The organism is Pseudomonas sp. GL_090 (assembly GCF_057837765.1).
Genome location: NZ_CM174452.1, coordinates 5,106,435 through 5,163,289 on the forward strand (window position 1 = coordinate 5,106,435; position 56,855 = coordinate 5,163,289).

Here is a 56,855-nt window from a genome sequence, read left to right on the forward strand (position 1 = left end):
CCAGGCCAGCGATGCCCGCAACCTGGCCGAGGACGGCCAGCAAGTGGTGGACCGCAGTATCGTGGCGATGAATCAACTGTCGAGCATGCTCAGCGCATCGAGCTCCAACATCGAATCGCTGAACAGCAAAACCGTGAACATCGGGCAGATTCTCGAAGTGATCACCAGCATTTCCCAACAAACCAACTTGCTGGCACTCAACGCCGCCATCGAAGCCGCCCGCGCCGGTGAAGCCGGTCGTGGGTTTGCCGTGGTTGCGGACGAAGTGCGCAATCTGGCACACCGCACGCAGGAATCGGCGCAACAGGTGCAAACCATGATCGAAGAGCTGCAGGTCGGCGCCCGGGAATCGGTCAGCACCATGAGTGACAGTCAGCGCCACAGTCAGGACAGCGTGGAAATCGCCAACCTCGCGGGCGAACGACTGAACAGTGTGACACTGCGTATCGGTGAAATCGACGGCATGAACCAGTCGGTGGCTACCGCGACCGAAGAACAGACCGCCGTGGTGGAGTCGATCAACGTCGACATCATCGAGATCAACACGCTGAATCAGGAAGGCGTGGAAAACCTGCAATCGACATTGCGCGCGTGCTCGGACCTTGAGCAGCAGGCGGCGCGGTTGAAGCAGTTGGTAGGCAGTTTCCGAATCTAGCGTCTGAACTGGCGCCATCGCGAGCAAGCTCGCTCCCACAGGGTTAAACGGTGACTGTGTAGGAGCGAGCCGGCTCCGGGCGGCGTTCCGACGATAGCGGCCTGCCAAACACTACAAAACCCCGCTGACGCCCCCACCCGCACAACCCAAACCGAACATCTATCCTTCATATAGGTCAACCAAAGGAGTACAGGGACCGGAGGATCGTTCATCGTGCATATCGCTGACATCACCATGTTCTACGCCCCTGCCAGCGGTGGCGTGCGCACTTATCTGGATGCGAAGCACCGTCGCCTGGGCATCAAGCCGGGCATTCGCCACAGTTTGCTGATCCCCGGATCGTCCCTGGGCGAGCAGGATGGCATATTCACGGTTCCCGCCCCTGCCTTGCCCTTCGGCAAGGGCTATCGCTTTCCTCTGCGCCTGGCGCCCTGGCGCAATGTCCTGCAAGTCTTGCAACCCGATCTGATCGAAGTCGGCGACCCCTATCTCACCGCCTGGGCGGCGCTGGATGCGCGGCGACAACTCGATGTGCCGGTCATCGGCTTCTATCACTCGGACCTGCCCCTGCTGGTCAGAAACCGTATGGGCAACTGGATAACCAACAACGTCGAGGCCTACGTCAGCAAGCTCTACGGCAACTTCGACCGGGTCCTGGCGCCCAGCCGGGTCATGGCCGACAAGCTCACCGGGCTTGGGGTCAGGAATGTCTTCGTGCAGCCGTTGGGCGTTGACCTGCAAACCTTCAATCCCGACGCCAGAGACACCGGTCTGCGGGCCGAACTGGGCCTGGACGACAACACCCGCCTCTTGATCTTCGCCGGGCGCGGTTCCAAGGAAAAAAACCTGCCGGTACTGCTCGACTGCATGAAACACCTGGGCCGACGCTATCACCTGCTGCTGGTTGGCTCGTCGATGCCCACGGCCGTGCCGTCCAATGTGACGGTGATCGACGAGTTCTGCCCGGCAACACAGGTGGCCCGCCTGATGGCCAGCGCCGACGCATTGCTCCACGCCGGCGATCAGGAAACCTTTGGTCTGGTGTTACTCGAAGCCATGGCCAGCGGAATACCGGTGGTGGCCGTGGCGGCAGGGGCCTTCGAGGAAATCGTTACCGAGAACTGCGGCCTTCTCTGCGCGCCGAACAATCCCGCCGCAATGGCCACCGCCGTTCGAGAACTGTTCGGTTCGGGCAGCGTAGCCTTGGGACAACAAGCGCGATTACATGTCGAACGACATTACGCCTGGGATACGGTGGTCAACAGTTTGCTGCGGCACTATCACGCCGTGCTCGGCAGCCAATGGCCGCTGACAGCCAATGGCTGAGCCCATGAACAGTCCCGCTTTGCTGTTGGTACTGCACGACGTGGCACCGCCCACCTGGGTCGATTACCAACCGTTCGTCAAAGCCGTCGCCGCCTTGGGTGATGTGCCGATCACCTGGCTGGTGGTCCCGGACTTCCACAAACACAACAATCTGGACGCCCATCCGCAGTTTTGCCGCCAGCTCAGTGCCAGGCTCGCCCGGGGCGACGAGCTGGCACTGCATGGCTATTTCCATTGTGACGACGGGCCGATGAACCGCCATCCCCGCGAATGGTTCATGCGTCGGGTCTACACCCACGAAGGCGAATTTTACTGTGTGTCGCAGGAAGCCGCGCTCGCCCGCCTGCGTTCGGGCATCGAAATGTTCCACCGCCATGACTGGCCACTGGAGGGGTTCGTCGCCCCGGCCTGGCTGATGAGCCAAGGCACTCGCCAGGCATTGCGCCAATTGCCGTTGAGTTACACCAGTGACTCGCAACACCTATACCGGCTACCGGATTTCATCGCGGTCGAGGCGCCGGGGCTGGTCTGGAGCGCGCGCAGCGCCTTGCGCCGGGGTGTATCGAAGCTTGTCAGCGACGGGCGTGAACAGCGCTGGCAGCACGCCCCGGTGATTCGCCTGGGCCTGCACCCGGTGGACATGCGCCATGAGTTCTCGCGCGGATACTGGCTACAAACCCTGGAGCGCCTGCTCGACAACGGACGGGTGCCAATGACCAAGGCCCACTGGCTGGCGCTGCAAAACGACCGTATGAGCCATGCTGCTGAAGTTGATAAAACTCAGGCAGGCTTGGGCTTGTCCTCGGATTCTTGCTGCAACTGTTCCCACAACCGCGCGGCGTCAGGAAACTCCGTACCGGTTTCAGGCCCCATATCATCCGGGTCGTAACGGCTCAGGCAACCTTCGCCCAGCGTGGCCGGGGCCTTGGAGGTGGCTTTGTCCAGCGGATCGGCCATGGTCATGTCCTCGGTGCGGAAACGGCGAAGGGCCTGAAGCGATTGAACGCCCAGGCCCTTCGAATTTCAACTGTGACGTACGTCCGTCAGAAGACGACGGTCTTGTTGCCATGCACCAGCACGCGGTCTTCCAGGTGATAACGCAAGCCACGAGCCAGCACCATTTTCTCGACATCGCGGCCGAAGCGCACCATGTCTTCGATGCTGTCGCTGTGGCTGACGCGCACCACGTCCTGTTCGATGATCGGGCCGGCATCCAGCTCTTCGGTCACATAGTGGCAAGTCGCGCCGATCAGCTTCACGCCACGCAGGGAGGCCTGGTGGTACGGCTTGGCGCCGACGAACGACGGCAGGAAGCTGTGGTGAATGTTGATGACCTTGTGCGCGTATTCGCTGCACAGCTCGGGCGGCAGGATCTGCATGTAGCGGGCAAGCACCACCACTTCGGCGTCGTGCTGTTTGACCAGGCGCGAAACCTCGGCAAAAGCCGGCTGCTTGTCCTGCGGATTGACCGGGACGTGGTAGTACGGAATACCGTGCCACTCCACCATGCTGCGCAAGTCATCATGGTTGGAAATCACACAGGAAATTTCGCAGTCCAGTTCATCGCTGTGCCAGCGGTGCAGCAAGTCGGCCAGGCAGTGCGACTCGCGGCTGGCCATCAGGACGACGCGCTTCTTTTGCTCGGTATCGGTGATGCGCCAGTCCATCGAGAACTCTTCGGCGATCGGGGCAAAGGCTTCACGAAACGCTTCGATACCAAATGGCAGGGAGTCGGCACGGATTTCGTGACGCATGAAGAACCAGCCACTGAGATTGTCCGAGTGATGGCTCGCTTCAGTGATCCAGCCGTTGTGTGATGCCAGAAAGTTACTGACTTTGGCAACGATGCCAACACGGTCCGGGCAAGAAATCACCAGACGAAAAGTGCGCATGAGGGGGAAACTCCAGAACTTCGCAAAGGCCGCCATTCTAGCGATTGCGCAGCAAAACTGCAGTATTGTTGACGTTTCTCCCTGCCGGAAGGTCGATGCGGCAGGGTGGGCAGTACCGGTACCGGTTCGCCCGGATGCTCTAGCGGTACCGGCCAATTGTTAGTTTATGTATATCTGACAGACCTGGACCACACTAATAACTGCATTTACCAATGCGCGCGCCCTTCCCCGGCAATTAAATTAAATAAACTTGCCTTAAATGTTTACTTGATGAAACACCGTGACTATTATTGCCGCACTGTCACCTGCCATCCTGCGCACAACATAAGGTAGTCACCATGTCCTTGATCAACGAATATCGCGCCACCGAAGAAGCTATCAAAGAGCTGCAAGCCCGTTTGAAGAACCTGTCCCAAGACGACAAACTGCAAACCGAGCTGGAATTCGAAGGCAAACTGCGCACCCTGATGGGTGAATACTCCAAGTCCCTGCGTGACATCATCGCGCTGCTGGATCCGGAATCCAAAACCAAGGCACCACGCGGCGGCGCAGTGAAAACTACCGGCACCAAGCGTGCTCGCAAAGTTAAACAATACAAAAACCCGCACAACGGTGAAGTCATCGAAACCAAAGGTGGCAACCACAAGACTCTGAAAGAGTGGAAAGCCAAGTGGGGCGGTGACGTGGTGGAAGGCTGGGCTACCCTGCTGGGCTAAGCCCCAGAGCTTGTCGCAGATGGATCCGTGACAAAAAATAACGCCAGCAAATGCTGGCGTTTTTTTATGCGCGGCTTTTAAGCCCAGGCATGTTCGATTTCAAAGACTCAAACGCTGGCGCAGTCCCTGGACATAATCCTGCCATTCAACGAGCACCCCCTGCTGAAACCCAGTAGCACTAACGCTCAATTGGGCCGCGGCGTCCACAAAACTATCAAGGGTATTTGGCGCACCCCATTCAGGGTCTGACAAACGCTTCTGACAGAATATTCGCCAGCGTTCTTGCTCTTCGGAATTCAACGTATCGGGAAAGTTGCGTGCGCGATATCGAAACAGCAATTCAGGCAGACGCTCGTCATCGAAAGGCCACTGCTCTTGTGCCAATTGCATCGGGTCAACGGTTCTGACTTGTTCACACAATCGCCGATCCCGGTCACCGATAAATCCATCGTATAACTGTTGCTCCGGATCCTGACTCTGGGAAAAATCTTCGCGGGCATAAATAGTCAGGACTTTATCCAGCCAAACTTTCCGGGCGTCATTGAGCTGCGACACCCTCTGCTGATACAGCGCCATATCCAGACCCAGACGCTGCTGATCTTCCTGGCGAAGTACCGACAACGGTGCCACTACCGGGCACTTGTTGATGTGAATCAGCTTCAACGGCACCGGCAACTCGCCTTCGGCCAGTTCGTCGCGGCGGGTATACAAGCGCTGGCGCAAACTTTCGGCATCCAGATCGAGCAGACCCTGGGGATCGAGGTGCAAGTCACAGACAATCAGGGCGTTTTTGTTGCGTGGGTGCCAGGCCAGCGGCAACACCACCCCCACATAGTTGCGCGCGGCTGAAAAACGTCCGGAAACATGTACCAAAGGTTGCAGCAGGCGTATCTGGTCCATGACTTTCTGTTTGCTGCGCAGTTGAAACAGCCAGTCGTACAACTTCGGTTGTTTTTCCCGTATCAGGCGCGCCAGGGCGATCGTCGCGCGTACGTCCGACAGTGCTTCGTGGGCATTGCCATGATCGATGCCATTGGCAGCGGTCAGGCGTTCGAGCTTGAGCGTGACCCGCCCCTCGTCATCGGTCGGCCAGACCAGGCCATCGGGGCGCAAGGCATAGGCCGCGCGCACCACATCGATCAGGTCCCAGCGGCTGTTGCCGCCCTGCCACTCCCGCGCATAGGGGTCGAAAAAGTTTCGGTACAGGCTGTAGCGGGTCATCTCGTCATCGAAACGCAAGGTGTTATACCCCGCGCCACAAGTACCGGGCGCAGCGAGCTGGGCATGCACCCGGGTCATGAAATCGGCTTCGCTCAAGCCTTGCGCCTGCAGTTGCCCGGGAGTGATCCCCGTGATCGCGCAGGCAGCCGGATGCGGCAGGATGTCATCACTGGGCTGGCAGTAAAGATTGACCGGTTCGTCGATTTCATTGAGATCGAAGTCAGTGCGCAGGCCGGCCATTTGCAACGGACGGTCGCAACGGGGGTTGATGCCAGTCGTTTCGTAGTCGTACCAGAAGATGGAGGTCACGGGCGATTCCTGAACTGAAGATCGGCAAAGTCTAGGCGTTCACCTCCCGCCCCGGCCAGTAGTCTTGTCATTCAAGCACCTTGCACGACTCACCATGCAATACATAGTTATGTCGTTTCCCCCCGTATAGGCTGCTAGCATCGAATGGGTACACAATCCCGATCCAGGCCACATCATCAGGTTGCCCATGCTCCAGACCACAGCACTGCCAGGGACTGCGCCGCTGTCACCGCCGCTGGATACGCGGTATCAGGTCGAAACGCCGGAGGGCGTCGACCTGCCACTGCGGCCGGCCGGGCTGATGGTTCGTGCGCTGGCATTCTCCATCGATCTTGGTTTGCGCGGCCTGGTCCTGGGCGTGCTGCTCCTTGCACTGGCAATGCTCGGCAAACTGGGCGCCGGGCTCGGCTCGATCCTGCTGTTCATGGTCAGCTGGTGGTACATGGTGCTGTTCGAGGTGCTGAACCACGGCCGCTCGCCGGGCAAGCAATGGATGGGCTTGCGGGTGGTGCACGACGATGGCACCCCGGTCGGCTGGTCCGCGTCGCTGCTGCGCAACCTGCTGCGCGTTGTCGACCTGCTGCCGTTTGGTTACTTCCTCGGGGCCATCAGTTGCCTGCAACACCCGCACTTCAAGCGCCTCGGCGATATCGCCGCCGGGACCCTGGTGATCTACCGCGAACGACCGCACACCCGCCCCCAGCTCCCCGAAGTCCAGCCTCGCAGCCCGGCCTTTGTCCTGACACTCACCGAGCAACGGGCCATCCTCGGGTTTGCCGAGCGCCAGGGTGAACTCTCCGAAGCGCGGGTCATTGAACTGGCTTCGATTCTCGCCCACCCCTTGAACGTCCAGCCACCGCAAGCGGTGACCGAGCTCAACGGCATCGCGCGCGGCTTGTTGGGGCCGACATGAAGCAAAGCCTTTTTGAACGCCGGTACAAGGCCGAATGGGAGGATTTCAACCACCTGCTCGAACAGTTGGAACGGGACGGCAAAGCCACCGACGCCGGCACATTCCCGAAGGACTACCGACGCCTCTGCCAACACCTGGCACTGGCACGGGAGCGTGGCTACAGCAGTTTCCTGATCGACTCCTTGCAGCAACAGGTGCTGCGCGGACACCAACAGCTTTACCGTCATCGCAGCGGTTTGGGGGCCAATGTGCTGGCGTTCATCCTGGCCGACTTTCCGCGACTGGTTCGCGAACAGTGGCGCTTCGTCCTCGCCGCCTGCCTGATGTTCTTTGGCAGTCTGGCCGGCTTCGCGCTGTTGGTGTACCTGTACCCGGAGCTGGTCTACAACCTGATCCCTGCCGCGCAGGTCAGCGAGATGCAAAGCATGTACGACCCCGTTGCCGGTCACCTCGGGCGCACGGCGGAGCGAGCCGCCAGTGAGGACTGGGCGATGTTCGGCTACTACATCATGCACAACATCGGCATTGCCTTTCAGACCTTCGCCAGCGGTTTGCTGTTCGGGTTGGGCAGTGTGTTTTTCCTGATTTTCAACGGCCTGATGATCGGGGCGGTGGCCGGGCACCTGACCTACGTCGGCTACGGGCAAACCTTCTGGTCATTCGTGATCGGCCACGGTGCTTTCGAACTCAGCGCCATCGCCCTGGCCGGAGCCGCCGGCCTGAAACTGGGCTGGGCCTTGGTCGCCCCGGGGCGCCTGCCACGGGCCGAGGCCTTGCGATTGGCGGCGCGCAAGAGCGTGCTGCTGATCTGCGGGGTCATGCTGTTTCTGTTGATCGCGGCCTTTATCGAAGCCTATTGGTCGTCGATGACCGGTCCTTCGCGCCAGACCAAGTACCTGGTCGGCGCGGCGCTCTGGCTGCTGGTGGTGGTTTATCTCGTGTTCGCCGGACGTTACCGCCATGCGCCTGAGTGACGCCACGGTGGTGATTCGCCCACGCTCGACCTGGGAAGCCATGGACCTCGGGGTGCTCCTGAGCCAGCGCCATCGACGTCTGTTGATGACCAGTTGGGCCTTGGTCACCTTGCCGGTTTTCGCGCTGCTCAGTTGGGGGTTCTGGGACTCGCCCTCTCTCGCCGTGTTCATTTTCTGGTGGCTGAAGCCGGCGTTCGAACGCCTGCCTTTGTACATCCTGTCCCAGGCGATGTTCGGTGAAACGCCCACGCTCAAGCAGGCCCTGCACCAATGGCCACGCCTGCTCAAACCGCAATTGCTGGCCAGCCTGACCTGGCGACGCCTGAGTTTGACCCGCAGTTTCGTGATGCCGGTGGTGCAACTCGAAGGACTCAACGGACAGCAACGGCAACAGCGCCTGCAGGTGTTGTTGCAGCGAGACGCCGGCACCGCACGCTGGCTGACGATCATCGGCGCGCACCTGGAAGGCGCATTGTGGATCGGCTTGATGGTGTTGTTCTATCTGCTGCTGCCACAACAGGTCGCGCTCGACTGGAGCTGGCAGTCGCTGATCTCGGCGGCCGCCCAGGACTGGCGCTGGCTGGAACACTTGACCAACGCCTTTTATGCACTGGTGCTGGTGGTCTGGGAACCGACCTATGTCGCCTGCGGTTTCAGCCTGTACCTGAACCGGCGCACCGTGCTGGAGGCCTGGGACATCGAACTGGTGTTCCGCCGAATGCGCCAGCGTCTGGTCAGTGCAAGCGCTGTCCTGTTGATGGCCGTGATTGTGCTGTTGCCGACCACTCACAGCCTGTGGGCCGCCGAATTGCCCATTTCACCCGACAGCCCGCGCCTGCTGGACCAGCCCCTGACCAGCCAGGCCTCCAGGGACAGCATCAAGTCGATCCTCGAACAGCCGCCCTTCAAGAACCGGGAGTCGGTCACGCGCTACCGCTTTGGCGAAGAGCGACCGAGTGCTGAAACTCCGGACGATGGCAAGACACCGCAATGGTTGAAGGACCTGCTGAAGCTGTTCGAGGGGCAACGCTTCGGGGCATTGGCGACCCTGATTGAAATCTTACTGTGGGGCCTCGTCATGGGTGCCGTCGGCCTGTTGATCTGGCGCTATCGCGACTGGTTGCAGGCCTTCGTCAGCCGCCGACCAATCCCCGACAGCAAAGCCACGCGACCGTTACCTCAGCAGGCATTCGGCATGGACCTCAAGCCCGAATCCCTGCCCGCCGACATCGCCGCCCACGCTGAAAGTCTTTGGCAGAGTCATCCACGCGAAGCGCTTGGTTTGCTTTATCGCGCCCTGCTCAGCCGTCTGTTGCACGACTTCAACATCGCGCTCAAGTCCGCCGACACCGAAGGCCAGGTGCTTCGGCGTGTAGAGCTACTGCAGCAGCCAGCCTTGCTGGCCTACAGCCAAAACCTGACCGGACACTGGCAAAACATGGCCTACGGGCATCGTCTGCCGCCTGCTCAGGTGCAGCAGGAACTGTGTAACGGCTGGCGTATCCTGTTCGGCACGGAGGCTGTCCGTTGAGTCGGCGTTGGGGCTCGATAGCCGGGGTGTTGATCGCCGTGTTGCTGGCTGCGCTGAGCGTTTATCTGTACCTCAAGGCAACCCCCTACCAGACAGAAGTCGACCACGGCCCCTCCCCCGAAGCCAATGCCAACCCTTATCTGGCGGCCGAGTTGTTCCTTCGCAAGCAAGGCCTGAGCGTCGGCCACGCCAACGGCCTCGATATCCTGCCCAGCCTCGACCCGCATCAACACAGCCTGCTGTTGCTCGGGGAACGCGGCAACATGACCCCACGGCAAATCGACCAGGTGATGAACTGGACCCGGGCCGGCGGGCGGCTTCTGTTTGTCGCCGAGTCGCTGTGGGATGAAAAGCTCGGCCATAGCAATGACCTGCTGCTCGACCGGGTGCAACTGCACCAGTCCCTGAGCAAAGACCTCAAGGACCCACCGTCAGGTATCGGTGATGATCCGTACCCGCTACTGACCAAGCTCTATCTGGAAGACGAGGACGCCCCGGCCTATGCCGGTTTCGATACCGCATTCCATCTCGAAGACCCGAAAAACCTCGCCCTGGCCTGGGCCAACAGCGCCAGGGCCACCCACATGATGCAACTCAACCACGGGCAGGGTTCGATCATCGTGGTCACCGATGCCGACCTGTGGAAAACCCCGGCCATCGACCGGTACGACAACGCCTGGCTGCTCTGGTACCTGACCACCGACACCCGCGTGACGCTGATATTCAACACCGATCACGACAGCCTGCTGACCTTGCTGCTGCGTTACTTCCCCCAGGCGCTGGTCGCGCTGTTCGCCTTGATCGGCCTGGGTTTCTGGCACTTTGGCGTGCGTCAGGGGCCACTGCTGGAACCCGTGCCGAAAGCGCGCCGGCAATTGCAGGAGCACCTGCGCGCCAGTGCCGACTTCCTGTTGCGTCGCAACGGTCAGGCCGGCCTGTTGCAAGCCTTGCAGCAAGACATACTGCGGCGCGTGCGGCGTCGTCACCCCGGTTTTGAACAGCTCGGCGTTGCCGAACAATGGCTGGTGCTCGCGCGACTGACCGGCCAACCCACACGCGCCATCAGCCAAGCCATGAGCCCGCGACCGAAACAACGGCTTTCCAGCGTTGAATTCAGTCGTCAGGTCGCTCACCTGCAAACCTTGAGGAACGCCCTATGATCTGGCACCTGACAAGCGTTAGATGCTCCCGGGCACCTGCGAAGTCATGGCGATTTAGTCTTGGTCCGTGGAAAATCAGTGCTCGCCATTAATCTTTCGTGAACATACTCCTCAAATTGTTCGGCAGACAGTGGCGGGGAAAACAGGTAGCCCTGATAGGTCTTGCAGCCATGCTTGACCAGAAAGGTGCGCTGAGCTTCTGTCTCCACACCTTCGGCAATCACCGAAAGACCCAATATCTGGCTCAGGCTCACAATCGCGCAGGCGATGGCGGCGTCGTTGGGATCAACCAGCACATCTCTGATGAAGGACTGGTCGATCTTGAGTTGATCCAGCGGAAGGCTCTTCAGGTATGACAGTGACGAATAGCCGGTTCCGAAATCATCCAGCGAAAGGCCTATGCCGATCTCTTTCAACTCGATCATTTTGGCGACAGTACCTTCCATATCCTCTATCAGCAGGCCTTCGGTCAGTTCCAGTTTCAATTTCTTCGGATCGGCACCCGTGTATTTCAGTACTTGCAGTACCTCCTCGACGAAGTCCGGATGGTGAAACTGGCGGGCGCTGACATTCACAGCCATACCCAGTCGGGCGGTTTCCGAATGCTTTGCCCAGGCAACCAGCTGAGTGCAGGCTGCCTGCAGCGCCCAACGGCCTAACGGCAGAATCAACCCCGTTTCCTCTGCCAATGGAATGAACTCGCCTGGAAACACGACTCCGCGCTCAGGATTCTGCCATCTCATCAGTGCCTCTGCGCCAATGATACGGCCCTCACTATTCACCTGCGGCTGGTAATGAAGAAGGAATTCGTTGTCCTGCAAGCCTTGGCGCAAGTCTACTTCCAGTCTGGCACGAGCCGTGGCAACCGCCTGCATTTCCGGATCGAAGAAGCGCATGGTATTGCGGCCCGCTGCCTTGGCGCGATACATCGCCAGGTCAGCGCGCTTCATAATATCGTCCACTGTGCTCATCTGCCCCTGGAACAGCGCAATGCCGAGACTGGGGGTGCTGTGGTGCTCATATCCATCCAACTGGTAGGAAATGTTCAGAGCGTTGAGAATCTTTTCGCCAATAGCCTTGGCCTGGATAGCCGCTTCTGGAGGATTCTCATTAAGGCCATCCAGCAGGACGACGAATTCGTCTCCGCCCAGGCGAGCCACGGTGTCGCTCTCGCGTATGCAGCCGCAAAGGCGCAGAGCAACCTGCTGCAGCAACATGTCGCCTCTGTCATGCCCCAGCGTGTCGTTCAGTGCCTTGAAGTTATCCAGGTCAATGAGAATTATCCCACTCGTATGCAGACTACGGGAGCTGCCCGCCAGCAGATGCTGTAACCGGTCCAACATGAGCCGCCTGTTGGCCAGCCCGGTCAACTGATCGTAGAAGGCCAAACGCTGGACCTCTTGCTCAGCGGTCTTACGGTGGGTGATGTCAGTATTGATCGACAGAACGGATTGAGGCTGGCCATCATCGTCTCGCACCAGGGTTCGATGACTTTCGAGCGTGATGGTGCAGCCATCCCGGCGTCGAAGTGTAACTTCGTCCGCCCAGTCACCCGTTTCTATCGGGCGGTTAGTGGCCGCATTGAAAGCGGCGCTACCCTGGTAGATCAACTCCTGTGCCGATTTGCCGAGTGCCTCTTCCTTTGACAGACCGTAGAGACGCTCGGCACTTTTGTTCCAGTACAGGATGCGGTTATCCATCCCGTGAACGACAATGGCGTCCTGGGCCTTGTCCAGCAGCGATGCTTGCTGGCGGGCCTGCTTCTCGCTTTCGCGCAGCACTGCCAGATAACCCTCCCTTTCGGCTGCTTGCGACTCCATTTCGCGCCTGATCTTGCCCCCGTAGATAACGGCCGCACTGACCATCAGTAGCACGAACACCATGATCGCGTATTCGACCCGGCGCAGTTCTTCGACCGACTCAAGCTCCTCCTCCAGGAGCCTGCTTTGAATCAGGCCAACGCGATCCCGCACGGTACTGAGTGAGGCGAGCAACAGGGCATATTTCCTGTCCATCGTTGCCATGCGTTTGCCGGCATTGTCCGACTGCCCCTCCCTGAAGTAGGAAAAGATCAGCAAGGCCTCGTTCACCATTTCGACCATCGCGGCATCAACTGCACCCACCTCATCCTTCAATGCAAGGGAAAAGGCTTGTATATCCGCACTGTGTTCAGCCTCATTGGCGATCCGTACTTCCAACTGTTTTTTGGCCATTGCCAAATGCTCGTTGAAGGCGCGCAAGGCCTCATTCATGTTCCGCGATTCGGCTTCAACATTATGTGTATCGAACACATTATTGCCCGGCGCATTGACTGTGGAAGCCAGGCTGCCCAGCGTTGAATAGCTCGACAGCTGTTGGACCCACGACTGGTTCGCCTTGATGGAGCGGTGATAGGTATCGACGATCAGGTGATTCAATAGCACGCTCAGCACCACAACCAGCACGTCGAATCCCGCAAGAAAAAAGTACATGCGGTGCCATTTGGTCGAGCGCGGCTTATTTGAACTGGTGGGTATGGCTTGCTTTGCGGTGCTTTTATTCCTGAAAAAATCCATTTCACAATCTCCAAACATAATCCTTCTAAATTGACCAATAGAAGCGGTATTCGGAAACCAATTAACCTTTTATGCCGACACCTGAACCTGAGAACACACCGCACGTAGTATTAGCCAAATTTTTTCTCTGTTCTGGATTCACGCTGGTTTCCGCAGTGCCCAGCCGCACCGTAGCGAAAGTCGATTCGATCTTGAGTGATCCCGACAGATCCAGTCCAAACCCTGCGTCTGCAGGTGCAGGGTTGCGCCATGTCTTCCCGAGTGTCGCTGCGGATTTGCCCCCCTGAACTGGATGCTGCACGCAGAATAGTCGGGTGACATAGGGCACGTTGCGGGTCATTTCCGCGCAGCCTGCCGGACTCCCTGATCAGTTTCGACAGCAGACCAAGCATAGCCGCTAATTTGCCATTATTCTGTTCGCCGACTGCTCCAGGTCCAGGCTGTGTGAAAACGCGCTAAATACGTCGGAAACTGAGAGTCGCGAGGGTTGCCTTTGGAATCAGCCGGCGGAAGCGCGAATTACCTTAGTCAGCTACATAGATGTTCGTAATGCCGTTTGTGCCGCGTCAGCGGCCCAAACGGCCACTAACGGGCGAGCAAACGGTTGGATTCACGCCCTGATCGCCTCAAGCAGTCCTGCGATGCCGAAGATGCTCATCATTCGCTTGAGGTTGTAGGCGAGCACATGAAGACTCATCTCAGTGCTCACCCTCGGCAGGGTCTTGGTCAGGAAGTGGGTACTTCCCATCCAGTACTTGAGCGTTCCAAACGGATGTTCAACGGTCTGTCGCCGAACCCTCATCATCGCCGGATCATGTTCTAGCCGAGCCTGCATCGCGTCGACTACAGCTTCATGTTCCCAGCGTTTCACACGGCGTTCCTTGCCCGTAGTGCACTGCTTGTGCATTGCGCAGGACTGGCAGCCCGAGAAGTAATAACAATGCAATAACATGCCGTCTTCCATCGACGAATGCCGCCTGGTCAGTAACTGCCCCGCAGGGCATCGATACTCGTCCGATGCAGCAACGTAGATGAAGTCCTGCTTACCAAATCGGCCTTCGGCTTTGCTGCCAGATGTCAGGGGTTTCGGTACGAAGGTGGTGATGTCCGCCTGTTCGCAGGCAAGGATTTCCAGCCCTTTGTAATAGCCTCGGTCGGCGACCACCGTCAGCGACTCAGCGCCGATCTCTTCACGCGCCTGGTTCGCCATATTGCTGAGTTGACCACGATCATTACCAACGTTGGTCACCTCATGGGCAATGATCAAATGGTGCTTGTCGTCGACGGCTGTTTGTACGTTGTAGCCAACCGTTCCGGTGCCTCGTCCGCTCGTGGCCATTGAGCGTGCATCTGGATCGGTAAGGGAGATCTGCTGGTCTGGGCTTTCGTGAAGCTGCGCCTCGATGTCCTTGAGTTTTTGCATCTGCTTTTTCAGCGTTTCTATCTTTTCTTTCAGCCGTTCTGCTTTGGCCTCGGCCACTTCGGGCGTTGCCCGATCCGCCGAATCCATTGCCGCCAGATATCGATCGATGCTCTGCTCGATCTGCTGCATGCGTGCCTTCACTTTTCCCTGAGTGAAGTTACGGTCGCGGTTGTTCACAGCTTTGAATTTGCTGCCGTCGATGGCGATGATCGACTGGGAGAAGAGATTGAGGTTGCGGCAAAGCACTACGAATTGTCGGCAGACGCTGCGAATGGCTTTGCCGTTGTCTTTGCGAAAGTCGGCGATGGTTTTGAAATCTGGAGCCAGTCGACCCGTCAGCCACATCAACTCGACGTTGCGCTCGGCCTCACGCTCCAGCCGGCGGCTGGACTGAATCCGATTGAGATAGCCGTAGATATAGATCTTCAGCAAGATCGCTGGATGGTAGGCCGGACGCCCCGTTGCAGCAGGATCGACGCCCTCAAAACCAAGTGCACCCAGGTCGAGTTCATCAACGAAAACGTCGACCACTCGCACTGGATTTTCTTCGGCAACGTAATCGTCCAGGCACTCCGGCAGCAACGTGACTTGCGTCCGAGCCTCACCTTCAATGAAACGCTTCATGATCGTCCCCGCCACGATCTAGACGATCAGAAGATTAGACAATCGCAGGCGTTTTCACACAGCCTGGGTCGGTAGCAGCCCTTGATGGTCGGCAGCTTTCGGCCGGTGCTGTTGAAAAAGTCGGATTTTCAGCTGGCCTGAACTCAGGCTCGACCACCATCGGAGAAGCTACTCACCACATTGCGTGGTTTTTCGGCCCTTCTTCGACCTTTGCTGTTCTGTTGTTGGGTTCTTAAACTGGATTTTCTTCGGTTACGTAATCGATTCTGAAATCGCGTGCCCTCTGACCGTCGTAGACTAACCTCCACTTCTGACGAACGCTCAAGTGATGGGTTGCCATGGAATTGCAATGAGGCAGATTGGCAGTCACTCACTCGTTCCACGCGTAAAAAATACGTGAGAAAAAGTTAGATTGGATAAGTGACTGATTTATGGAAGATAAAACAAATGTAACTGTTAACAAGGCTCCGGAACCCATGAGTCAACCGATAGAGCCCGGCGCACCGAGCCATGCCGCTCAACAGCGTCAACGTGCCGGCCATCTGGCACGGGCCGTACGTAAAGAACTGCAAAAAGCGGTGATTGGCCAGGACAGCGTGATCGACGACGTCCTGACGGCACTGATCGCCGGCGGCCACGTGTTGCTCGAAGGCGTACCGGGGCTGGGCAAGACCCTGTTGGTCCGTGCCCTCGCACGCTGCTTCGGTGGTGAGTTCGCGCGCATCCAGTTCACCCCGGACCTGATGCCCAGCGACGTCACCGGGCATGCCGTGTATGACTTGCAGACCGAGCAATTCAAACTGCGCAAGGGGCCATTGTTCACTAACCTTCTGCTGGCCGACGAGATCAACCGTGCCCCGGCGAAAACCCAGGCCGCGCTGCTCGAAGCCATGCAGGAACGGCAAGTCACCCTCGAAGGACGGCCATTGGCGATTGCGCAACCGTTCATGGTGCTCGCCACGCAAAATCCGATCGAACAGGAAGGCACTTACCCATTGCCGGAGGCTGAACTGGACCGCTTCATGCTCAAGGTGCGCATGGACTACCCCGACGCCGGGCAAGAGCTGGACATGGTGCGACAGGTCAGCCGCTCGACCCGGGCCGACATGCTTGATGTCCAGCCGATGCGCACGTTGTTGCAGGCCCGGGATGTACTGGTCCTGCAACGCATCGCCAGCGACCTGGCCCTGGACGATCAGGTGCTCGATTACGCCGTGCGCCTGGCCCGTTCCACCCGCAACTGGCCCGGCTTGATCCTCGGCGCCGGCCCACGCGCATCCATCGCGCTGGTGCGATGTGCCCGGGCTCGTGCGCTGCTGCGCGGCGGTGAGTTCGTGATTCCGGATGACATCAAAGGCTGCGCCCTGGCCGTGCTGCGCCATCGTGTGCGTATCGCACCGGAGCTGGACATCGAGGGCCTGGATGTCGATCAGGTGCTCAAGCAGATGCTCGACCAAGTGCCGGCGCCGCGCCTGTGAAACCCTCGCGCCTGATGCTCGCCTGGCTGTTGATCCTGTTGGCCTGCACCATTGTGTCGGGCACTTTGCGGGCATTGGAGTTCGCGGTTCCGGCAAATCTCATGGCGATCAACTGGGGGTTGCTCCTGGCGCTGCTGGCCCTGGCACTGCTGGATGCGGTGCGGGTGAAGCGCTTGTCCTCACCCCGACTGATACGCCAGATACCCGGTAGCCTGGCGTTGGGTCGATGGAGCGAGGTGCAACTGACGCTCGAACATGACTTTGCGCAACCGCTGAAGGTCCAAGTCTTCGACCATGTACCACCGGGCCTGGACTTCGAAAACCTGCCGTTGACGGTCGAGTTGCAACCCGACCAGCACAGCCTGGCGGGTTATCGCCTGCGCCCGCTCAAGCGCGGCCACTTCAGCATCGAACGCTGCGAAATCGACCTGCCCAGCCCCTTTGGGCTCTGGTCGGACAGACGTTTGCTCGACCTGCCCGACGCCACCCGCGTCTACCCTGACTTCGCCCGTTTGTATGACGGACAGTTACTCGCGGTGGACAACTGGCTCAGCCAGCTTGGCGTCCGTCGTAAACAACGACGGGGCCTGGGCCTGGAATTCCATCAATTGCGCGAGTTTCGCGAGGGCGACAGCCTGCGCCAGATCGACTGGAAAGCCACCGCCCGCCAGCGCACGCCGATTGCCCGGGAGTATCAGGACGAGCGCGACCAGCAGATCATCTTCATGCTCGACTGCGGCCGGCACATGCGCAGCCAGGATGATGAACTGTCGCACTTCGATCACGCTCTCAACGCTTGCCTGTTGCTCAGCTACGTGGCGCTACGTCAGGGCGATGCGGTCGGCTTGAGCACCTTTGCCAGCGAACAGCCGCGCTACCTCGCGCCGGTAAAAGGCACCAGCCACCTCAACACCCTGCTCAATACCGTCTATGACTTGAACAGCAGCCAACGCAGTGCCGACTATCAGGCCGCGGCCACGCAACTGCTGGCACGGCAAAAACGCCGGGCCCTGGTGGTGCTGGTGACCAACCTGCGCGAAGAGGATGACGATGGACTGCTCTCGGCTGTCAACCGCCTGAGCCAGCGGCATCAGGTGCTGGTCGCGAGCTTGCGTGAAGGCGTTCTTGACACCCTGCGTCAGTCACCGGTGCAGACTTTGCCCGAAGCGCTGGCCTATTGCGGGACCGTGGACTACCTCAATGCACGCGCCGAGCTCCATGAGCGCTTGAACGCTCATGGCGTGTTGGTGATGGATGCACGGCCCGGCGAGTTGGGGGCAGAGCTGGTGACCCGGTACCTGGGCTGGAAAAGAACCGGACTCTGAACCTGAGCAATCCCTCACAGGTGGCTTCCCAGTGATCTCAGGCCGAAGCCGGCAACGGCAGAAAACTGAAATATTGCTTCAACGCCTCCACCAGTTGCCCATATTCCGGTGGTGCCCGTTGCAGGCTGAACCCGGCGTCGTAATGTTGGGGGGTCGCGTCTTCATGGCACCACAGGCAACAGGCCTGCAGGTCGATGATCCGCTGGCCACCTTCGCTGGCGGGAATTTTCAGGCGCAGGTTGAAGTCCGCGCCGATCATCATCGGCAGCAGGCTGATCAACATCAGCCCGTCTTCGGAGACATTGCCCAGGTAGCCGATGGGTTTGCCGGTGATGCCGTTGAACACTTTCAGGAAGTACGGCAGTTGATGCCGCTCGATTCGGCGGTCGGTGAACATGTGCAATTTCGCTATGCAAGGCTCTTAAGCAGAGCCGCACTACTGCTTCGGAACGGGTATGCATAAGTCTTGCCCGCTCTCCCCGCTTCCGGTGCGCCAGTCCTGACAGCGCTGAGTCCTGCTTGTGCCGGTCGCAGGTGTTGCCCCGGCTCAGAGGCAAGGCTCTAAAACCGGTTCCCTGGACTATAGCTCACCACCTCCGGTGAGCCAGCGATCAGAGGATTACGGCCGTCAGAACTGCGCCGGTTTTGCCGCTGCGGCACTGCGCGTCGGGTAGTGGCCCAGGCTCTGCAGGGTTTCGATGCGGGCACGGGCGCGGTAGGCATATTCGCTCTGGGGATAGGACGCCATGATGAACTGATACGTCTGGACCGCATCGATGTACATCTTCTGCCGCTCCAGACACAGGCCGCGCATCATCGACACTTCCGGCCACACGTAAGGCCGCGCGCGGCTGTCGCGCTCGACCTTGGACAGCTCGAGCATCACCTGCTCGCAATTGCCCCGGTCGTAGGCGCTGTAGGCATTGTTCAAATGATGGTTCATCGACCAACGGGTGCAGCCCGTGACGCTGAGGACGCTGATGGCAAGGGCGGCAATGAGAACGAAACGCATGGGGAAATCTCCTGTCTTGAACGCTGTATCGACCCATGGTCGGAAATCTTCAGGCTGCCGGGACGCAAAGTTGCAGGGTTCAATCAAGGCACTGCGGACCGTTGTTGTAGGAGCGAGCCTGCTCGCGATGGACGTCAACGATTATGCGTACTTTCTGAGTAACCGCGTCGTCCTTGAGCTCTTCGCGAGCAGGCTCGCTCCTACAGAGGCCAGGGCAATATCTGGTTCTTCCTTAAAACCAAGCTCTTCACGAAAAAGTAGTGCAAACGAACAATGACTACACCTTCGGAGCATAGTAGCCTCACTCAGCGCTTGAACTCAGGAGTCTTTGCATGTCCGTCCGTCGTACCAAAATCGTCGCCACCCTTGGCCCGGCCAGTAACTCGCCGGAAGTTCTCGAACAGCTGATTCTGGCTGGCCTGGACGTCGCCCGCCTGAACTTCTCCCACGGCACTCCCGACGAGCACAAGGCTCGCGCGAAGCTGGTCCGTGACCTCGCTGCCAAGCACGGCCGCTTCGTCGCCCTGCTGGGTGACCTGCAAGGCCCGAAAATCCGTATCGCGAAATTCGCCAACAAGAAGATCGAGCTGAAGATCGGTGATCAATTCACCTTCTCCACCAGCCATCCTCTGACCGAAGGCAACCAGCAAGTGGTCGGCATCGACTACCCGGACCTGGTCAAGGACTGCGGCGTGGGCGACGAGCTGCTGCTCGACGACGGTCGCGTGGTGATGCGCGTCGATACCGCCACGGCCACCGAACTGAACTGCACCGTGACCATCGGCGGCCCGCTGTCGGACCACAAAGGCATCAACCGTCGCGGTGGCGGCCTGACTGCTCCGGCCCTGACTGAAAAAGACAAGGCGGACATCAAGCTCGCCGCGGAAATGGAAGTCGACTACCTCGCGGTCTCCTTCCCGCGTGACGCCGCCGACATGGAATACGCCCGTCAACTGCGCGACGAAGCCGGCGGCACTGCCTGGCTGGTGGCGAAGATCGAACGCGCTGAAGCCGTGGCCGACGACGAAACCCTCGACGGCCTGATCAAGGCATCCGACGCGGTGATGGTTGCCCGTGGTGACCTGGGCGTGGAAATCGGCGATGCCGAGCTGGTGGGCATCCAGAAGAAAATCATTCTGCACGCACGCCGCCACAACAAGGCTGTGATCGTCGCGACCCAGATGATGGAGTCGATGATCCAGAACCCGATGCCGACCCGCGCCGAAGTGTCCGACGTAGCCAACGCCGTGCTCGACTACACCGACGCCGTGATGCTCTCGGCCGAAAGTGCCGCAGGCCTGTACCCGCTGGAAGCCGTTCAGGCCATGGCGCGTATCTGCGTCGGCGCCGAAAAGCACCCGACCAGCAAGACCTCCAGCCACCGCATCGGCAAAGAGTTCGAGCGCTGCGACGAAAGCATCGCACTGGCGACCATGTACACCGCCAACCACTTCCCGGGCGTGAAGGCGATCATCGCCCTGACCGAAAGTGGCTACACCCCGCTGATCATGTCGCGCATCCGTTCCTCGGTGCCGATCTACGCGTTCACCCCACACCGCGAAGCCCAGGCCCGCGCGGCAATGTTCCGTGGCGTTTACACCATCCCGTTCGACCCGGCGTCCCTGGCGCCGAACGAAGTCAGCCAGAAGGCGATCGACGAGCTGGTCAAGCGCGGCGTAGTACAGAAGGGCGACTGGGTCATCCTCACCAAGGGCGACAGCTACCACACCACCGGTGGCACCAACGGCATGAAGATCCTGCACGTTGGCGATCCGATGGTCTGAGTGACCGGTCGCTGAAAAACAAAAGCCCCGCCATGTGAATGGCGGGGCTTTTTGCATTCTGATCCGATAGTTGTGTTGTCCAGGCCGGCCTCATCGCGAGCAGGCTCGCTCCCACAGGGGACTTGTGGTGATCCTATAATTTGCTGAAAACGCTGGCCATTGTGGGAGCGAGCCTGCTCGCGATGGGGCCGGCCCAGTCAGCGAAGACTCAATGCCGCTTGATAAACCCCGTCAACGCCGCCAGCGCCTCCGGCGAACGCAGCCGCTGGGTAAACAACGCCCCCTCCTCTTCAATCACCTTGCGCACCAACTCCCGGTCCGGCGCCTTCATCAATTGCTTGCTGATGCGCACCGCTTCCGGCGGCAGCGACTCGAAGCGCAGCGCCATCTCCCGCGCCTTGACCAAGGCTTCTTCGCCACTGCCCAGCGCTTCGGACGCAATGCCCCACGCTGCGGCCTGCTCACCATTGAAACCCTCACCGAGCAGCAACAACTCCGCCGCTTTGGCCTGCCCAAGCAAGCGTGGCAGGATCAGGCTGGAGCCGAACTCCGGGCATAGGCCAAGATTGACGAACGGCATGCGCAAGCGGGCATCGCGGGCCACGTAGACCAGGTCGCAATGCAGCAACATCGTTGTGCCAATGCCCACCGCCGCTCCGGCCACGGCGGCGATCACCGGTTTACGGCATTCGAGCAGGTTGAGCATGAACCGGAATACCGGGCTGTCGAGGCCGCTTGGCGGTTGCTGGATGAAATCAGCGATGTCGTTGCCGGCAGTGAAGCATTCGGCCGAACCGGTGATCAGTACGGCATTGATCTCGGGGTCGCTGTCGGCTTTTTGCAACGCCTCGGCCAAGTGACTGTACATGGCGCGGGTCAGGGCGTTTTTCTTGTCCGGGCGATTCAGGCGCAGGGTCAACAGGCCGCGTTCGCGTTCAATCTGGATGGCATCGGTCATGGCAGGTCTCGCGTCTGAAAAGTCAGCGCTCAACCACGGGGCAGGAACACATCGGCCAGCAGTTGATTGCGCGGCAATCCCGCCAGGTACAGGCGCCGGGCAAAGGCGTCGACGCTGTCGGGGGCTCCGCAGAGTAAGGCCAGGGTTTGCCGGGAAACAAGCCGCAGTTGCGCCAAAGCCGCGGGTAACTCGGCCGGGGTCCACAGTTCGACACTCAGGTTCGGACGGCTGGCGGCCATGGCTTGCAGGGGCTTGGCCAGGTAGTGCTCATCGGCATCATGGGCCAGGTGTATGACGCGGATGGGGCCCTGATGATCCTGGCGCAGTGCTTCGCGCAATACACCAAACAACGGTCCCAACCCGGTGCCGGCCGCCATCAACCACAGCGGCCGGGCGTGCCAGTCAGGGTCGTAGTGCAAGGCACCGCCGCGCAGTTCACCGAGACGGATCGGATCGCCGATGCGCAATTGCCTGGCGGCATCGCTGAATTCCCCGGGCTTGCGGCAATCGAGATGAAACTCCAGAAAACGGTCTTCTTGCGGCAGGCTGGCGAGCGAATACGGCCGCGCCACGCTACCTGCCCACAACACCAGATGCTGACCGGCGCTGTAGCGCAACGGCCGCTGGGGGATTACCCGCAAGCGCAGCACCGTGGTGCTCAGCCAATCGATCGCCGCGACTTCGGCGGGTCGGCCATCGGTTTGCGGGTCGAAGGCGTGCACCTGCAAGTCCTCGACCACCTGGCACTGGCACGCCAGGCGCCAGCCTTGTTCACGCTGCCGGGCACTCAGGGCATCCGGGCGGCTGTCGCTCGGCAGCCCCCGCACACACTGCACCAGGCAGGCATGGCAACTGCCGGCGCGGCAACTGTAAGGCACTGGTACGCCGTTCTGGTTCAGCGCGTCGAGCAGATTGCTCCCCGCCGCCACCGACCAATGACGCTCGCCGACCCGCAGCTCAGGCATCGACGTTCTCCCACGCTGCCGCGCACCGGTTGCGGCCGTCACGCTTGGCGCGATAAAGCGCCTGATCGGCCCGTTGCAGGGCATCATCGAGGTCGTCGCCCAGTTCCAGCAGGGTCATGCCGGCGGACAGGCTGAGACTGCGTACATTCAGACCAATCAACTCGACATCGGTGAACGCGATGCGCAGCCGTTCGCAGCACGAAGTCAAACTGTCGGCATCGCAATCGGGCAGCAGTACCACGAACTCTTCACCGCCGTAGCGGGCCAGAACATCACCGTCGCGCAGGCACGCGCTGGCAACGCCGGCAAAGGCTTGCAGCACCTGATCGCCAGCGGCATGGCCGTGCAGGTCGTTGATGCGCTTGAAATGGTCAAGGTCGATCAGCGCCAGGCCATGCACGACACCGGCGTCCATGGCGTTCAGTTCACGGGACGCCAGGCGCAGGAAATGCCGACGATTGAACAGGCCCGTGAGCTCGTCGGTGGCCACCAGGTCTTCAAGTTGGCGCATCATCCCGCGCAACGTGTCCTGGTGCGCCTGCAAAGCAAAACGCCGCTGGCGCATACGCTGTCGCGAAGCCTGCACATAGCGGGCATACAGCACCAGCCACACCAGCACGATGAACAGCACACAGACCTGCAACACTGCCATGGCCGGGTCAGGCAGCTGGAAGTGGTAGCCCTCCCACAGCGTGATCGCACTGAAACTGAAAAACACCGGCAGCGCGCATCGCACTAAAGACCGGCGTGACAGATGGAACAGGCCGAACAACAGAATCAGCACGTAAAACACCAAAAAGGCGCCCCGGGCTTCGTCCAGATGGGCGATCAGCCAGGTTTGCCAGCCCAGCCCCAGCAGCACTTGTGCCTCGGTCAGGCTGGAGTCGGCGAAGCGCAGGTTACAGCCGCTGTAGAACACCGCGAACAGGATAGCCTGGCTGATCACCACCAGTGCGCTGCCGATGACGACACTGGAAAGCGGTGCATTGTAGTGACCGGTAAAAAACGCCAGCCACAGCAACAGCAATGCCAGGGCGTAGGTGCCGGCCGCGAGGGCGAAACGTTTGAGCAACAGGCGCTGGATGGCGTTATGGGTCAATCGTGACTCACCAGATGAAAGGAGACTGACAGAGCGTCCTACTCTACAGACCGGATGTCACTTTAGTGGCGTGGCCGATAAATGACCATTCAATTTTCGGGATCGCCCTATGCGACCAACGATTGACTGCCGGCGGGTGTGCCTGTCCGCGAGGCGCGGTATACTGCCGCGCCTTTTTAGCGTCGCGCCAGCTTCCCCGGCGTGCCTTGAAAGGTGCTTGCAACCGACCGATGCACCCAAGCTGCAAGCACCTTATTGAATGTTCCCGTCTTTTAGAGGAGCGCGACTCATGACCGTGATCAAGCAAGACGACCTGATTCAGAGCGTTGCCGACGCCCTGCAGTTCATTTCCTACTACCACCCCGTGGATTTCATCCAGGCGATGCACGAGGCCTACCTGCGCGAAGAATCGCCAGCGGCCCGCGACTCGATGGCACAGATCCTGATCAACTCGCGCATGTGCGCCACCGGCCACCGCCCGATTTGCCAGGACACCGGCATCGTGACCGTGTTTGTCCGCGTGGGCATGGACGTGCGCTGGGATGGCGCCACCATGAGCCTGGACGACATGATCAACGAAGGCGTTCGTCGCGCCTACAACCTGCCGGAAAACGTCCTGCGTGCTTCGATCCTCGCCGACCCGGCGGGCGCTCGCAAGAACACCAAGGACAACACCCCGGCAGTCATCCACTACTCCATCGTTCCGGGTAACACCGTGGAAGTGGACGTGGCGGCCAAGGGCGGCGGTTCCGAGAACAAGTCGAAGATGGCCATGCTCAACCCGTCAGACTCGATCGTCGACTGGGTTCTGAAAACCGTCCCGGAAATGGGCGCCGGCTGGTGCCCACCAGGCATGCTCGGCATCGGCATCGGCGGCACCGCCGAGAAAGCCGCGGTGATGGCCAAGGAAGTGTTGATGGAATCCATCGACATTCACGAGCTCAAAGCCCGTGGCCCGCAGAACCGCATCGAAGAAATGCGCCTGGAGCTGTTCGAGAAGGTCAACCAGCTGGGCATCGGCGCCCAGGGCCTCGGTGGCCTGACCACTGTGCTCGACGTGAAGATCATGGATTACCCGACCCACGCCGCTTCGCTGCCGGTGTGCATGATCCCGAACTGCGCCGCCACCCGTCACACGCACTTCGTGCTCGACGGTTCCGGCCCGGTTGCCCAGGAAGCGCCACCTTTGGACGCCTACCCGGAAATCGTCTGGGAAGCCGGCCCGTCGGCTCGTCGCGTCAACCTCGACACCCTGACCCCGGAAGACGTGCAGAGCTGGAAGCCGGGCGAGACCGTCCTGCTCAACGGCAAGATGCTCACCGGTCGCGACGCTGCGCACAAGCGCATGGTCGAGATGCTGAACAAGGGTGAAACCCTGCCGGTGGACCTCAAGGGTCGCTTCATCTACTACGTCGGCCCGGTTGATCCGGTGCGCGAAGAAGTGGTTGGCCCGGCTGGCCCGACCACCGCGACGCGGATGGACAAGTTCACCCGTCAGATCCTCGAGCAAACCGGCCTGCTGGGCATGATCGGCAAATCCGAGCGCGGCCCTACCGCGATCGAAGCGATCAAGGACCACAAAGCCGTTTATCTGATGGCTGTCGGTGGCGCGGCTTACCTGGTGGCGCAAGCGATCAAGAAATCCCGCGTTGTCGCTTTCGCCGAACTGGGCATGGAAGCGATCTACGAGTTCGACGTAAAAGACATGCCTGTGACCGTTGCGGTCGACAGCAAGGGCGAGTCGGTACACATCACCGGTCCTGCCATCTGGCAGAAAAAGATCAGTGAAAGCCTGGCGGTGGAAGTGCAGTAAACGGCACTCAGCTCCGCTGAATAAACCGGTTTGTCGGCAACGACAGACCGGTTTTTTTTCGGCCGGATAACTGTACTCCGGCGAGAGAAGAGCGTCCTTCGCATGCTATGGTGCCTTCCCCCATTTTTGCCTGTTGTTCACTGCATGTTGACGACCTCCCGACCCCTGCGCCTGGCGCTCTACACCCTATTGATCATCGCCGGTGCCGCCATCGCCGCGACTCTGGCCATGCGCCACACCGTGCGCCAGTCAATGGTCGAAGACGCAGCGCGCGCCAATCAGCAACTGGCGCTGTATGCCACGTCCCTGCATACCCTGATCGAACGTTACCGCGCCCTGCCCGCCGTGCTGGCGCTGGACCCGGAGCTGCGCTCGGCGCTCAAGGGGGCGGTGAGCCCCGAGCAACAGGATGCCCTGAACCGAAAACTGGAAAAGATCAACGGTGCCGCCCAATCCTCGACCCTGGAACTGCTCGATCGCACCGGCCTTGCCGTAGCAGCGAGCAACTGGCGTTTGCCCAGCAGTTATGTCGGCCACAACTACGGTTTCCGTCCCTATTTCAATCAGACCCGCACCCAGGGCACCGGGCGCTTCTACGCCGTGGGGGTGACCAGCGGGATTCCCGGCTACTTCCTCTCCAGCGCGGTCAGCGATGACGATGGCCAGTTCCTCGGCGCCATGGTGGTAAAGCTGGAATTCCCCGAACTGGAACGCGAGTGGCGTCAGGGCAGCGACACCTTGTTGGTCAGCGATGCCCGCGGAATCATCTTCATCGCCAACCAGCCGGGCTGGCGCTATCGCCTGCTCAAGCCGCTGAGCGACAGCGATCATGCCGAACTCAAGACCACTCGCCAGTACGACAAGCAGCCGCTGACACCGCTTGAGTTTCAATCGTTGCGGCGCTTCGACGACAACAGTGACCTGGCGCGGGTCGATGGCCCGGACGGCAAGGCGGATTACCTGTGGGAATCCCTGCCGCTGACTACCGAGGGCTGGACCCTGCACCTGCTGCGGCGCCCGCAGGTCGCCTTCGAAGACAGCCGCAACGCCGCCCTCGCCGCGGCCGGGCTATGGCTGACGCTGGTGTTCCTGCTGCTGTTTCTCAATCAACGCTGGCGCCTGGCCAAACTGCGTCAGCGCAGTCGTGAAGAGCTCGAACGACTGGTGGAAGAGCGCACCCGCGACTTGCGCACCGCTCAGGAAGGCTTGGTGCAATCGGCCAAACTCGCGGCGCTGGGGCAGATGTCCGCCGCCCTGGCCCATGAGATCAACCAGCCACTCACCGCCCAGCGCATGCAGCTGGCTACCTTGCGCCTGCTGCTCGACCATGGCCGGGTCGACGACGCCTACAAGGCGCTCAAACCGGTGGATGAAATGCTCACACGCATGGCCGCCCTCACCGGCCACCTGAAAACCTTCGCCCGCAAGAGCCCCAGCGGTTTACGCGAACGCCTGGACCTGGCGGCGGTGGTGGACCAGTCGCTGCAACTGCTCGACACCCGGCTGCGCGACGAACAGGTCAGCACGGTGCTGCACCTGACCCGCCCGGCCTGGGTGCGTGGCGATGCGATTCGCCTGGAACAAGTGCTGATCAATCTGCTGCGCAACGCCCTCGATGCCATGCAGGATAAACCCTGCAAACGCCTGGAAATCCGCCTCGAAGCTGACGAACAATTGTGGCGCCTGAGCGTGATCGACAACGGTGGCGGTATCGCCGAAGAGAACCTGCCCAAGGTCTTCGATCCGTTCTTCACCACCAAACCGGTGGGCGAAGGCCTGGGCATCGGGCTGGCGGTGTCATTCGCCATCGTTCACGAGTCCGGCGGGCGATTGAGTGCCGAAAATCATGACAAAGGGGCGGTGTTTACCCTGACCTTGCCCATCGACCTGGCGGTGCATGAACCATGCTGAACTCAGTGATCGTGGTCGACGACGAAAGCAGCATCCGCAGTGCCGTCGAGCAATGGTTGAGCCTGTCGGGTTTCGAGGTACAGCTGTTCAGTCGCGCCGATGAATGCCTGGCGCAATTGCCCAGGCATTTTGCCGGGGTGATTCTCAGCGATGTGCGCATGCCCGGCATGACCGGCCTGGAACTGCTGGCCGAGGTGCAACGCCGGGATGCCGATTTGCCGGTAATCCTGCTGACCGGCCACGGCGATGTACCGATGGCCGTCGAAGCCATGCGCGACGGTGCCTACGACTTCCTGGAAAAACCCTTCAGCCCGGAAACCCTGCTCGGCAGCCTGCGCCGCGCCCTCGACAAACGCCGGCTGGTGCTGGAAAACCGCGCGCTGCACGAGCAGGCGGACAACCGCGCCAAACTGGATGCCACGCTGCTCGGCGTGTCCCGGGGTTTGCAGACCCTGCGTCGGCAAGTTCTGGACCTGGCAGCACTGCCGGTCAACGTGCTGATTCGCGGCGAAACCGGTAGCGGCAAGGAGCTGGTCGCGCGTTGCCTGCATGACTTCGGGCCGCGGGCCGACAAGCCCTTTGTCGCGCTCAACTGCGCGGCCATCCCCGAGCAATTGTTCGAGGCCGAGCTGTTCGGCCACGAGAGCGGCGCGTTCACTGGGGCGTCCGGCAAGCGCATCGGCAAACTCGAGTACGCCGACGGCGGCACGCTGTTTCTCGATGAAATCGAAAGCATGCCGCTGGCCCAGCAAGTGAAACTGCTGCGGGTGTTGCAGGAGCAAAAGCTTGAACGACTGGGCTCGAACCAGAGTATCCGCGTGGATCTGCGCATCATTGCCGCGACCAAACCGGACCTGCTCGACGAAGCGCGGGCCGGACGTTTTCGCGAAGACCTGGCCTATCGCTTGAACGTTGCCGAGTTGCGCTTGCCGCCGTTGCGCGAACGCCGTGAAGACATACCCCTGCTGTTCGAATCCTTTGCGCAAAACGCCGCCGAACGCCTGGGACGCAAATTTCCACCGTTGAGCGGTGCGCAGTTGAGCCACCTGCTGAGCCATGACTGGCCGGGCAACGTGCGCGAACTGGCGAACGTCGCCGAGCGTCAGGTATTGGGGCTCGGTGAACCGGAGCCCTTGGGCATCGAGCCCGGCCAGTCACTGGCGGCTCAGCAGGAAGCGTTCGAGGCGCAATGCCTGCGTGCGGCATTGACCCGGCACAAGGGCGATGTGAAAGCGGTGCTCGAAGAACTGCAACTGCCGCGCCGGACCTTCAATGAAAAGATGCAGCGGCATGGGTTGAGTCGGGAGATGTTTTTGCCCGAGGCCTGATTTTTGTGGCGTCTGCTCTGGCCTCATCGCGAGCAGGCTCACTCCTACAGTGGTTTGATGTACGCCGATCCATTGTAGGAGTGAGCCTGCTCGCGATGAGGCCGGTACAACCACAGCAACACTTGAGCAATTTTCCGCTCACCACCAACCACAGATAAGCGGATTTCCGCTCAACGAAACGTCATCACCCCTCTAAACCGGCCCTCTCCCCGTTGGCACAGCTCCTGCTATAGCCCTGGCAGGCTGCGTTTAATCGCGCTCCACAAAAACAATTAAATGAAGGATCCTTCAATGGATAACTCCAACGCCCTGCCCCTTGGGTCGGCTGCCACGCCGGCTAAAGAAAGAACCACCGCCAGTCGCATCAAATCGATTTTCAGCGGTTCTGTCGGCAACATGGTCGAGTGGTATGACTGGTACGTCTACGCCGCCTTCTCCCTGTATTTCGCCAAGACCTTCTTCCCCAAAGGCGACACCACCGCCCAATTGCTCAACACCGCCGCGATCTTCGCCGTGGGCTTCCTGATGCGTCCGATCGGTGGCTGGCTGATGGGTCTGTATGCCGACAAGGTCGGGCGCAAAAAGGCCCTGATGGCCTCGGTGTACCTGATGTGCTTCGGCTCGCTGCTGATCGCCCTGAGCCCGAGCTATGAAGTCATCGGCATCGGCGCGCCGATCCTGCTGGTGTTCGCGCGCTTGCTGCAAGGCCTGTCGGTGGGTGGCGAATACGGCACCTCCGCCACTTACCTCAGCGAGATGGCGACCAAGGAACGTCGCGGCTTCTACTCCAGCTTCCAGTACGTGACACTGATCTCCGGCCAGCTCATCGCTTTGGCGGTGCTGATTGTCCTGCAGAACTTCCTGACCACCGAGCAGCTGTACGCCTGGGGCTGGCGCATCCCGTTCGCCATCGGCGCGCTGTGTGCCGTGGTTGCGCTGTACCTGCGTCGCGGCATGGAAGAAACCGAGTCGTTCACCAAGAAAGAAAAAGCCAAGGAAAGCGCGATGCGCACCTTGATGCGCCACCCCAAGGAACTGATGACCGTGGTCGGCCTGACCATGGGCGGTACGCTGGCATTCTACACCTACACCACCTACATGCAGAAATACCTGGTGAATACCGTCGGCATGAGCATTTCCGACTCCACCACCATTTCCGCCGCCACGTTGTTCCTGTTCATGTGCCTGCAACCGATCATCGGCGGGCTGTCGGATAAAATCGGTCGTCGGCCGATCCTGATTGCCTTCGGCATTCTGGGCACGCTGTTCACCGTACCGATCCTCACCACCCTGCACACCATTACGACCTGGTGGGGCGCGTTCTTCCTGATCATGGCGGCGCTGATCATCGTCAGCGGCTACACCTCTATCAACGCCGTGGTGAAAGCCGAACTGTTCCCGACCGAAATCCGCGCCCTGGGCGTGGGCCTGCCGTACGCACTGACCGTCTCGATCTTCGGCGGCACCGCTGAATACATCGCGCTGTGGTTCAAGAGCATCGGCATGGAAACGGGTTACTACTGGTACGTGACCGCGTGCATCGCCGTGTCGTTGCTGGTGTACGTCACCATGAAAGACACCCGCAAGCATTCGCGGATCGTGACGGACTGATCGCCAATCGACGCTCACCGCAACGGTGAGCACCAAGGCCCTTCGCGAACGAACTCGCGAAGGGCACCGTTCGTCTGCGCCTCCACCAGGATAATCATCGGTTAATGCACCGGCAGCAGCCTGCTGCTGAGTGCATCCCTATCGACAGGACGCACGTATATCCGTTACAGGTCTCGAAAGAGTGCCTGAACGTATCCAAAGCGAACGTACCTGGAGTACCTGTCATGAATATCCGATTGATCCTTGCTCTGACCCTTTCCTTGCTGGCTGCCAATACCTTTGCAGCCGATGGTTACGACAAAACCGGCTCGGCCTCTTTCGGCTCCGATGCCAGCGCCGCCATCGAACGCAGCCACTCGGGCACCTATGCCTCGGACGGTTTCGACAAAACCGGTAGCGCTGAAGCTATCGGCTGATCGTGGAGGGAAATTCACAGCTCGACCTCAAAACCCTGTAGGAGCGAGCTCGCTCGCGATGGTCGTCAACGATAACGTTGGTTGGCAGGTGCCCCGCGGCGCTCTCAGGTTTATCGCGAGCAAGCTCGCTCCTACAGTGATCTTCATCTGACTGGAAATCTGCGGCGCATGCTTGCACCATGAACGTCTCCCGCAAGTTCTGGAAATCCCCATGCCCGACGCCATCCACTTCTACGAACCCGCCAACGGCCACGGCCTGCCCCACGATCCATTCAACGCCATCGTCGGCCCGCGCCCCATCGGCTGGATCTCTTCACAGGATGCCGAGGGCCGCTTGAACCTGGCGCCCTACAGTTTCTTCAACGCCTTCAACTACATCCCGCCGATCATTGGGTTTTCCAGCGTCGGGCGCAAAGACAGCCTGAACAACATCGAACAGACCGGCGAGTTCGCCTGGAACCTGGCCACCCGGCCGCTGGCCGAGCAGATGAACCAGAGCAGCGCCATGGTCAAACCTGAGGTCAACGAGTTCGAACTCGCCGGGCTGACGACCGCTGCCTCGAAGGTCATTCAGGTGCCGCGGGTGGCCGAGAGCCCGGTGTCCTTCGAGTGCAGGGTCACGCAGATCATCCAGTTGCAACGGGCGGACGGCAATGTGGTGCCGAGCTGGCTGATCCTCGGCGAAGTGGTCGCCGTGCATATCGCCAAGTGGCTTTTGAAAGACGGGGTGTACGACACCGCCGCGGCAGAACCGATTCTGCGCGGCGGCGGGCCGGCGGATTATTTCCAGCTGGGGCCTGAGGCGTTGTTCAAGATGTACCGCCCGGGACGGTGAGAATCACCAGAGCAGGTCGGTGTTTTCCTTGACGTCCTTGAGGCGGGTCAGCTCCTTGGCGGCCGCATCATCGGCCTCGTGAGCGGTCTTGAAGATCTGCCCTTCCAGCACTTTGTGAAAACGCGGGGCGCCGGAACCACCCAGCGCCTTGACGGCGATAGCGGCGTGGTAACCACCCTCGCCCGGTACTACAGCGGAAACAGCTTCGAAGTGTTCAAAGGCTTTACGTGCCATGTCGCGCATCCTGGCTGGTTGAGAATGCCGTCATTAAACCCTCAACCGGCCAGTTTGTGTACCGCCAGTCCAGACTGACCGAGAGCCTGCGCCGCCGAGACATCCTTGAAGGTGTGGAAATCCAGACTGTTGACCACCAGCTCCTGCACCAGCTCGGCAAAAATCTCCATCGCAGGCGTGCTGAAGTACGCGGTCATGGCCTGTTGATTGCTCCAGAAACCGGACACCAGCCACAACTCCGGATCGCATTGCGAATGCTGCAAGGCAAAGCTCAGGCAGCCTGGCGCTGCGCGGGACGGTTCGATCAGGGCGCTGAGGCGCACACCGAGTTCCGCCGAACGCCCGGCGCGCGCTCGAACGAAGGCCATATGACTGACGGGGATTTGCGTGGACATGTTCAACCCTCCCGGGGAGTTGCGTGGCAGCCGGGGGACGGGCTGCGACAGGATCAAAGGTTAAGGGCGCAGGCGCCTGTCTCGTTAGTCGATTCCTGCCGGTGCGTTGCACAATCCTGCGAAACTGCATCGCCAGCCTGTAACAAGCTGTAAAACCCTGTCACGGTTCTGCCATACGAGTTTCAAGCAAGTTTTTCAGGCACATGGCTCTGGTAGCTACACCGCCGGTGGACCCCGGGCAGAATCAGGCAAGCATCTGGCAGGATGTGTCTACCGCTGCCGCTTGCACAAACTTATGCTCTGCTCCATTCCTTCCATGCCTTGCCGAGGATGCCTCGCATGTCGTCGCTCGATCACTTTCAAGCCCCGCTGGACACCGACATGGAAAAACAGCGCGCGGAACTGGCGGCCATCATCCGCCGCAACACCGCCGAAGATGGCAGTTATGCCACGGCCATCGGCTCGCTGTTCATGTCCCGCCACAGCCAGTCCCACGAGTTCGCCCCGGTGCTCGCGCAACCGGCGCTGTGCATCATGGCCCAGGGGCGCAAGGAAGTTCAGTTGGCCAACGAGTACTTCAATTACGACCCGTTGAACTACCTGGTGGTCTCGGTCTCGATGCCGCTCAGTGGACGGGTGGTGGATGTCTCGCCCGAGGAACCGATCCTGGCCTTGCGCCTGGACATCGACCCAACTGAAATCACTGCACTGATCGCCGACGCCGGGCCCCTCGGCGTGCCCACCCGGCCGACCGGGCGCGGGTTGTATGTCGAAAAACTCGACACCGCGATGCTCGACGCCGTGCTGCGCCTGGCACGGTTGCTGGACACGCCAAAAGACATCGCCATGCTCGCGCCGCTGATTCGCCGGGAGATTCTCTATCGACTGTTGCGCAGCAAACAGGGACATCGGCTGTACGAAATCGCCATCGCCAACAGTCAGAGCCACCGCATCAGCCAGGCGATCAAATGGCTCAACGGCAATTTCGAACAGCCGTTGCGCATCGATGATCTGGCCAAGGAAGTGAACCTGAGCGTGTCGACGCTGCATCACCGTTTCAAGGCGATGACGGCGATGAGTCCGTTGCAGTATCAGAAGCAATTGCGCCTGCAGGAAGCACGGCGGTTGATGCTGGCCGAAGGGCTGGAGGCTTCGGCGGCGGGGTATCGGGTCGGGTATGAAAGTCCGTCGCAGTTCAGCCGGGAGTACAGCCGGTTGTTCGGGGCTCCACCGTTAAGGGATCTGGCGCGGTTGCGGTTGTCAGTTTGATCCAGAATTTGTGTGGGTTGTGCCGGCCCTATCGCGAGCAGGCTCACTCCCACAATTGATCTCCAGTGAACACAACATTCGTGAACACCTCAGATCCATTGTAGGAGCGAGCCTGCTCGCGATGAGGCCAGTGAAGCCAACATCAAATCCGGATCAGGCCCCAAGTACCCGGCAAGCCTCCACCGGCAAGGTCACCGACACCGGATGCCCAACGCTCAAGCCAAAGCCCTGACACGGCGTGCTCAGCGCGGTAAACGACACTCCGGAACACTCCACCGTGGTCTCGATGGTCGCACCGATATCCCGCACGAACGTCACCTTGCCCAGCAAGCGGTTGCCCGCGGTCGCCTGCGGAGCCGACAGTTGCAGGTCTTCCGGGCGAATCAACATCTTCACCTTTTCACCGACCACAATGCTGCTGCAGATCGGCACTTGCAGCGCATCGCCGCCTGGCAAGCTGACCTTGCCGTTGCCCAGCACCGTGGCCGGGAAGATGTTGCCCGAGCCGATGAAGTCCGCGACGAATTCGTTGGCCGGGTGCCGGTAGATCTCGATCGGCGTGCCCACCTGCTGCACCTTGTGCTCACCCAATACGACCACGATATCGGCCATGGTCATGGCCTCGCGCTGGTCGTGGGTCACCATGATGGTGGTGATGTTCAAGCGTTGTTGCAGTTGACGGATTTCCACCTGCATCGACTCGCGCAGCTTGGCGTCCAGTGCCGACAACGGCTCGTCGAGCAGGAGGATTTTCGGGTGCGAGGCAATCGCCCGGGCAATCGCCACACGCTGGCGTTGGCCGCCGGACAGCTTGGCTACCGGGCGATTGATCATCTGTTGCAGCTGGATCAGTTCCAGCAACTCCACCACCCGCGCCTGCTGGTCAGCCTTGCTGACCCCACGCAGTTTCAGCGGATAGGCGATGTTCTCGCCCACGGTCATGTGCGGGAACAGCGCCAGGGACTGGAACACCATGCCGAAGTTGCGCAGGTGCGCCGGGGTGTTGCCGATGTCTTCGCCGTCCAGGCGGATCTCGCCGGCGGTCAGTGTTTCAAGGCCGGCGATCATGCGCAGCAAGGTGGTCTTGCCGCAGCCCGAAGGGCCGAGGAAACACACCAGTTTGCCCTCGGGCAAATGCAGGTTCACATCCGTTACCGCGCAGGCCGAGCCGTAATGTTTCTCGACGTTTTCCAGAATCAGACCAGACATGTGAATCACCTCAAGAAATCAGAACGAAACGCCACCTTCACCAACCAGCTTCTCCAGCGCCCAGATCAGGACGAAGTCGATCAGCACGATCAGCACGGCAAACGAAAATACGGTTGGGTCGAGCGAAGACACGGTGCGGCTGTACATCCAGATCGGCACGGTCATCACATCGATGGTGTAGAGGAAGTAGGTCACGGTGAATTCGTTGAACGAGACGATGAACGCCAGCAGCATGCCCGCCAGGATCCCCGACTTCATCAACGGCACCACCACATCGACAATCGCCCGCAGCGGTGAAGCGCCGAGCATTTGCGCGGCCTCTTCGACTTCGCTGCCGATGGAGAGCATCGCCGCCGTGCAGTTTTTCACCACGAACGGCAATGCGAGGATCACGTGGGCGATCACCAGGCGCGAGGTGGTCATGTGGAACGGCAGGCTGTCGAACACCAGCAGCAACGCCAGGCCCAGCACCACCATCGGGAACACCAGCGGTAGCGACATCAGTTGCAGTGCCACGGCCTTGCCGCGGAACTCGCAACGGGTCAGCGCGTAGGCCGCCGGCACCGCGATGATCGTGGCGAAAATCATGGTCAGGCACGACACCAGCAGGCTGGTGCTCATGGCTTGGCCGAGGCTCAGGACGTCACTGGCGTCCGGCGACACGAAAGTGTGCCAGGCGGCCTTGTACCATTGCAGGCTGTAGCTGCTCGGCGGGAAGTCGAGGTTCGACGCGCCGCTGAACGACATCACGATCATGGTCAGGATCGGCAGTACCGCCAGCAGCAGGATGAAGCCGGAGAGGATGCCGGCAAACTTGCCGGTATCACCCGGCAACAGCTGACGCTTCTTGGTCAGGGTACTCATTGCGAAGCCTCCAGCATGCGCCGACGACGGCCGGTAATGTATTCGGACAGGGTCATGATCGCGAGGGTGGTGACGATCAGCACCACACCGGCAGCGGAGGCGGCGGGCCAGTTCATCAGCGGGGCGATCTGGTCATGCACCATCACCGCCAGCATCGGCACGCGCCGGCCACCGAGCAGCAAGGGCACCACGAAACTGCTGGCGTTATAGGCGAACACCAGGGTCGCACCGGTAATGATCCCCGGCAGGCTCATCGGCAGTACCACCTGGCGAAACACCTGGAAGCGACTGGCGCCCAGGGTGGCGGCCGCTTCTTCGTAGCTGCGGGCGACGCCGCGCATGGCGCTGGCAATCGGCAACACGGCCAATGGGAAAGCGGTTTGCACCAGGCCCATCAACACGCCGTTCTGATTGTAGAGCAGCATGATCGGGCGCTTGATCAGGCCCAGGCCCATCAGTGCCTGGTTGAGCATGCCGCCAGGGCCGAGGATCACCAGCCAGCCATAGCTTTGCAGCAACAGGTTGACCAGCAATGGCAACAACACCGCCGCAAGGAAGATCCGTCGCACGAACGGCGAGGTCAGGCGCGACATGGTGTAGGCCACCGGGATCGCCAGGATCACTGCGATCACCGCGCTGATCAGCGCCAGGCGCAGGGTCAGCATCAGCGATTTGAGGTAATAGGGTTCCAGCAACTGGGCGTAACTGGCCAGGCTGAACCCGGACCACTCCGCGCCCTTGGTGCCCACGCTCATGCGCAGTACCAAGAGGCTCGCGGCGATCAGCACGCCGAGAAACAGCATCGACGGCGAGAGGAAAAACCAGGCGCGCGCCGTGGGTGAAACACCCCGGGCAGCGCGCACGGGGGCGGCACTCACCGGATGGGCAAGAGGTTGGTGTTCCATAGCAAAGGGTCTCGTCAAAGGAAGATCAATGACACACGGAAGCGGGGTGTCACCCCCACCCCTGTAGGAGCGAGCATGCTCGCGAAGGACTTGAAGGCGCCTCATTCATTCAGGCAGCCCTCGTCATCGTTAACGTCCATCGCGAGCGCGCTCGCTCCTACAGATCAGGAAGAAAAGATTTCCGTGTAACGACGAATCCATTGGTCATGCACAGTCGCCAGGAAAGCGTTGTCGTGCATGATCGCCTTCTCGGCAATCTGCTCCGGCGTGAGGATGTACGGGCTCTTGCGTGCTTCAGCGGAGATGATCGCCTTGGCGTTGACCGGGCCGTTGTAGATGTCTTCAGCCATCTTGCCTTGCACCAGCGGGTCCAGGGAGTGGTTGATGAAGGCGTAGGCCATGTCGGTATCGCCCGGACGGTTCTTCGGCATCACCGACAGCATCAGGTCGGTGTAGAAACCTTCCTTCATGCCAAAGGTGGCGCCCAGGCCGTAGGCCGGATCGCGGATCTGTTTCGGGAAGAACGCTGGTGCGTAAAGGCCGCCCATGTCCAGGGAACCGGTACGGAACAGTTCGGCGATCTGGTTCGGGTTTTCGCCCAGGGTCACCACACGATCCTTCAGCTCGGCGAGTTTCTTGAAGCCAGGTTCGATGTTGTGTTCGTCACCACCGGCCAGTTTGGCGGCGATGATGATCAGGTCCATGGCCTCGGTCCAGTTCGGCGGCGGCAGGAAAATGTTCGGCGCCGCGTCGGCATCCCACAGGGAGGCGTAGCTGGTCGGGGCTTCTTTCTGGGTGCGGGTGCTGTAGACCAGGCTGTTGCACCACAGCAGGTAACCGATACCGTGGCCATTGGCGCCGGTGCGGTATTTCTCCGGTACATCGACGAGATTGGGAATGCGGTTGAGGTCGGGTTTTTCCAGCAGGTTCGCGGCGGCCAGACCTTCGGCGCCGACGCCTGCCAGGGTGATGATGTCGTACTGCGGACGATCACCGCCGGCCTTGAGCTTGGCGACCATTTCCGAGGTACTGCCGGTGCGGTCGGCGATGACCTTGCAGCCGTACTTGTCTTCGAAAGTCGCGGCGATGTTACGCAGTGCGGCCAGGCCGGTGTCATCGGACCAGGTCAGCAAACGCAGCGTCTTGCCGGCAAAACGTGTGTCGCTGGCATTGGCCTTGATGAACGGCATGCTCATGGCGGCCGCTGCAACCGAGGCTACGCCCACGGTCTTGATAAATTGACGTCTGTTCAGATCATGCTCGCCCATTACGGACTCCCTTTGTTTTTGTAGGTATAAGGCAGGTCGAAACTGTTGCATCCGCGCGACTGGATCAGCGTTAGCCCCTCTATTTTCGGGGGTTTGGTTGAACCAGCGAGTTCATCCTGAGGTCGTGTAAAACACCTGACTATCGATAAAAACTCATTGAAGCCATGACGCCAGCGCATGCCTCTTGTAGGAGCGAGCCTGCTCGCGAAAGGTGCAAGGGCACCGCGCTCATTCAGGCTGCTCGCGTCATCGTTGACGTCCATCGCGAGCAGGCTCGCTCCTACAGTGACAGGCGTCAGACGGCCCGGATCACGTGTTTGATTTCCTGGAAAGCCTGCAAGCCCCACGGCCCCAACTCACGGCCGATGCTGCTCTGCTTGTAGCCGCCCCAGGCGGTCTGCGGAAAGATCACTTGCGGTGCGTTGATCCACACCAGCCCCGCCTGCAAGGCGTTGGCGACGCGGTCAGCGGTCTGTGCATTGCGCGTCACCACGCTGGCAACCAGGCCAAACTGGCTGTCGTTGGCCAGAGCAATCGCTTCGGCCTCGCAGGCGAAACGGCGCACGCAGATCACCGGGCCAAAAATCTCTTCACACCACAGCGCACTGTCGAGGGGCACTTCGGTGAACACCGTCGGCTGCAAAAAATATCCGCGTGGCAGGTCGGCCGGGCGATTGCCACCGCAAACCAGCTTGGCACCGGCACTCAAGCCACGATCGATGTGACCGAGCACGCGCTGGTATTGCGCTTGATTGACCAGCGCGCCCATTTCCACGTTCGGGTCGAACGGGTCGGCCACGCGGATCGCTTCGGCACGGGCCTTCACGCGGGTCAGGAATTCATCGGCCAGTTCATCGGCGACCAGCACGCGGCTGGTGGCGGAGCACATCTGCCCGGCGTTGAAGAAACCACCGCCACAGGCCACTTCCACCGCCAGGTCGAGATCGGCATCGGCCAGCACCAGCAGCGAGGATTTCCCACCCAGTTCCAGGCTCACGCCCTTGACGGTTTCCGCCGCTCGTTGCATGACCTGTACGCCGACTGCGTTGCTGCCGGTGAAGGAAATTTTCGCAATGCGCGAGTCTGCCGACAGCGGAGCGCCAACCGCGAGGCCAGTGCCGCACACCAGGTTGAACACGCCCGCAGGCAACCCGGCTTGCGCGATGATCGCCGCCAGTTCCAGCTCCGGCAGCGGCGTCACTTCCGAAGGCTTGAGCACCACGCAGCAACCGGCGGCCAGGGCCGGGGCGAGTTTCCAGGCGGTGGTGACCATCGGGAAATTCCACGGCACGATCAGGCCGACCACACCGCACGGCTCGCGGCGCAAACGCGCGCTGAAGTCGTCGGTCGGCAGCTCGATGGCGCTGTCCTGTTTCGCATCCAGCCCTTCGGCCAGACCGGCGTAATACTCGAACGTGGCGATCACGTCATCGACGTCGATCGCGGCTTCGAATTGCGGCTTGCCGTTGTTGCTCGACTGCAAGTACATCAGTTTTTCGCGATTGGCCTGCACCCCCGCGGCAATTTTGCGCAGGATCGCGCCGCGTTCGGCGCCCGTGGTTTTCGACCAGTGGGCGAACGCCTGGGTCGCCGCGCTCACGGCTTGATCAACGGCGCGCTCATCGCCGCCATTGACGGTGGTCAACAGGGCTTCGGTCGCCGGGTTGATCACCCGCAGGTGTTCGTTGCCGGCCGACCATTGGCCGTTGATGTACAGGCCATCCAGGGTCGTAGGGAAAGTCATTTCGACACCGCCTGCATCCACTGGGTCTGGTCGATTTCAATCAGGGTCGGGCCCTGGCGGTCGGTGGCCACACGCAATGCGCCGCGCAGTTGCTCGACACTGCTGACCGCTTCGGCGGCGCAACCCAATGCCTTGGCCACCCCGATGAAGTCCGGGGTGTAGATGTCCACGCCCACCGGCTCGATGGCGCGGTTGACCATGTATTTCTTGATCTCTTCGTAGCCCTGGTTATTCCACAGCAGCACGATCACCGGAGTGCGCGCTTCAACGGCGCTGGCCAGTTCCGGCAGGGTGAACTGCAGGCCACCGTCGCCGATCAGGCACACCACCGGAGGACGCGCGCCACCTTCGACGCGGCCACCCAGCCAGGCGCCAATCGCCGCCGGCAAGGCGTAGCCGAGGGTGCCGTAACCGGTGGACGAGTTGAACCAGCGACGCGGACGCTCCGGGTTGAACGTCAGGTTGCCGGTGTACACCGGTTGGGTCGAATCGCCGACGAACACCGCGTCCGGCAATTCCTGCAGAACGGTTTCAAGGAAGCGGGTCTGGGCCAGGGTCGGTGCGTCCCAGTTCGCGGCGAGGTCTTCACGCAGACGAGCAGCGCGTACCTGCCCCCAATCGTTGCTGCGCTCGGCCAGGGATTTGTGCGACAGCGCGCTGAGCAAAGCCTGGGCGGCGTTGCGCGAGTCGGCCACCAGTGCCACGTGCGGCGGGTAATTGCGCACGGTCTGGTCCGGGTCGATATCGACGCGCAGCAATTTGCCAGGAATTTCGAAGCCACCGGCGAAGGTCACGTCGTAGTCGGTCTCGGCCAGTTCGGTGCCGATGGCCAGTACCACGTCGGCCTCGGCGACCAGCGCACGGGTGGCGACCAGGCTCTGGGTAGAGCCGATCAGCAGTGGGTGGCCGGAGGCGAGCATGCCCTTGGCATTGATGGTCAGGGCGACCGGCGCGTCCAGCAGCTCTGCCAGTTCAGTCAGCTCGACAGCCGCGTCGATGGCACCGCCACCGGCGAGAATCAGCGGACGCTTGGCACCGGCCAGCAATTCAGTCATGCGCGACACGGCGCTCGGCGAAGCACCGGCGCGGTCGATGTTGACCGGCAGGCTGGCGAGCAAGTCGTCGGCCTCTTCAACCAGGACATCCAGCGGAATTTCAATGTGCACCGGACGCGGACGACCCGCCTGGAACAGCGCAAAGGCACGGGCCAACACGCCCGGCAATTCCGACGCCGACATCAGGGTGTGGGAGAACGCCGCGACACCGGCACACAGTGCGCCCTGATTCGGCAGCTCATGCAGCTTGCCGCGACCGCCGCCCAACTGGCTGCGCGATTGCACGCTGGAGATCACCAGCATCGGGATCGAATCGGCGTAGACCTGGCCCATGGCGGTGGTGATGTTGGTCATGCCTGGGCCGGTGATGATGAAGCACACACCCGGTTTGCCGCTGGTGCGGGCATAGCCGTCGGCCATGAAGCCGGCGCCCTGTTCATGGCGCGGCGTGACGTGGTTGATGCTCGAACGGGCCAGCCCGCGATACAGCTCCACGGTATGCACCCCCGGAATGCCGAACACCTGCTCGACCCCGTAGTTTTCGAGTAACTTGACCAATACTTCGCCGCACGTCGCCATGTCTTTGCCCTTTTTGTTCGTTTGAGACGCCGGGCGTGCGCTGTGTTTATGATGGATTCGCAGGCCCGGGAATGGCCTCATTGGAACGGGCGACAGGTAGCCGCAACAATGGATAAAAAGTCATACTAGCCATGTCCTCACGTCATACCTTGGATCCCAATGAAACGACTGCCTCCCCTGCCGGCGCTGCACACCTTTCTGATTACCGCGCAGTGCTGCAATTTCACCCGGGCCGCCGAACAGCTGCACATCACCCAGGGCGCGGTGAGTCGGCAGATCGCCGGGCTGGAAGATCATCTGGGTTATGAGTTGTTCATCCGCCTGGCCCGAGGCCTGGATCTGACAGCCGAGGGACGGGAATGGCTGCCCCGGGTCCAGCAGATTTTCGGCCTGATCGACGAGGCCGTTGAGCAGATCGGCGAGAAGCGTGAAACCCTGCAGCTCAAGGCACCGACCTGCGTCATGCGCTGGTTGCTGCCGCGCCTGTTGCAATGGCAAAGGGAACGCCCGGACGTGCCGGTGGAACTGACCACCACGGTCAAGCACGGGGTCGACTTTCATCGCGAGCAGTTCGATGCAGCGGTGATGTACGGCGCACCGCCGGACGATTCATTGATGTCGCAAAAACTCTTCGACGAACAACTCACGCCGGTGTGTTCCAGACCGATGCTCGAAGGCCCCATGCCCCTGCAGACCCCGGCCGATCTGCAGCAGCACCTGTTGCTGCACCCGACCCGCGACGAGCGGGACTGGAAGGCCTGGTTGAAAGCCGCGGATGTGCATTTGACCAATGTCGGCAAGGGCCAGCATTTCGAAACACTGGACCTGGCGATGTCGATGGCGTCCCAGGGAACGGGGGTGGCGATTGGCGACTGGTCGCTGATCGGCGATGACCTGAACGCCGGGCGGCTGGTCATGCCATTCGATTTGAAGGTAACAACGGGACTGGCGTATTACCTGGTGTTCCCCGAAAAACCCGGGCCTTCGCCGAAATTGCGTGAATTGATGGGCTGGTTGGTGGAGCAGGCGCAGTCGCGGTAAAACCGTATAACTCTGATGCCCCACACTGTAGGAGTGAGCCTGCTCGCGATGACGGCTTCACATTCAAAATCAATGTTGGCTGCTCCGCTGCCATCGCGAGCAGGCTCACTCCTACAGGTGATCAGTGAACTCAGTACCCGACAGTAAACCGCTGCCGCGAATGCTTCGGCGCTTGCACTTCGTCGAGCATTGCAATTGCGTAGTCGGCAAAGGTAATCCAGCTGCGCCCTTCGCTGCTCACCAGCAAATCATCCTGACCGAGGCGGAATTTCCCGGTGCGCTCACCCTCGACAAATTCGGCCGATGGCGACAGGAAGGTCCAGTCCAGATCCCGTTCTTCACGCAAGTTGGCGAGGAATTCGGCACCGGCACTGGCTTCTGCCTTGTAAGCCTCAGGGAAACCTTCGCTATCGATCACTCGAGTGCCATCGGGCAATAGCAGCGAACCCGCCCCGCCCACCACCAGCAGGCGTTTGACCCCGGCTTTTTTCACCGGGCCAACGACTGCGCCGGCAGGTAGCGTGGCGAAATGCGCCGCGCTGATAACCACGTCATGGCCCGCAATTGCAGCTTGCAACGCAGCGGCATCAAGGGCATCGACGGCCTTGCCGACCACACTTTCACGTGGATCGACTTTCGATGTGTCGCGGGCAATGGCGGTAACGCTGTGGCCACGACGTAGCGCCTCTTCCAGCAGTTGGCTACCGGCACGACCGGTGGCACCGATGATTGCGATTTTGCTCATGACGTTCTCCAGTGGGTTGAGCTTCTTGGATTTCAGTTGAGGCGGGTTACCATTTCATCTCGCCCTTGGCGACCTTGGCGCTCAGTTCCAGGGAGCTTTCATCACCCAGGGTCGGGAAGCGCTTTTTCATCGCCGCGATCAGCGTGGCGGAATCCTTGGCCTTGGCGGTTTCCTCGTCGAAGGCCTTGATGTAAGCGGCTGTGAACTGCACGCCTGCCAGGGAGCGATCGCTCTCGCCGAGGTAGTGGCCCGGCACCACGGTTTGCGGTTTCAGGGTTTCAATGGCATGCAGCGTAGCCAACCAATCGGCATGGGACTGCGGAGTTTGGGTATCGGCCATCCAGACATGGATGTTTTCTGCCACAACCACGCCTCCGACCACCGCCTTGATCGACGGAATCCACACAAAACTGCGATCAGGCTGCGGGCCCTCAAGACCCACCACCTGCAACTTCTGCCCTTCGAGGATCAGGCTGTCGCCCTTGAGCACACCCGGCACGATGGTTTTGGTCGGCACATCGGCGCCCATTTTCGGACCCCAGAACGCCAGTTTGCCGTCGACGGTTCGCTTGATGTGGTCGACGGTCGGCTGCGAGGCAAGGACCTTGGCTTTGGGGAACGCAGCCGTCAGGGTATCGAGGCCGAAGTAATAGTCCGGGTCACCGTGGCTGATGTAGATGGTGGTCAGTTGCTTGCCGCTGGCGCGGATTTTTTCCACCACCTGTTCGGCCTGGGATTTGCCGAATTGCGCATCCACCAGGATCGCTTCCTTCTCGCCACTGACCAGCACCGAGGTCACCGGGAAGATGGCTTTTTCGCCGGGGTTGTAGACATCCAGCGTCAGCGTAGATGCACTGGCGTGGGCGGCAAAACCGAGAGCGGTGGTCAGTAAAACGCGCTTGAGGGTGGTGAAACCGATCATCTGTTGCTCCGTAATCCAATAGTTGTCGTAGTCCTTTGTAGGAGCGAGCTTGCTCGCGATGGATTCGAAGACGCCACGTTTAACCGGTAACCCGCGTTATCGTTAACGACCATCGCGAGCAAGCTCGCTCCTACAGTGGAACAGAGCTTAGTTGCCTGACTCAGTACAAAAAATGCGATGCTTGAACATAGTTTGTTTCTGAAAGCGGGCAAATCATGGATCGTCTTCAAGCAATGCGTGTATTCGTCACGGTGGTCGACCTCGGCAGCCAGTCGGCCGCCGCCGATCATCTGGAGCTGTCACGGCCGGTGGTGTCGCGGTATCTGGCGGAACTGGAAGACTGGGTCGGCGCGCGCCTGATGCATCGCACCACGCGCAAGTTGAGCCTGACCGCCGCCGGCAACGAGATCCTGCCCCGCTGTCGGCAGATGCTCGATTTGTCCACCGACATGCAAGCCGCCGTCAGCGAACCGGATGACGCACCGCGCGGTTTGCTGCGGATCAGCGTCAGCACTTCGTTCGGTCAGGCACAACTGGCCGATGCCATGGCCGCCTACGTCAAGCGTTACCCCGGTGTCAGCATCGATATGCAGATGCTCGACCGCACCGTGAACCTGGTGGATGAGCGCATCGACCTGGCGATCCGCACCAGCAACGACCTGGACCCGAACCTGATCGCCCGCCGCCTGACGGTTTGCCGCTCGGTGATCTGCGCCTCCCCCGCTTACCTGCGCGAGAACCCTGCGCCGCTACGGGTCGAGGACCTGAGCCTGCACAATTGCCTGACCCATTCCTACTTCGGAAAAAGCCTGTGGCACTTCGAGCAGGACGGCGAGCAGGTTTCTGTACCGGTGCAGGGCAACATCAGCGCCAACGAGGCCAGCACACTGCTGCGCGCAACGATCGCCGGTGCCGGGGTGGCGATGCTGCCCACGTATCAGGCTGGCGTGCATATCCACAGCGGCGAGTTGATTCGCCTGCTGCCGACGGCCGAACCCCGACAAATGAACGTGTATGCGGTGTATGCCTCGCGCAAGCACATGCCGGCGGCGCTGCGCAGCTTGCTGGATTTTCTGGTGGTGAGGTTTCCGGAGGAACCGGCGTGGGATATCGGCCTGTAACCGGATCGAAAATGTGGGAGCGAGCCTGCTCGCGATAGCGGTGGATCATTCAAAAAGGGTTGCTGACTGACACGACGCCATCGCGAGCAGGCTCGCTCCCACAGGGGTGATCAGTGTTCTGAATACCGCGCTATTGCTGGCAACTCAATGGCACTGACCTATGCTCAAAGTAATACCGAAAGGTATTCGTTCAGAGGTCAACGCCATGAACATCAGAACAAGAAGATACCTCGCGATTTTCATCACCTGTGCGGTCACGCTCGGGCTTTATGGCGCTGCGGCCTGGCGCGTCGAGCAACTGCGCAACCTGCCCCGCGAAGCCGCGAGCTGCAACTTCGAACGCTGCATCCCCCATAACGCCACCCTCAACGCCCTCCGGTAACGAAGGGGGTCAGGCTTCATTGCCCTGATCGGCCTTCAGGCGGTCGCGGAACGCCTTGGGCGAAATTCCCACACGACGCCGGAACAGGCGCGTGAAGTTGGTCGGATCGGAAAACCCCAAAACGTCGGACATTTCATAAATGGTCATGCTGGTGTAGGTCAGCAAACGCTTGGCCTCCAGCAATTGCCGTTCGTGCATGATCTGCAACGCCGGTTGCCCCGCCAGCTCACGGCAGGTGCCGTTGAGGTGGGACACGGAAATCCCCAGCCGGTGCGCCAGATCCTCAACCTTGACGTGCTGGCGATAGGTCTCTTCCACCAGCTGAATAAACCCGTTGAGGTATTCCCGGGCCCGCTGCGGTCGCGCCATGGCGGTGCGACGCTGGATCACCTGGCGGCTGACCCACACCACGATCACACTGACCAGCGAATGCATGAGCATTTCCCGCGCCGGTTGGTGGCTGGTGTATTCGTTCTGCAAGGCGCTGAACAAGCTGTTGAGGTACTCGGCGTCCTTGCCTGCCGGGTAGCTTTCGGACTGGGCCAAGGCATTGACCGATTGCCCCAACTGCATCTGCAGGTGGGCGATCAGCGGCGCGGCCAGGGTCACGACAAACCCTTCCACGTCCTCGGAAAAGCGAAAGCCGTGCACCGACAGCGGTGGCAGGATCTGGATGGCCGGTTCCACCAGTTGCGTTCGCTTGCCTTCGATTTCAAGCTCGGCCTGACCTTTGAATACGAAGAGCAACTGGCACAAATCAGCGTGGCGGTGGGGTTTGATTTCCCAATGATGTTCGCGACTGCGTTTGGAAATGGTTTCACAGTGCAGCAAGTCCGGGGTCGGCCAATCCAGGCTTTCACCGTAGAGCTTGAACACTGGAATCGAAGGCAGGTCAGGCTTGTTCATCACTTCAATCCAGGCCTCGGAGTAGATGACGGGCGATAATCGCACCGATTGGCAGAATGTACAGCTATCGGCTCAGTTTTCACCTTCAATTGACAGACCCGCAAGGGAAAAATGCAAGCACTCGATCCATAAAAATCATTCACCGGCCCTGGTCACGTGAAGCTTGCGAGTCATAAAAACAATGAAAACGCTGAAAACTCAAGTTGCCATTATCGGTGCTGGCCCTTCTGGCTTGTTGCTTGGCCAATTGCTGCACAACGCCGGCATCGACACCCTCATTCTCGAACGTCAGACCCCGGACTATGTACTCGGCCGAATCCGCGCCGGCGTGCTTGAGCAAGGCATGGTAGAGCTGTTGCGTCAGGCTGGCGTGAGTCAGCGCATGGACGCAGAAGGCCTGGTCCACGACGGCTTCGAACTGGCCCTCGACGGACGCCAGGTACACATCGATCTGCAAGCGTTAACCGGCGGCAAGACGGTGATGATCTATGGCCAGACCGAGGTCACCCGTGACCTGATGGCCGCTCGTCGGGAGGCCGGCGCGCAGACGATTTATCAAGCCGACAACGTCGTTCCCCACGGCATGAAAACCGACGAAGCGTTTGTCACTTTTGAGAAAGACGGCGAACGGTATCGTCTCGATTGCGACTACATCGCCGGTTGCGACGGCTTCCATGGAGTGGCGCGACAATCGATTCCCGCCGACAGCCTGAAAGTCTTCGAACGGATCTATCCCTTCGGCTGGCTCGGGATCCTGGCCGATACCCCGCCGGTCCACGAAGAGCTGGTCTACGCCCGCCACGAGCGCGGTTTTGCCCTGTGCAGCATGCGCTCACCGACACGCACCCGTTACTACCTGCAAGTGCCCACCAGCGATCATGTGGATAACTGGTCGGATCAACGCTTCTGGGACGAGCTCAAATCGCGACTGCCACAACAGTTGGCGGACAAACTGGTAACGGGTCCGTCCATCGAAAAAAGCTTCGCGCCGCTGCGCAGCTTCGTCGTCGAACCCATGCAGTACGGGCGGATGTTCCTGGTCGGTGATGCCGCACACATTGTCCCCCCCACCGGCGCCAAGGGCCTGAACCTGGCGGCCAGTGACGTCAGTACGCTGTTCAACATCCTGCTCAAGGTTTACCGCGAAGATCGCCTTGATCTGCTGGAGAAATACTCGGAAATCTGCCTGCGCCGCGTGTGGAAGGCCGAACGGTTTTCCTGGTGGATGACCTCGATGCTGCACCGTTTCGACGACCACGATGCCTTTAGCCAGCGCATTGCCGAGTCGGAGCTGGAGTATTTTGTCGGCTCCGAAGCGGGTCGCAAAACCATTGCAGAAAACTACGTCGGGCTTCCCTACGAGGCTATCGAATAGCTTGCTATCGACTTACACTGGCGAGCATCCCCGCTCGCCTTGCAACTTGCGGGTCAATCACTGCCCGCAGGTTTTCCCGTGACCAATCTCCACCAGCCTGAAACGCCCAAACCGGCCATTCGCAGCGTGCTGATCGCCCTGATGCTGGCGATCTTTCTCGGAGCGCTGGACCAGACCATCGTCGCCGTTTCGATGCCGGCCATTTCCGCGCAATTCAAGGACGTCAGCCTTCTGGCCTGGGTGATTTCCGGCTACATGGTGGCCATGACCGTGGCGGTGCCGATCTACGGAAAACTGGGCGATTTGTACGGGCGGCGCAAGCTGATGCTGTTCGGCATGGGCCTGTTCACCCTGGCGTCGGTGTTCTGCGGCATGGCCCAGAGCATGGAGCAACTGGTGCTGGCGCGGATCCTCCAGGGCATCGGGGCCGGCGGGATGATTTCGGTGAGCCAGGCGATCATCGGTGACATCATACCGCCACGGGAGCGCGGTCGTTATCAGGGCTATTTCAGCAGCATGTATGCCGTGGCCAGCGTGGCCGGCCCGGTGCTTGGCGGCTACATGACTGAATACCTGTCCTGGCGCTGGGTGTTCCTGATCAATCTGCCACTGGGCCTGGGTGCCTGGCTGGTGGCCCATCGCACGCTGGTGGGGCTGCCGATTCCGCAACGCAAACCGATCATCGATTACCTGGGCACCGTGCTGATGATCATCGGGCTGACCGCATTGTTGCTGGGCATCACCCAGGTCGGCCAGGGCCATTCGTGGCGCAGCGCCGAAGTGTTGGCGCTGCTGGCTTGTGCGGTGCTGGTACTGGGGCTGCTCGTCGTGCATGAGCGGCGGGCGCGGGAGCCGTTGTTGCCCATGCATCTGTTCGCCAACCGCAACGCGATCCTGTGCTGGTGCACGATTTTCTTCACCAGTTTCCAGGCCATCTCGCTGATCGTATTGATGCCGCTGCGTTTCCAGAGCGTCACCGGCGCCGGTGCCGACAGCGCCGCCCTGCACCTGCTGCCCCTGGCCATGGGCTTGCCGATCGGCGCGTATTTCGCCGGCCGTCGCACCTCGGTGACCGGGCGCTACAAACCGATGATCCTTGCCGGTGCGGCGCTGATGCCTGTCTCGATTATCGGCATGGCGTTCAGCCCGCCGCAGGCGTTTCTCGTGAGCAGTCTGTTCATGCTGCTCTGCGGGATTGCCTCCGGCATGCAGTTCCCGACGTCATTGGTCGGCACGCAGAACTCGGTAGAACAGCGGGACATCGGCGTCGCCACCAGCACCACCAATCTGTTCCGTTCGCTGGGTGGAGCGGTCGGCGTGGCATTGATGTCGGCGCTGTTGTTGGCGTTGTTGCAGGATTCGAGTTTCGCGCACCTGGCCGGTTCGTCGCTGATTGCCGAAGGCAGTTCGGGTAATGTGCTGCTGGACGGTTTGAATGCCGCGCCAGGTGATACGCAGAACGCCTTGCGTGCCGAGTTGTTGTTGACGTTCCGGCACTTGCTGACGGTCAGCGCGGCCGTTTCATTGCTGGGGCTGGTGGCGGCGATTGCCATGCCGAACATGCTGTTGCGTGGGCGTGAGGACAAGGTTCGGTAGCCAGACCGAGTCGCCCGCCTTCGCGAGCAGGCTCGCTCCCACAGATGACCGCGTATTTATGGACAACTCGGTCTAATGTGGGAGCGAGCCTGCTCGCGAAGGCGGTCTAACAGTCACTACCATTCAAGGGCTGTAATACCCGACCGCCACCAGAAAATGCCCGACCTTCTTCAGGTAGGCATGTTTGTTCTCGACCTTGCCGGTCACCGGGTTTTTCCAGCGGTATTCATATTCGCCGTTATCCTGCTGGGCCATCAATGCCAGAATCGGCTCGCCCACCGGTTTGCCTTCCGGGTCCACGATCTTGCTGAAGTCGGTATTGATCAACCGCAGGTTGGTGCCGTGGGCCACGTAACGCCGGGTGTCCAGGTCGACGACAAACACATACAGGTCATCCTGCAGGTAGCCGCCCTTGAGGGAATTGATCGCCGTCAGGGTACCCTTTTCGTCCTTGGCCAGATCGGTCGCCGCTTTGTTCAGCAAGGCCATGGCCTGTTCGGCGGAAGCCCGTGGCAAGTAATAACCGACCGCCAGAATCCGCTGGCCGATGCGCTGGTAGTAGACGTGCTTGCGCTCGACCTTGCCGTCGTTCCAGTTCTGCCAGCGATATTCCGCCTGCTGAATGCCATTGCCTTCCGGCACCTTCAGGGCGTCCTTGAAGGTTTTCTGCAAATCCGGCCCGAGCACTTGCGATACGTCCCGGCCAATCAGCGCCGACGACGGCCCGCCACTGGCAAGCATCACGCCCTTGGTATCGAGCACGAAGACATAACGGTCCTTGTCGACAAACTCACCCTGGCGACTGAACGCCGCCAGGGCCTTGTCGCCATTCTGGTGGTAGTAGGCCAGGGCTTTTTCCAGCAGGGCAATGGCCGCCTTGCTGTCGTCCTTTTCCGTCCCGGAGGCTTGCGCCTGGCCCAGGCACAACAAAAACATGCCGCACAGCAAGGTGAACCTGTACACAAACCCCATTGCGCATCCCTCGTTCCTGATGGTGTTTCAGGAGCGTAGACGGCAATGGGGGGATGTATGGATCCTTTTGATGTTCCTGTAGCGGTCAATTACTGCCGGGCGCGAAGTTGCTGCTGCAGGTTCTGGATCTGCGCCTGGAGGGTATTGATGTTACGGGTGACCTGGCTGCGGAAGGCATCGAACTCGGCGGTGTTGGCCGAACCCTGCGCGACCGCCGGACGGTTGTCCTGCACGCTCTTGAGCACGATCATGTCTTGCTCGAGACGTTCGATCGCTGCGCTCGGGTTGCCTTGTTTCTTCAGTGCGACAATATCGGCACCCAGGCTTTTCAACTGTGCATCGAGTTTTTCCGAGTCCGACGGGGCGCTTTTCAGGGCGGCCAATTCAGCGCTCAAGGCTTTGACCTGGGCCTGCAACTGCGTATTGGCCGCCTGATGTTCGGTGTCCTGGGCAGTCAATTGCGCCAGGCGTTTGTCCAGTTCGGTGGTTTGCGCGGTCATTTGCGCCAGTCGCTTGTCCAGGTCCGAGGCCTGGCCGGCAACACCCTGCTGCCGGGCATTCTGGTCCTGGAGCTTGCCTTCCAGCTGGCGGATCTGCAGCTTCAAGGCCTCGCTGTCGGTGTTGACACTGGTCTGGCCGGCGACAACCTTGCCGGAAATATCCTGCAGGCGCCCTGCCGCTTCCTCACTGATTCGCGCGAAGCTTTCCTGGGTCGCCACCAGTTGCTGTTCCATCAGGGATATCTGCTGAAAGCTCCACCAGGCCAGGCCCGCGAAGGCAAAGAACAACGCCCCGACCAGCGCCCACAAGGCACCGGTGCTCACCGCCTTGACCTTCACCACCGGCGCCGTGCGCGAGTGCACGACCGTGCGGGCGGTGGGCGCAAAGTCGTCATCGAGAACGTCTGCACGCAAGCTCGGCACATCATCAAAGTCGTCGTTGGCATCGTTTCGCATGGACATTGAATCAACCTTAGTGAATCACATAATGGCTTTATGCCGCGCAGTATAAACCCCACAGCCGCAACCATTGACCCCCAAGGCCGAATCCGGTTCAGTCAGGGGACGTTGTTCCAGCGTCAGCGAACAGCCTGGGCTTTCCACCAGCCACAGAATTCATCGAGCGCCGTCCAGAGGCTGACCTTGGGATCGTAATCCAGATAATTCCGCGCGCGGCTGATGTCCAGGGTGAAATTTTTGTTCATGACCTGCATGCCCAGGCGTGACAACGTCGGTTCGGGACGCCCCGGCCACACCTTGCACACGCCTTCATTGAGCGCCGCCACGCTATAGGCCAAGCCGTAGGAACGGTAGCGGGTGACCTGTGGGACTTCCATGTTACGCATGACGTAATTGACCACGTCCCACAGGGGTATCGGCGTGCCATTGCTGATGTTGTAGGCCTTGCCCAACGCAGAACCGCTGGCCAGCAAGCTACTGAGCAATGCCTCGTTGAGGTTTTGCACGCTGGTGAAGTCAACTTTGTTCAGACCGTTGCCGATGATTGCCAGGCGTCCCTTGCGTTGCATGTTCAACAGGCGCGGGAAGATGCTCATGTCGCCGGCTCCGGTGACGAAACGCGGGCGCAAGGCCAGGGTTTCGAGGCCGAACTCCTGGGCACCGAAGACTTTTTGCTCGGCCAGGTACTTGGTGGCGGCGTAAGGATGTTTGAAGCGCTTGGGCACCTGTTCTTCGGTCAGGCCCAAGTGATCGCGACCATCGAAGTAGATCGACGGCGACGACAAATGCACCAGCCGCCGAACCCGTTGCTTCAAGCAGGCTTCGACCACGTTTTCGGTGACCTGGACGTTACCCTGATGGAAGTCCTGATAACGCCCCCACAAACCGACAGCACCGGCGCAATGCACCACGGACTCGACGTCCGAGCACAGCTCGCGCGCCAGTTCCGGATCGCTCAAGTCACCCTGGATGAACTCCGCACCGCGGCGTACCAGATGCTCCACACTCTCGGCCCGGCGACCGTTGACCCGCACGTCCAGGCCTTGCTCCAGGGCAAAACGCGCAAAGCGCCCGCCGATGAAGCCGCTTGCGCCGGTAACCAGAATCTTCATGAATTGCTCCGAATATTTCGTTTTGCGTATTACGTGAGGTCTTGACGCTGCGCGTCAGTCCAAGGGCACCAGCCATTGCTTCGATGCGCTGACCAATTGATCGGTGAGCAGCCCCAGCAACTGACCGCCATTACGCCAATGATGCCAGTACAGCGGCACATCGATCGGCTTATCTGGCAGCAGCTCCTGCAATACGCCCCTTTCCAGTTGCTCGCGCACCTGCAGCTCCGGGACCAGACCCCAGCCCAGCCCGGCTTCCGTCAGACGGATGAACCCTTCGGAGGACGGGCATAAATGGTGTTCGAATCCACCCTCGACGCCGAGGGATGCAAGGTAGCGATGCTGCAGGAAGTCGTCCGGACCAAACACCAGCGCCGGGGTCCGGGCCAACTGATCGGCGCGTACGCCCTGCGGAAAATGCCGGGCAATAAAAGCGGGGCTAGCCAGCGCACGGTAACGCATGGCCCCCAGCAACACGCTGCGCGCGCCAGCCACAGGGCGCTCGCTGGCACAGACACAGGCCGCCACCTCACCGGCGCGCATGCGCTTGAGGCCGACGGTCTGGTCTTCGACCACAAGGTCCATCAACAAATGTTGCTCGGCGCAAAACTCGCCCACCGCCTGCGCCCACCAGGTGGCCAGGCTGTCAGCGTTCAGGGCGATCCGCAGGCGCTCCGGCAAACCCTCTTCATCCAGCGCCGGCACCAGGCTTTGCAAATCCCGCTCTAGCAATCGCACCTGCTGCACATGGTTGAGCAATCGCCGACCGATTTCCGTCGGCGTTGGCGGCGTGGCCCGCACCAGCACCGGCTGGCCAACCCGCGCTTCCAGCAGCTTGATGCGCTGGGAAATCGCCGATTGCGACAAGCCCAGCACCTGGGCCGCCCGTTCAAAACCGGCCTGTTCGACCACGGCAGCGAGGGCAGAAAGCAATTTATAGTCGAACATCAGTTTTCCTAATGAGCGATCAGCAAGATTGGTTTTTCTTATACAGGCTTCACAAGGACAATGGCCAGCAAGAACTCTTGAACAAGGATCACCCATATGGCTGGCGAAACTTCATTGGCAACGCTGCTGCGCAGCATGAGCCCGCAACTCAACGCCGGCGAATACGTGTTCTGCACCCTGCGTGACGGCAAGTTGCCCATGGATCTGGAGATTGTCGGCTGCTTTCGCGAGCAGGAAGGCCTGACCGTGATCCTCGAACGTTCCCACGCCGAAAAAGCCGGATTCAGCTTCGACTACATCGCCGCCTGGATCACCCTGAACGTACATTCGGCCCTCGAAGCGGTCGGCCTGACCGCCGCGTTCGCCACGGCACTGGGCAAGGCCGGAATCAGCTGCAACGTGATTGCCGGCTACTACCACGACCATTTGTTCGTCGGCCAGGCCGACGCCGACCGAGCCCTGCAAGTGCTGCGGGATCTGGCAGCCAACGCGGAGTAAAAAATCATGTGGCAAAGTTATGTGAACGGCCTGCTTGTGGCCTTCGGCCTGATCATGGCGATCGGCACTCAGAATGCGTTTGTCCTGGCGCAAAGCCTGCGGCGTGAACATCACCTGCCGGTGGCGGCGCTCTGCGTGGCCTGCGATGCCCTGTTGGTGGCCGCCGGGGTGTTTGGCCTGGCGACCGTGCTGGCGCAGAACCCGACGCTGCTGGCCATCGCCCGCTGGGGCGGCGCAGCGTTCCTGTTGTGGTACGGCAGCCAGGCGCTGCGCCGGGCTTTTTCCAGGCAGAGCCTTGAGCAGGGCGAAGGCCAGACCGTACGCTCACTGCGAGCGGTCATGCTCAGCGCGCTGGCGGTGACCTTGCTCAACCCGCACGTCTATCTGGACACCGTTTTGCTGATCGGCTCTCTGGGCGCCCAACAAACCGAGCCCGGCGCCTATGTCGTAGGTGCGGCCAGTGCCTCGCTGCTGTGGTTTTTCACCCTGGCACTCGGCGCAGCATGGCTTGCACCTTGGCTCGCTCGCCCCAGCACCTGGCGAATTCTCGATCTGTTGGTGGCGGTGATGATGTTTGCCGTAGCGCTGCAATTGATCGCGGCCATCTGATTGGCGGAACCTCTATTCCACACAGTTGTTGCGTGGTTATGCCGCCCCCCCGGTGCTATGATCCGACTCCCTGCGCCGCAAAGAGTACAAACTCCCCGGCGCTTGTCTGGCCGCCCGTGATCGGCCTTGCGCTCACCGCAACTGACCTGATTAGGAGAATCATCATGGCTTTCGAATTGCCGCCACTGCCGTACGCACACGATGCCCTGCAGCCGCACATCTCCAAGGAAACCCTGGAGTTCCACCACGACAAGCACCACAACACCTACGTCGTGAACCTGAACAACCTGGTGCCAGGCACCGAGTTCGAAGGCAAGACCCTGGAAGAAATCGTCAAGACTTCCTCGGGCGGTATCTTCAACAACGCCGCTCAGGTCTGGAACCACACTTTCTACTGGAACTGCCTGGCGCCAAACGCTGGCGGTCAACCAACCGGCGCTCTGGCTGAAGCCATCAACGCAGCTTTCGGTTCGTTCGACAAGTTCAAGGAAGAGTTCAGCAAGACTTCCATCGGCACCTTCGGTTCCGGTTGGGGCTGGCTGGTGAAGAAGGCTGACGGTTCCCTGGCCCTGGCCAGCACCATCGGCGCCGGCAACCCGCTGACCAACGGCGACACCCCGCTGCTGACCTGCGACGTCTGGGAACACGCTTACTACATCGACTACCGCAACCTGCGTCCGAAGTACGTCGAAGCGTTCTGGAACCTGGTCAACTGGAAATTCGTGGCTGAGCAGTTCGAAGGCAAAACCTTCACCGCTTAAGCTCGATGCCAGACAAAAAACCCGGCTTTTTAGCCGGGTTTTTTATTGCCCGGGATTTTCAGCGTTCGGCAGAGCCCCATCGCGAGCAGGCTCGCTCCCACATTGGATCGGTCTACACCGGACTACTGTGGGAGCGAGCTTGCTCGCGATGAACGATGACGCGGTCAGCCTGCCAGCTACCGTGGATCGACGTTATCCAACGCGCGATTCACCGCCAACTCCGCCAACATGACAATCTGCGAAATGGCCAGCGCCGTGTTGCGCTGGGGGCCAGTCAGGCAGGTGGCGAAATCACTCGCCATGACATTGGCTGAAGCCAGTGATTCACAGGCATGGGCAAGCAGGCTTTCAGTGTCCATGTCGGGGACGATCATGAACATGGTGCGAGGGCTGTAGGGTTTGGTGGTGGTGTAGGGCGGATCAGGGATTAACTTATCCAAAACATGCTCCTTATCGATTGGAGCCATCTCTCGCCGTTTCTCACGCGAGCGAAGAGGTGGCAGCTATGTGCGGAGTGAGAAACCGGCAAGAGAGCAATCCGGCCAGACCGAGGTCTGCCCGCACACAGCCGCCATAAAGCATTGCTGGCAGCGGATAAGCTGGCGGCAATTATGGTGGTACTGGCGCTGGATTAACACTCTCTTGCGGGTTCTCACACCCGATCGCTGAAGCATTTCAGCGATCACCAAAGGTTATTCAGCCCGCTTCCGACGGACAACCTGAAAACTGCGTGGGAAACTTCTGGCGCTTTCCTACACCGCGCCATCCCATGTGGGAGCGAGCCTGCTCGCGAAAAACGCCAGGACAACGCGGGCATTCAGGCAGCACGCGTTATCGTTGACGTCCATCGCGAGCAGGCTCGCTCCTACAGGGCCGGGCGCTTGTTAAAAGGGACTCGCCGTAAGGGCGAAACCATAAGCCGCCACCCCCTTGCCCCACCGCCACAGACGGCTAACATCAAACAGAAGGAAAATATCTCCACCCCGCCTCTCAAGTTGAAGGACTCGACAACCGACACAGTACGAATAGGCTAACTCGCCAGGACACCTGCAAATCGGCCAAGCTGCAGGCAAAATCCCACAAGGATGATTGTCCCTTTGACTGCCATCACGGGATTGCCAATACTCATGGCAACTTGATGCTACCCGCACGGAACAAGGAATAACCCTTTGAAGCTGGAACTCAAGAACAGCTTGTCGGTGAAGTTGCTCCGGGTCGTGCTCCTGTCGGCATTGATCGTCGGCGTGGTCTTGAGCTGCGCGCAGATTGTGTTCGATGCCTATAAAACACGCCAGGCCGTCGCCAGCGATGCCGAACGGATCCTCGACATGTTTCGCGACCCCTCGACCCAGGCCGTCTATAGCCTGGACCGGGAAATGGGCATGCAAGTGATCGAAGGCCTGTTTCAGGACGCCGCCGTGCGCAAGGCGTCCATCGGCCATCCCAACGAAGCCATGCTCGCGCAAAAAAAACGCGAATTGCAGCACTCCCACAGCCGCTGGCTGACCGACCCGATTCTTGGCAAGGAACGCACCTTCACCACCCAACTGGT

At 60.5% G+C, this 56,855-nt stretch carries 52 protein-coding genes and 1 pseudogene (2 of these 53 cut by a window edge); 27 read left to right on the top strand and 26 right to left on the bottom strand.

Translation table 11 applies throughout. The annotated features are described in order from the left end of the window. From AC3ITA_RS22990 to gpgD, 3 genes and pseudogenes are all read left to right on the top strand, one after another. On the top strand, positions 1 to 655 hold the 3' portion of the coding sequence (locus tag AC3ITA_RS22990) for a methyl-accepting chemotaxis protein (protein ID WP_489280820.1). It extends 110 nt beyond the left edge of the window; only the last 655 of its 765 coding nucleotides appear in the window; its start codon lies beyond the left edge, outside the window; the stop codon is at positions 653 to 655. 213 nt (positions 656 to 868) lie between these two features. Further along, positions 869 to 1,981 (top strand): N-acetylglucosaminyl phosphatidylglycerol synthase, encoded by a 1,113-nt coding sequence (gene gpgS, locus AC3ITA_RS22995; protein WP_489278411.1) that lies wholly within the window; start codon positions 869 to 871, stop codon positions 1,979 to 1,981. Next, positions 1,974 to 2,747, top strand: a pseudogene (gene gpgD, locus AC3ITA_RS23000) (N-acetylglucosaminyl phosphatidylglycerol deacetylase); the annotation flags it as partial. The gene gpgS and the pseudogene gpgD, both read left to right, overlap by 8 nt. 277 nt (positions 2,748 to 3,024) lie before the next feature. Here the strand turns inward: gpgD and purU are convergent. Further along, entirely contained in the window at positions 3,025 to 3,873 is an 849-nt protein-coding gene (gene purU / locus AC3ITA_RS23005) for a formyltetrahydrofolate deformylase (RefSeq protein ID WP_007993692.1), read from the bottom strand. A 338-nt stretch (positions 3,874 to 4,211) separates the two neighbouring features. Here purU and mvaT point away from each other — a divergent pair, with 338 nt between their 5' ends. Next, positions 4,212 to 4,589, top strand: coding sequence for a histone-like nucleoid-structuring protein MvaT (mvaT, locus tag AC3ITA_RS23010; RefSeq protein WP_007933316.1), 378 nt, complete (start codon positions 4,212 to 4,214; stop codon positions 4,587 to 4,589). Between the two features lie 99 nt (positions 4,590 to 4,688). On the opposite strand, the gene sbcB is transcribed toward mvaT, so the two are convergent. Next, on the bottom strand, positions 4,689 to 6,119 hold the full coding sequence (gene sbcB, locus AC3ITA_RS23015; RefSeq protein ID WP_414929429.1) for an exodeoxyribonuclease I: 1,431 nt from the start codon (positions 6,117 to 6,119) through the stop codon (positions 4,689 to 4,691). A 187-nt stretch (positions 6,120 to 6,306) separates the two neighbouring features. On the opposite strand from sbcB, the gene AC3ITA_RS23020 reads away from it, so the two are divergent. Genes AC3ITA_RS23020 through AC3ITA_RS23035 form a run of 4 tightly spaced genes read left to right on the top strand, consistent with a single transcriptional unit; the run spans position 6,307 to position 10,697 of the window. Next, complete coding sequence (locus AC3ITA_RS23020; RefSeq protein WP_095942797.1) at positions 6,307 to 7,032, top strand: RDD family protein; 726 nt, start codon at positions 6,307 to 6,309, stop codon at positions 7,030 to 7,032. Beyond that, a complete protein-coding gene (locus AC3ITA_RS23025) occupies positions 7,029 to 8,006 on the top strand; it encodes a stage II sporulation protein M (RefSeq protein ID WP_095942827.1) in 978 nt (325 codons plus the stop codon). The genes AC3ITA_RS23020 and AC3ITA_RS23025 overlap by 4 nt, the downstream gene beginning before the upstream one ends. Further along, positions 7,993 to 9,537, top strand: a complete 1,545-nt coding sequence (locus tag AC3ITA_RS23030; protein WP_095942798.1) for a DUF4129 domain-containing protein — start codon at positions 7,993 to 7,995, stop codon at positions 9,535 to 9,537. The genes AC3ITA_RS23025 and AC3ITA_RS23030 overlap by 14 nt, the downstream gene beginning before the upstream one ends. After that, the gene (locus AC3ITA_RS23035) at positions 9,534 to 10,697 is read left to right on the top strand and encodes a DUF4350 domain-containing protein (RefSeq protein ID WP_095942799.1); all 1,164 of its coding nucleotides are present in this window, start codon (positions 9,534 to 9,536) and stop codon (positions 10,695 to 10,697) included. Before AC3ITA_RS23030 ends, AC3ITA_RS23035 begins: the two co-directional genes overlap by 4 nt. Before the next feature lie 44 nt (positions 10,698 to 10,741). On the opposite strand, the gene AC3ITA_RS23040 is transcribed toward AC3ITA_RS23035, so the two are convergent. From AC3ITA_RS23040 to AC3ITA_RS23050, 3 genes are all read right to left on the bottom strand, one after another. After that, complete coding sequence (locus tag AC3ITA_RS23040) at positions 10,742 to 13,252, bottom strand: putative bifunctional diguanylate cyclase/phosphodiesterase (protein ID WP_489278413.1); 2,511 nt, start codon at positions 13,250 to 13,252, stop codon at positions 10,742 to 10,744. Positions 13,253 to 13,313: 61 nt separating this feature from the next. Next, positions 13,314 to 13,592 carry a hypothetical protein gene (locus AC3ITA_RS23045; protein ID WP_489278415.1) on the bottom strand — a complete coding sequence of 93 codons (279 nt, stop codon included), beginning with the start codon at positions 13,590 to 13,592 and terminating at the stop codon, positions 13,314 to 13,316. A 270-nt stretch (positions 13,593 to 13,862) separates the two neighbouring features. After that, positions 13,863 to 15,299, bottom strand: a complete 1,437-nt coding sequence (locus AC3ITA_RS23050) for an IS1182 family transposase (protein ID WP_489277636.1) — start codon at positions 15,297 to 15,299, stop codon at positions 13,863 to 13,865. A gap of 476 nt (positions 15,300 to 15,775) precedes the next feature. On the opposite strand from AC3ITA_RS23050, the gene AC3ITA_RS23055 reads away from it, so the two are divergent. Next, positions 15,776 to 16,777, top strand: coding sequence for an AAA family ATPase (locus AC3ITA_RS23055; RefSeq protein WP_150673667.1), 1,002 nt, complete (start codon positions 15,776 to 15,778; stop codon positions 16,775 to 16,777). Beyond that, the gene (locus AC3ITA_RS23060) at positions 16,774 to 18,102 is read left to right on the top strand and encodes a DUF58 domain-containing protein (RefSeq protein ID WP_095942802.1); all 1,329 of its coding nucleotides are present in this window, start codon (positions 16,774 to 16,776) and stop codon (positions 18,100 to 18,102) included. The genes AC3ITA_RS23055 and AC3ITA_RS23060 overlap by 4 nt, the downstream gene beginning before the upstream one ends. Before the next feature lie 37 nt (positions 18,103 to 18,139). Here the strand turns inward: AC3ITA_RS23060 and AC3ITA_RS23065 are convergent, their stop codons facing one another. After that, positions 18,140 to 18,499 (bottom strand): PilZ domain-containing protein, encoded by a 360-nt coding sequence (locus AC3ITA_RS23065; RefSeq protein WP_095942803.1) that lies wholly within the window; start codon positions 18,497 to 18,499, stop codon positions 18,140 to 18,142. A 231-nt stretch (positions 18,500 to 18,730) separates the two neighbouring features. Continuing rightward, on the bottom strand, positions 18,731 to 19,114 hold the full coding sequence (locus AC3ITA_RS23070) for a tetratricopeptide repeat protein (protein WP_095942804.1): 384 nt from the start codon (positions 19,112 to 19,114) through the stop codon (positions 18,731 to 18,733). 332 nt (positions 19,115 to 19,446) lie between these two features. On the opposite strand from AC3ITA_RS23070, the gene pyk reads away from it, so the two are divergent. Beyond that, on the top strand, positions 19,447 to 20,898 hold the full coding sequence (gene pyk, locus AC3ITA_RS23075; protein WP_008052494.1) for a pyruvate kinase: 1,452 nt from the start codon (positions 19,447 to 19,449) through the stop codon (positions 20,896 to 20,898). A 208-nt stretch (positions 20,899 to 21,106) separates the two neighbouring features. Here the strand turns inward: pyk and AC3ITA_RS23080 are convergent, their stop codons facing one another. From AC3ITA_RS23080 to AC3ITA_RS23090, 3 genes are read right to left on the bottom strand one after another with little or no spacing between them, the layout of a single operon-like run. After that, complete coding sequence (locus AC3ITA_RS23080; RefSeq protein WP_095942806.1) at positions 21,107 to 21,856, bottom strand: enoyl-CoA hydratase-related protein; 750 nt, start codon at positions 21,854 to 21,856, stop codon at positions 21,107 to 21,109. Between the two features lie 29 nt (positions 21,857 to 21,885). Further along, a complete protein-coding gene (locus tag AC3ITA_RS23085; RefSeq protein ID WP_095942807.1) occupies positions 21,886 to 22,821 on the bottom strand; it encodes an iron-sulfur-binding ferredoxin reductase in 936 nt (311 codons plus the stop codon). Further along, entirely contained in the window at positions 22,814 to 23,920 is a 1,107-nt protein-coding gene (locus AC3ITA_RS23090; protein ID WP_489278420.1) for a GGDEF domain-containing protein, read from the bottom strand. Before AC3ITA_RS23090 ends, AC3ITA_RS23085 begins: the two co-directional genes overlap by 8 nt. Positions 23,921 to 24,209: 289 nt before the next feature. Between AC3ITA_RS23090 and AC3ITA_RS23095 the strand changes: the two genes are divergently transcribed. The 6 genes from AC3ITA_RS23095 to AC3ITA_RS23120 all read left to right on the top strand — a co-directional run bounded on the left by AC3ITA_RS23095 (position 24,210) and on the right by AC3ITA_RS23120 (position 31,834). Further along, positions 24,210 to 25,733 carry a fumarate hydratase gene (locus AC3ITA_RS23095; protein ID WP_056726089.1) on the top strand — a complete coding sequence of 508 codons (1,524 nt, stop codon included), beginning with the start codon at positions 24,210 to 24,212 and terminating at the stop codon, positions 25,731 to 25,733. A 144-nt stretch (positions 25,734 to 25,877) separates the two neighbouring features. Beyond that, positions 25,878 to 27,644 carry a sensor histidine kinase gene (locus AC3ITA_RS23100; RefSeq protein ID WP_489278422.1) on the top strand — a complete coding sequence of 589 codons (1,767 nt, stop codon included), beginning with the start codon at positions 25,878 to 25,880 and terminating at the stop codon, positions 27,642 to 27,644. Continuing rightward, a complete protein-coding gene (locus tag AC3ITA_RS23105) occupies positions 27,638 to 28,972 on the top strand; it encodes a sigma-54-dependent transcriptional regulator (protein ID WP_057713486.1) in 1,335 nt (444 codons plus the stop codon). Before AC3ITA_RS23100 ends, AC3ITA_RS23105 begins: the two co-directional genes overlap by 7 nt. A 291-nt stretch (positions 28,973 to 29,263) precedes the next feature. After that, a complete protein-coding gene (locus AC3ITA_RS23110; protein WP_414929423.1) occupies positions 29,264 to 30,583 on the top strand; it encodes an MFS transporter in 1,320 nt (439 codons plus the stop codon). Positions 30,584 to 30,807: 224 nt separating this feature from the next. Next, positions 30,808 to 30,999: a hypothetical protein gene (locus AC3ITA_RS23115; protein WP_095942811.1), complete on the top strand. Its 192-nt coding sequence runs from the start codon at positions 30,808 to 30,810 to the stop codon at positions 30,997 to 30,999. Between the two features lie 211 nt (positions 31,000 to 31,210). Next, positions 31,211 to 31,834: a flavin reductase family protein gene (locus AC3ITA_RS23120; RefSeq protein ID WP_095942812.1), complete on the top strand. Its 624-nt coding sequence runs from the start codon at positions 31,211 to 31,213 to the stop codon at positions 31,832 to 31,834. Between the two features lie 3 nt (positions 31,835 to 31,837). Here the strand turns inward: AC3ITA_RS23120 and AC3ITA_RS23125 are convergent, their stop codons facing one another. Continuing rightward, positions 31,838 to 32,068: a hypothetical protein gene (locus AC3ITA_RS23125; protein WP_095942813.1), complete on the bottom strand. Its 231-nt coding sequence runs from the start codon at positions 32,066 to 32,068 to the stop codon at positions 31,838 to 31,840. A 41-nt stretch (positions 32,069 to 32,109) separates the two neighbouring features. Continuing rightward, a complete protein-coding gene (locus AC3ITA_RS23130) occupies positions 32,110 to 32,463 on the bottom strand; it encodes a putative quinol monooxygenase (RefSeq protein WP_150673673.1) in 354 nt (117 codons plus the stop codon). 339 nt (positions 32,464 to 32,802) lie between these two features. Here AC3ITA_RS23130 and AC3ITA_RS23135 point away from each other — a divergent pair, with 339 nt between their 5' ends. Beyond that, on the top strand, positions 32,803 to 33,732 hold the full coding sequence (locus AC3ITA_RS23135) for an AraC family transcriptional regulator (protein ID WP_150728061.1): 930 nt from the start codon (positions 32,803 to 32,805) through the stop codon (positions 33,730 to 33,732). Between the two features lie 153 nt (positions 33,733 to 33,885). Here the strand turns inward: AC3ITA_RS23135 and AC3ITA_RS23140 are convergent, their stop codons facing one another. From AC3ITA_RS23140 to AC3ITA_RS23165, 6 genes are all read right to left on the bottom strand, one after another. Continuing rightward, positions 33,886 to 34,941: an ABC transporter ATP-binding protein gene (locus tag AC3ITA_RS23140; RefSeq protein ID WP_095942816.1), complete on the bottom strand. Its 1,056-nt coding sequence runs from the start codon at positions 34,939 to 34,941 to the stop codon at positions 33,886 to 33,888. A gap of 18 nt (positions 34,942 to 34,959) precedes the next feature. Next, complete coding sequence (locus tag AC3ITA_RS23145; RefSeq protein ID WP_095942817.1) at positions 34,960 to 35,805, bottom strand: ABC transporter permease; 846 nt, start codon at positions 35,803 to 35,805, stop codon at positions 34,960 to 34,962. Further along, positions 35,802 to 36,710 carry an ABC transporter permease gene (locus AC3ITA_RS23150; protein WP_489278427.1) on the bottom strand — a complete coding sequence of 303 codons (909 nt, stop codon included), beginning with the start codon at positions 36,708 to 36,710 and terminating at the stop codon, positions 35,802 to 35,804. The genes AC3ITA_RS23145 and AC3ITA_RS23150 overlap by 4 nt, the downstream gene beginning before the upstream one ends. A gap of 164 nt (positions 36,711 to 36,874) precedes the next feature. Then, positions 36,875 to 37,978 (bottom strand): extracellular solute-binding protein, encoded by a 1,104-nt coding sequence (locus AC3ITA_RS23155; protein WP_095942819.1) that lies wholly within the window; start codon positions 37,976 to 37,978, stop codon positions 36,875 to 36,877. Positions 37,979 to 38,273: 295 nt separating this feature from the next. Next, complete coding sequence (locus tag AC3ITA_RS23160; protein ID WP_489278428.1) at positions 38,274 to 39,722, bottom strand: aldehyde dehydrogenase family protein; 1,449 nt, start codon at positions 39,720 to 39,722, stop codon at positions 38,274 to 38,276. Beyond that, a complete protein-coding gene (locus tag AC3ITA_RS23165) occupies positions 39,719 to 41,356 on the bottom strand; it encodes a 5-guanidino-2-oxopentanoate decarboxylase (protein ID WP_489278430.1) in 1,638 nt (545 codons plus the stop codon). Before AC3ITA_RS23165 ends, AC3ITA_RS23160 begins: the two co-directional genes overlap by 4 nt. 159 nt (positions 41,357 to 41,515) lie before the next feature. On the opposite strand from AC3ITA_RS23165, the gene AC3ITA_RS23170 reads away from it, so the two are divergent. Further along, a complete protein-coding gene (locus AC3ITA_RS23170; protein ID WP_150813333.1) occupies positions 41,516 to 42,397 on the top strand; it encodes a LysR substrate-binding domain-containing protein in 882 nt (293 codons plus the stop codon). A 130-nt stretch (positions 42,398 to 42,527) separates the two neighbouring features. Here the strand turns inward: AC3ITA_RS23170 and AC3ITA_RS23175 are convergent, their stop codons facing one another. Together AC3ITA_RS23175 and AC3ITA_RS23180 are read right to left on the bottom strand one after the other, a co-directional pair. After that, positions 42,528 to 43,142: an NAD(P)-dependent oxidoreductase gene (locus tag AC3ITA_RS23175; RefSeq protein ID WP_414929421.1), complete on the bottom strand. Its 615-nt coding sequence runs from the start codon at positions 43,140 to 43,142 to the stop codon at positions 42,528 to 42,530. A 46-nt stretch (positions 43,143 to 43,188) separates the two neighbouring features. Next, positions 43,189 to 44,064, bottom strand: a complete 876-nt coding sequence (locus AC3ITA_RS23180; protein ID WP_414929420.1) for an MBL fold metallo-hydrolase — start codon at positions 44,062 to 44,064, stop codon at positions 43,189 to 43,191. Positions 44,065 to 44,279: 215 nt separating this feature from the next. On the opposite strand from AC3ITA_RS23180, the gene AC3ITA_RS23185 reads away from it, so the two are divergent. After that, entirely contained in the window at positions 44,280 to 45,185 is a 906-nt protein-coding gene (locus tag AC3ITA_RS23185; RefSeq protein WP_489278431.1) for a LysR family transcriptional regulator, read from the top strand. A gap of 205 nt (positions 45,186 to 45,390) precedes the next feature. Then, positions 45,391 to 45,567 (top strand): hypothetical protein, encoded by a 177-nt coding sequence (locus AC3ITA_RS23190; protein ID WP_007978514.1) that lies wholly within the window; start codon positions 45,391 to 45,393, stop codon positions 45,565 to 45,567. Positions 45,568 to 45,576: 9 nt separating this feature from the next. Here the strand turns inward: AC3ITA_RS23190 and AC3ITA_RS23195 are convergent, their stop codons facing one another. Beyond that, complete coding sequence (locus AC3ITA_RS23195; RefSeq protein WP_095943864.1) at positions 45,577 to 46,473, bottom strand: helix-turn-helix domain-containing protein; 897 nt, start codon at positions 46,471 to 46,473, stop codon at positions 45,577 to 45,579. A 190-nt stretch (positions 46,474 to 46,663) separates the two neighbouring features. Between AC3ITA_RS23195 and pobA the strand changes: the two genes are divergently transcribed. Continuing rightward, a complete protein-coding gene (gene pobA, locus AC3ITA_RS23200; protein WP_489280821.1) occupies positions 46,664 to 47,848 on the top strand; it encodes a 4-hydroxybenzoate 3-monooxygenase in 1,185 nt (394 codons plus the stop codon). Between the two features lie 78 nt (positions 47,849 to 47,926). Beyond that, on the top strand, positions 47,927 to 49,444 hold the full coding sequence (locus AC3ITA_RS23205) for an MDR family MFS transporter (protein ID WP_489278433.1): 1,518 nt from the start codon (positions 47,927 to 47,929) through the stop codon (positions 49,442 to 49,444). Positions 49,445 to 49,567: 123 nt separating this feature from the next. Here the strand turns inward: AC3ITA_RS23205 and AC3ITA_RS23210 are convergent, their stop codons facing one another. The 4 genes from AC3ITA_RS23210 to AC3ITA_RS23225 all read right to left on the bottom strand — a co-directional run bounded on the left by AC3ITA_RS23210 (position 49,568) and on the right by AC3ITA_RS23225 (position 53,435). Continuing rightward, a complete protein-coding gene (locus AC3ITA_RS23210) occupies positions 49,568 to 50,416 on the bottom strand; it encodes a cache domain-containing protein (RefSeq protein ID WP_414929417.1) in 849 nt (282 codons plus the stop codon). An 89-nt stretch (positions 50,417 to 50,505) separates the two neighbouring features. After that, entirely contained in the window at positions 50,506 to 51,378 is an 873-nt protein-coding gene (locus AC3ITA_RS23215; RefSeq protein WP_095943860.1) for an ATPase, read from the bottom strand. Positions 51,379 to 51,494: 116 nt separating this feature from the next. Further along, positions 51,495 to 52,487 (bottom strand): NAD-dependent epimerase/dehydratase family protein, encoded by a 993-nt coding sequence (locus tag AC3ITA_RS23220; protein WP_489278435.1) that lies wholly within the window; start codon positions 52,485 to 52,487, stop codon positions 51,495 to 51,497. Positions 52,488 to 52,541: 54 nt separating this feature from the next. Then, on the bottom strand, positions 52,542 to 53,435 hold the full coding sequence (locus AC3ITA_RS23225; protein WP_056726114.1) for a LysR family transcriptional regulator ArgP: 894 nt from the start codon (positions 53,433 to 53,435) through the stop codon (positions 52,542 to 52,544). A 96-nt stretch (positions 53,436 to 53,531) separates the two neighbouring features. Between AC3ITA_RS23225 and AC3ITA_RS23230 the strand changes: the two genes are divergently transcribed. From AC3ITA_RS23230 to AC3ITA_RS23240, 3 genes are all read left to right on the top strand, one after another. Beyond that, positions 53,532 to 53,933 (top strand): ACT domain-containing protein, encoded by a 402-nt coding sequence (locus tag AC3ITA_RS23230; protein WP_150673675.1) that lies wholly within the window; start codon positions 53,532 to 53,534, stop codon positions 53,931 to 53,933. A gap of 6 nt (positions 53,934 to 53,939) precedes the next feature. Next, positions 53,940 to 54,542, top strand: a complete 603-nt coding sequence (locus AC3ITA_RS23235) for a LysE/ArgO family amino acid transporter (RefSeq protein ID WP_095943857.1) — start codon at positions 53,940 to 53,942, stop codon at positions 54,540 to 54,542. A 164-nt stretch (positions 54,543 to 54,706) separates the two neighbouring features. Then, positions 54,707 to 55,303 carry a superoxide dismutase gene (locus AC3ITA_RS23240; RefSeq protein WP_008022038.1) on the top strand — a complete coding sequence of 199 codons (597 nt, stop codon included), beginning with the start codon at positions 54,707 to 54,709 and terminating at the stop codon, positions 55,301 to 55,303. Between the two features lie 176 nt (positions 55,304 to 55,479). On the opposite strand, the gene AC3ITA_RS23245 is transcribed toward AC3ITA_RS23240, so the two are convergent. Further along, a complete protein-coding gene (locus AC3ITA_RS23245; RefSeq protein WP_095943856.1) occupies positions 55,480 to 55,743 on the bottom strand; it encodes a DUF6124 family protein in 264 nt (87 codons plus the stop codon). A gap of 729 nt (positions 55,744 to 56,472) precedes the next feature. Between AC3ITA_RS23245 and AC3ITA_RS23250 the strand changes: the two genes are divergently transcribed. After that, on the top strand, positions 56,473 to 56,855 hold the start of the coding sequence (locus tag AC3ITA_RS23250) for a putative bifunctional diguanylate cyclase/phosphodiesterase (protein ID WP_095943855.1). The gene runs 1,669 nt beyond the window's last position; only the first 383 of its 2,052 coding nucleotides appear in the window; it begins with the start codon at positions 56,473 to 56,475; the stop codon falls past the right edge of the window.

Excerpts from the sequence above, each read along its gene's own strand:
- purU (WP_007993692.1), bottom strand. The coding sequence starts at position 3,873 with ATGCGCACTTTTCGTCTGGTGATTTCTTGCCCGGACCGTGTTGGCATC.
- mvaT (WP_007933316.1), top strand. The coding sequence starts at position 4,212 with ATGTCCTTGATCAACGAATATCGCGCCACCGAAGAAGCTATCAAAGAG.
- AC3ITA_RS23020 (WP_095942797.1), top strand. The coding sequence starts at position 6,307 with ATGCTCCAGACCACAGCACTGCCAGGGACTGCGCCGCTGTCACCGCCG.
- AC3ITA_RS23025 (WP_095942827.1), top strand. The coding sequence starts at position 7,029 with ATGAAGCAAAGCCTTTTTGAACGCCGGTACAAGGCCGAATGGGAGGAT.
- AC3ITA_RS23030 (WP_095942798.1), top strand. The coding sequence starts at position 7,993 with ATGCGCCTGAGTGACGCCACGGTGGTGATTCGCCCACGCTCGACCTGG.
- AC3ITA_RS23040 (WP_489278413.1), bottom strand. The coding sequence starts at position 13,252 with ATGGATTTTTTCAGGAATAAAAGCACCGCAAAGCAAGCCATACCCACC.
- AC3ITA_RS23045 (WP_489278415.1), bottom strand. The coding sequence starts at position 13,592 with ATGACCCGCAACGTGCCCTATGTCACCCGACTATTCTGCGTGCAGCAT.
- AC3ITA_RS23050 (WP_489277636.1), bottom strand. The coding sequence starts at position 15,299 with ATGAAGCGTTTCATTGAAGGTGAGGCTCGGACGCAAGTCACGTTGCTG.
- AC3ITA_RS23055 (WP_150673667.1), top strand. The coding sequence starts at position 15,776 with ATGAGTCAACCGATAGAGCCCGGCGCACCGAGCCATGCCGCTCAACAG.
- AC3ITA_RS23065 (WP_095942803.1), bottom strand. The coding sequence starts at position 18,499 with ATGTTCACCGACCGCCGAATCGAGCGGCATCAACTGCCGTACTTCCTG.
- AC3ITA_RS23070 (WP_095942804.1), bottom strand. The coding sequence starts at position 19,114 with ATGCGTTTCGTTCTCATTGCCGCCCTTGCCATCAGCGTCCTCAGCGTC.
- pyk (WP_008052494.1), top strand. The coding sequence starts at position 19,447 with ATGTCCGTCCGTCGTACCAAAATCGTCGCCACCCTTGGCCCGGCCAGT.
- AC3ITA_RS23080 (WP_095942806.1), bottom strand. The coding sequence starts at position 21,856 with ATGACCGATGCCATCCAGATTGAACGCGAACGCGGCCTGTTGACCCTG.
- AC3ITA_RS23085 (WP_095942807.1), bottom strand. The coding sequence starts at position 22,821 with ATGCCTGAGCTGCGGGTCGGCGAGCGTCATTGGTCGGTGGCGGCGGGG.
- AC3ITA_RS23095 (WP_056726089.1), top strand. The coding sequence starts at position 24,210 with ATGACCGTGATCAAGCAAGACGACCTGATTCAGAGCGTTGCCGACGCC.
- AC3ITA_RS23100 (WP_489278422.1), top strand. The coding sequence starts at position 25,878 with ATGTTGACGACCTCCCGACCCCTGCGCCTGGCGCTCTACACCCTATTG.
- AC3ITA_RS23105 (WP_057713486.1), top strand. The coding sequence starts at position 27,638 with ATGCTGAACTCAGTGATCGTGGTCGACGACGAAAGCAGCATCCGCAGT.
- AC3ITA_RS23110 (WP_414929423.1), top strand. The coding sequence starts at position 29,264 with ATGGATAACTCCAACGCCCTGCCCCTTGGGTCGGCTGCCACGCCGGCT.
- AC3ITA_RS23115 (WP_095942811.1), top strand. The coding sequence starts at position 30,808 with ATGAATATCCGATTGATCCTTGCTCTGACCCTTTCCTTGCTGGCTGCC.
- AC3ITA_RS23120 (WP_095942812.1), top strand. The coding sequence starts at position 31,211 with ATGCCCGACGCCATCCACTTCTACGAACCCGCCAACGGCCACGGCCTG.
- AC3ITA_RS23125 (WP_095942813.1), bottom strand. The coding sequence starts at position 32,068 with ATGGCACGTAAAGCCTTTGAACACTTCGAAGCTGTTTCCGCTGTAGTA.
- AC3ITA_RS23130 (WP_150673673.1), bottom strand. The coding sequence starts at position 32,463 with ATGTCCACGCAAATCCCCGTCAGTCATATGGCCTTCGTTCGAGCGCGC.
- AC3ITA_RS23135 (WP_150728061.1), top strand. The coding sequence starts at position 32,803 with ATGTCGTCGCTCGATCACTTTCAAGCCCCGCTGGACACCGACATGGAA.
- AC3ITA_RS23140 (WP_095942816.1), bottom strand. The coding sequence starts at position 34,941 with ATGTCTGGTCTGATTCTGGAAAACGTCGAGAAACATTACGGCTCGGCC.
- AC3ITA_RS23145 (WP_095942817.1), bottom strand. The coding sequence starts at position 35,805 with ATGAGTACCCTGACCAAGAAGCGTCAGCTGTTGCCGGGTGATACCGGC.
- AC3ITA_RS23150 (WP_489278427.1), bottom strand. The coding sequence starts at position 36,710 with ATGGAACACCAACCTCTTGCCCATCCGGTGAGTGCCGCCCCCGTGCGC.
- AC3ITA_RS23155 (WP_095942819.1), bottom strand. The coding sequence starts at position 37,978 with ATGGGCGAGCATGATCTGAACAGACGTCAATTTATCAAGACCGTGGGC.
- AC3ITA_RS23160 (WP_489278428.1), bottom strand. The coding sequence starts at position 39,722 with ATGACTTTCCCTACGACCCTGGATGGCCTGTACATCAACGGCCAATGG.
- AC3ITA_RS23165 (WP_489278430.1), bottom strand. The coding sequence starts at position 41,356 with ATGGCGACGTGCGGCGAAGTATTGGTCAAGTTACTCGAAAACTACGGG.
- AC3ITA_RS23170 (WP_150813333.1), top strand. The coding sequence starts at position 41,516 with ATGAAACGACTGCCTCCCCTGCCGGCGCTGCACACCTTTCTGATTACC.
- AC3ITA_RS23175 (WP_414929421.1), bottom strand. The coding sequence starts at position 43,142 with ATGAGCAAAATCGCAATCATCGGTGCCACCGGTCGTGCCGGTAGCCAA.
- AC3ITA_RS23180 (WP_414929420.1), bottom strand. The coding sequence starts at position 44,064 with ATGATCGGTTTCACCACCCTCAAGCGCGTTTTACTGACCACCGCTCTC.
- AC3ITA_RS23185 (WP_489278431.1), top strand. The coding sequence starts at position 44,280 with ATGGATCGTCTTCAAGCAATGCGTGTATTCGTCACGGTGGTCGACCTC.
- AC3ITA_RS23190 (WP_007978514.1), top strand. The coding sequence starts at position 45,391 with ATGAACATCAGAACAAGAAGATACCTCGCGATTTTCATCACCTGTGCG.
- AC3ITA_RS23195 (WP_095943864.1), bottom strand. The coding sequence starts at position 46,473 with ATGAACAAGCCTGACCTGCCTTCGATTCCAGTGTTCAAGCTCTACGGT.
- AC3ITA_RS23210 (WP_414929417.1), bottom strand. The coding sequence starts at position 50,416 with ATGGGGTTTGTGTACAGGTTCACCTTGCTGTGCGGCATGTTTTTGTTG.
- AC3ITA_RS23215 (WP_095943860.1), bottom strand. The coding sequence starts at position 51,378 with ATGTCCATGCGAAACGATGCCAACGACGACTTTGATGATGTGCCGAGC.
- AC3ITA_RS23220 (WP_489278435.1), bottom strand. The coding sequence starts at position 52,487 with ATGAAGATTCTGGTTACCGGCGCAAGCGGCTTCATCGGCGGGCGCTTT.
- AC3ITA_RS23225 (WP_056726114.1), bottom strand. The coding sequence starts at position 53,435 with ATGTTCGACTATAAATTGCTTTCTGCCCTCGCTGCCGTGGTCGAACAG.
- AC3ITA_RS23230 (WP_150673675.1), top strand. The coding sequence starts at position 53,532 with ATGGCTGGCGAAACTTCATTGGCAACGCTGCTGCGCAGCATGAGCCCG.
- AC3ITA_RS23235 (WP_095943857.1), top strand. The coding sequence starts at position 53,940 with ATGTGGCAAAGTTATGTGAACGGCCTGCTTGTGGCCTTCGGCCTGATC.
- AC3ITA_RS23240 (WP_008022038.1), top strand. The coding sequence starts at position 54,707 with ATGGCTTTCGAATTGCCGCCACTGCCGTACGCACACGATGCCCTGCAG.